General features: G+C 71.9%; 48 protein-coding genes, 2 pseudogenes and 1 riboswitch (2 of these 51 cut by a window edge). Of the genes and pseudogenes, 19 read left to right on the top strand and 31 right to left on the bottom strand.

Annotated elements, in window-relative coordinates; translation table 11 throughout:
- From NUT86_RS13195 to NUT86_RS13185, 3 genes are all read right to left on the bottom strand, one after another.
- A protein-coding gene (locus NUT86_RS13195) for an FAD/NAD(P)-binding protein (protein WP_274735323.1) crosses the window boundary here: on the bottom strand, positions 1-498 show its 5' end (the start). The gene continues 1,551 nt to the left of window position 1, outside the view; the window shows 498 of its 2,049 coding nt (coding positions 1-498); its start codon is at positions 496-498; its stop codon lies off the left edge, out of view.
- A 218-nt stretch (positions 499-716) separates the two neighbouring features.
- Positions 717-2,468, bottom strand: a complete 1,752-nt coding sequence (locus NUT86_RS13190; RefSeq protein WP_159488400.1) for an alkaline phosphatase D family protein — start codon at positions 2,466-2,468, stop codon at positions 717-719.
- Positions 2,469-2,602: 134 nt separating this feature from the next.
- Entirely contained in the window at positions 2,603-3,247 is a 645-nt protein-coding gene (locus tag NUT86_RS13185; protein WP_274735320.1) for an HNH endonuclease family protein, read from the bottom strand.
- Between the two features lie 207 nt (positions 3,248-3,454).
- Here NUT86_RS13185 and NUT86_RS13180 point away from each other — a divergent pair, with 207 nt between their 5' ends.
- Positions 3,455-4,213, top strand: a complete 759-nt coding sequence (locus tag NUT86_RS13180; protein WP_274735318.1) for an ABC transporter permease — start codon at positions 3,455-3,457, stop codon at positions 4,211-4,213.
- A 179-nt stretch (positions 4,214-4,392) separates the two neighbouring features.
- A complete protein-coding gene (locus NUT86_RS13175; protein WP_159488403.1) occupies positions 4,393-4,974 on the top strand; it encodes a TMEM165/GDT1 family protein in 582 nt (193 codons plus the stop codon).
- 133 nt (positions 4,975-5,107) lie between these two features.
- Here the strand turns inward: NUT86_RS13175 and NUT86_RS13170 are convergent, their stop codons facing one another.
- Together NUT86_RS13170 and NUT86_RS13165 are read right to left on the bottom strand one after the other, a co-directional pair.
- On the bottom strand, positions 5,108-5,770 hold the full coding sequence (locus NUT86_RS13170; RefSeq protein ID WP_274735316.1) for an HAD-IA family hydrolase: 663 nt from the start codon (positions 5,768-5,770) through the stop codon (positions 5,108-5,110).
- 174 nt (positions 5,771-5,944) lie between these two features.
- Entirely contained in the window at positions 5,945-6,991 is a 1,047-nt protein-coding gene (locus NUT86_RS13165) for a peptidoglycan-binding domain-containing protein (RefSeq protein WP_274735314.1), read from the bottom strand.
- 304 nt (positions 6,992-7,295) lie between these two features.
- Here NUT86_RS13165 and NUT86_RS13160 point away from each other — a divergent pair, with 304 nt between their 5' ends.
- Complete coding sequence (locus tag NUT86_RS13160; protein WP_159488406.1) at positions 7,296-9,374, top strand: MFS transporter; 2,079 nt, start codon at positions 7,296-7,298, stop codon at positions 9,372-9,374.
- A 23-nt stretch (positions 9,375-9,397) separates the two neighbouring features.
- Here NUT86_RS13160 and NUT86_RS13155 read toward each other — a convergent pair whose 3' ends face one another.
- The 5 genes from NUT86_RS13155 to NUT86_RS13135 form a co-directional block, all read right to left on the bottom strand.
- A complete protein-coding gene (locus NUT86_RS13155) occupies positions 9,398-9,934 on the bottom strand; it encodes a GNAT family N-acetyltransferase (RefSeq protein WP_274735311.1) in 537 nt (178 codons plus the stop codon).
- Positions 9,935-10,001: 67 nt separating this feature from the next.
- A complete protein-coding gene (locus NUT86_RS13150; RefSeq protein ID WP_018087982.1) occupies positions 10,002-10,334 on the bottom strand; it encodes an antibiotic biosynthesis monooxygenase family protein in 333 nt (110 codons plus the stop codon).
- Positions 10,335-10,473: 139 nt separating this feature from the next.
- Entirely contained in the window at positions 10,474-12,009 is a 1,536-nt protein-coding gene (gene proP / locus NUT86_RS13145) for a glycine betaine/L-proline transporter ProP (RefSeq protein WP_274735308.1), read from the bottom strand.
- 421 nt (positions 12,010-12,430) lie between these two features.
- Positions 12,431-13,462, bottom strand: coding sequence for a CU044_5270 family protein (locus tag NUT86_RS13140; RefSeq protein WP_159488409.1), 1,032 nt, complete (start codon positions 13,460-13,462; stop codon positions 12,431-12,433).
- Positions 13,455-14,096 carry an RNA polymerase sigma factor gene (locus NUT86_RS13135; protein ID WP_274735307.1) on the bottom strand — a complete coding sequence of 214 codons (642 nt, stop codon included), beginning with the start codon at positions 14,094-14,096 and terminating at the stop codon, positions 13,455-13,457. Before NUT86_RS13135 ends, NUT86_RS13140 begins: the two co-directional genes overlap by 8 nt.
- 127 nt (positions 14,097-14,223) lie before the next feature.
- Here NUT86_RS13135 and ctaD point away from each other — a divergent pair.
- Together ctaD and NUT86_RS13125 are read left to right on the top strand one after the other, a co-directional pair.
- Positions 14,224-15,858: pseudogene (gene ctaD, locus NUT86_RS13130) on the top strand (aa3-type cytochrome oxidase subunit I); the annotation flags it as partial.
- 80 nt (positions 15,859-15,938) lie between these two features.
- On the top strand, positions 15,939-16,274 hold the full coding sequence (locus NUT86_RS13125) for a hypothetical protein (protein ID WP_159488412.1): 336 nt from the start codon (positions 15,939-15,941) through the stop codon (positions 16,272-16,274).
- Between the two features lie 51 nt (positions 16,275-16,325).
- On the opposite strand, the gene NUT86_RS13120 is transcribed toward NUT86_RS13125, so the two are convergent.
- From NUT86_RS13120 to NUT86_RS13105, 4 genes are all read right to left on the bottom strand, one after another.
- Positions 16,326-17,024 carry a hypothetical protein gene (locus tag NUT86_RS13120; RefSeq protein WP_274735305.1) on the bottom strand — a complete coding sequence of 233 codons (699 nt, stop codon included), beginning with the start codon at positions 17,022-17,024 and terminating at the stop codon, positions 16,326-16,328.
- 144 nt (positions 17,025-17,168) lie between these two features.
- A complete protein-coding gene (locus NUT86_RS13115; protein ID WP_274735303.1) occupies positions 17,169-17,588 on the bottom strand; it encodes a DUF6114 domain-containing protein in 420 nt (139 codons plus the stop codon).
- On the bottom strand, positions 17,579-18,199 hold the full coding sequence (locus tag NUT86_RS13110) for a DUF6230 family protein (protein WP_093647389.1): 621 nt from the start codon (positions 18,197-18,199) through the stop codon (positions 17,579-17,581). The genes NUT86_RS13115 and NUT86_RS13110 overlap by 10 nt, the downstream gene beginning before the upstream one ends.
- Positions 18,200-18,658: 459 nt before the next feature.
- On the bottom strand, positions 18,659-19,891 hold the full coding sequence (locus tag NUT86_RS13105; protein ID WP_274735301.1) for a cytochrome P450: 1,233 nt from the start codon (positions 19,889-19,891) through the stop codon (positions 18,659-18,661).
- 240 nt (positions 19,892-20,131) lie between these two features.
- Here NUT86_RS13105 and NUT86_RS13100 point away from each other — a divergent pair, with 240 nt between their 5' ends.
- Positions 20,132-21,301: a steroid 3-ketoacyl-CoA thiolase gene (locus tag NUT86_RS13100; protein WP_018093338.1), complete on the top strand. Its 1,170-nt coding sequence runs from the start codon at positions 20,132-20,134 to the stop codon at positions 21,299-21,301.
- A gap of 356 nt (positions 21,302-21,657) precedes the next feature.
- Entirely contained in the window at positions 21,658-22,887 is a 1,230-nt protein-coding gene (locus NUT86_RS13095; protein ID WP_381282711.1) for an alpha/beta hydrolase family protein, read from the top strand.
- Between the two features lie 82 nt (positions 22,888-22,969).
- On the opposite strand, the gene NUT86_RS13090 is transcribed toward NUT86_RS13095, so the two are convergent.
- The 6 genes from NUT86_RS13090 to NUT86_RS13065 all read right to left on the bottom strand — a co-directional run bounded on the left by NUT86_RS13090 (position 22,970) and on the right by NUT86_RS13065 (position 30,399).
- Positions 22,970-23,881, bottom strand: a complete 912-nt coding sequence (locus NUT86_RS13090) for an ECF transporter S component (RefSeq protein WP_229838548.1) — start codon at positions 23,879-23,881, stop codon at positions 22,970-22,972.
- Positions 23,878-25,506, bottom strand: coding sequence for an ABC transporter ATP-binding protein (locus NUT86_RS13085; RefSeq protein WP_274735298.1), 1,629 nt, complete (start codon positions 25,504-25,506; stop codon positions 23,878-23,880). The genes NUT86_RS13090 and NUT86_RS13085 overlap by 4 nt, the downstream gene beginning before the upstream one ends.
- The gene (locus NUT86_RS13080; protein ID WP_266449039.1) at positions 25,503-26,669 is read right to left on the bottom strand and encodes a CbiQ family ECF transporter T component; all 1,167 of its coding nucleotides are present in this window, start codon (positions 26,667-26,669) and stop codon (positions 25,503-25,505) included. Before NUT86_RS13080 ends, NUT86_RS13085 begins: the two co-directional genes overlap by 4 nt.
- Positions 26,666-27,349 (bottom strand): SCO2322 family protein, encoded by a 684-nt coding sequence (locus NUT86_RS13075; RefSeq protein WP_274735296.1) that lies wholly within the window; start codon positions 27,347-27,349, stop codon positions 26,666-26,668. Before NUT86_RS13075 ends, NUT86_RS13080 begins: the two co-directional genes overlap by 4 nt.
- Positions 27,349-28,656, bottom strand: coding sequence for a prenyltransferase/squalene oxidase repeat-containing protein (locus tag NUT86_RS13070; RefSeq protein WP_274735294.1), 1,308 nt, complete (start codon positions 28,654-28,656; stop codon positions 27,349-27,351). Before NUT86_RS13070 ends, NUT86_RS13075 begins: the two co-directional genes overlap by 1 nt.
- Positions 28,657-28,879: 223 nt before the next feature.
- A riboswitch (cobalamin riboswitch) is annotated at positions 28,880-29,001 on the bottom strand.
- Between the two features lie 309 nt (positions 29,002-29,310).
- Positions 29,311-30,399: an MBL fold metallo-hydrolase gene (locus tag NUT86_RS13065; RefSeq protein WP_274735292.1), complete on the bottom strand. Its 1,089-nt coding sequence runs from the start codon at positions 30,397-30,399 to the stop codon at positions 29,311-29,313.
- Positions 30,400-30,761: 362 nt separating this feature from the next.
- On the opposite strand from NUT86_RS13065, the gene NUT86_RS13060 reads away from it, so the two are divergent.
- Positions 30,762-32,213: an aldehyde dehydrogenase gene (locus NUT86_RS13060; protein ID WP_274735290.1), complete on the top strand. Its 1,452-nt coding sequence runs from the start codon at positions 30,762-30,764 to the stop codon at positions 32,211-32,213.
- Positions 32,213-32,446: a ferredoxin gene (locus NUT86_RS13055; protein ID WP_159488420.1), complete on the top strand. Its 234-nt coding sequence runs from the start codon at positions 32,213-32,215 to the stop codon at positions 32,444-32,446. Before NUT86_RS13060 ends, NUT86_RS13055 begins: the two co-directional genes overlap by 1 nt.
- Positions 32,447-32,689: 243 nt before the next feature.
- Here NUT86_RS13055 and NUT86_RS13050 read toward each other — a convergent pair whose 3' ends face one another.
- The gene (locus tag NUT86_RS13050) at positions 32,690-33,331 is read right to left on the bottom strand and encodes a TetR family transcriptional regulator (RefSeq protein WP_159488421.1); all 642 of its coding nucleotides are present in this window, start codon (positions 33,329-33,331) and stop codon (positions 32,690-32,692) included.
- 239 nt (positions 33,332-33,570) lie between these two features.
- Here NUT86_RS13050 and NUT86_RS13045 point away from each other — a divergent pair, with 239 nt between their 5' ends.
- The 4 genes and pseudogenes from NUT86_RS13045 to NUT86_RS13030 all read left to right on the top strand — a co-directional run bounded on the left by NUT86_RS13045 (position 33,571) and on the right by NUT86_RS13030 (position 38,107).
- Positions 33,571-34,983: a glycosyltransferase family 4 protein gene (locus NUT86_RS13045; protein ID WP_026170311.1), complete on the top strand. Its 1,413-nt coding sequence runs from the start codon at positions 33,571-33,573 to the stop codon at positions 34,981-34,983.
- A 70-nt stretch (positions 34,984-35,053) separates the two neighbouring features.
- Positions 35,054-35,785 (top strand): annotated as a pseudogene (locus NUT86_RS13040) (class I SAM-dependent methyltransferase); the annotation flags it as partial.
- 215 nt (positions 35,786-36,000) lie between these two features.
- Positions 36,001-37,071 (top strand): prenyltransferase/squalene oxidase repeat-containing protein, encoded by a 1,071-nt coding sequence (locus NUT86_RS13035; RefSeq protein ID WP_093647369.1) that lies wholly within the window; start codon positions 36,001-36,003, stop codon positions 37,069-37,071.
- A gap of 235 nt (positions 37,072-37,306) precedes the next feature.
- Entirely contained in the window at positions 37,307-38,107 is an 801-nt protein-coding gene (locus tag NUT86_RS13030) for a maleylpyruvate isomerase family mycothiol-dependent enzyme (protein ID WP_274735285.1), read from the top strand.
- Positions 38,108-38,121: 14 nt separating this feature from the next.
- Here the strand turns inward: NUT86_RS13030 and NUT86_RS13025 are convergent, their stop codons facing one another.
- The 4 genes from NUT86_RS13025 to NUT86_RS13010 form a co-directional block, all read right to left on the bottom strand.
- A complete protein-coding gene (locus NUT86_RS13025; protein WP_274735283.1) occupies positions 38,122-39,132 on the bottom strand; it encodes an LLM class F420-dependent oxidoreductase in 1,011 nt (336 codons plus the stop codon).
- A gap of 219 nt (positions 39,133-39,351) precedes the next feature.
- Complete coding sequence (locus tag NUT86_RS13020; RefSeq protein ID WP_159488424.1) at positions 39,352-40,209, bottom strand: DUF5336 domain-containing protein; 858 nt, start codon at positions 40,207-40,209, stop codon at positions 39,352-39,354.
- 199 nt (positions 40,210-40,408) lie between these two features.
- On the bottom strand, positions 40,409-41,317 hold the full coding sequence (locus NUT86_RS13015; protein WP_159488425.1) for an N-acetylmuramoyl-L-alanine amidase: 909 nt from the start codon (positions 41,315-41,317) through the stop codon (positions 40,409-40,411).
- A 19-nt stretch (positions 41,318-41,336) separates the two neighbouring features.
- Positions 41,337-41,996, bottom strand: a complete 660-nt coding sequence (locus tag NUT86_RS13010) for a class I SAM-dependent methyltransferase (protein ID WP_109889369.1) — start codon at positions 41,994-41,996, stop codon at positions 41,337-41,339.
- 525 nt (positions 41,997-42,521) lie between these two features.
- Between NUT86_RS13010 and NUT86_RS13005 the strand changes: the two genes are divergently transcribed.
- From NUT86_RS13005 to NUT86_RS12995, 3 genes are all read left to right on the top strand, one after another.
- A complete protein-coding gene (locus tag NUT86_RS13005; protein WP_274735279.1) occupies positions 42,522-44,801 on the top strand; it encodes an acyl-CoA dehydrogenase in 2,280 nt (759 codons plus the stop codon).
- A gap of 33 nt (positions 44,802-44,834) precedes the next feature.
- Positions 44,835-46,028 (top strand): lipid-transfer protein, encoded by a 1,194-nt coding sequence (locus NUT86_RS13000; protein WP_159488427.1) that lies wholly within the window; start codon positions 44,835-44,837, stop codon positions 46,026-46,028.
- Between the two features lie 521 nt (positions 46,029-46,549).
- Positions 46,550-47,998, top strand: a complete 1,449-nt coding sequence (locus tag NUT86_RS12995; protein WP_093647604.1) for an MFS transporter — start codon at positions 46,550-46,552, stop codon at positions 47,996-47,998.
- 194 nt (positions 47,999-48,192) lie between these two features.
- On the opposite strand, the gene NUT86_RS12990 is transcribed toward NUT86_RS12995, so the two are convergent.
- From NUT86_RS12990 to NUT86_RS12975, 4 genes are read right to left on the bottom strand one after another with little or no spacing between them, the layout of a single operon-like run.
- A complete protein-coding gene (locus NUT86_RS12990; protein WP_018093316.1) occupies positions 48,193-48,798 on the bottom strand; it encodes a response regulator transcription factor in 606 nt (201 codons plus the stop codon).
- Positions 48,795-50,243 (bottom strand): histidine kinase, encoded by a 1,449-nt coding sequence (locus NUT86_RS12985; RefSeq protein ID WP_274735275.1) that lies wholly within the window; start codon positions 50,241-50,243, stop codon positions 48,795-48,797. The genes NUT86_RS12990 and NUT86_RS12985 overlap by 4 nt, the downstream gene beginning before the upstream one ends.
- 6 nt (positions 50,244-50,249) lie before the next feature.
- Positions 50,250-50,978, bottom strand: coding sequence for an ABC transporter permease (locus tag NUT86_RS12980; protein WP_093647608.1), 729 nt, complete (start codon positions 50,976-50,978; stop codon positions 50,250-50,252).
- Positions 50,978-51,961 carry an ABC transporter ATP-binding protein gene (locus NUT86_RS12975; protein WP_274735273.1) on the bottom strand — a complete coding sequence of 328 codons (984 nt, stop codon included), beginning with the start codon at positions 51,959-51,961 and terminating at the stop codon, positions 50,978-50,980. The genes NUT86_RS12980 and NUT86_RS12975 overlap by 1 nt, the downstream gene beginning before the upstream one ends.
- A gap of 452 nt (positions 51,962-52,413) precedes the next feature.
- Between NUT86_RS12975 and NUT86_RS12970 the strand changes: the two genes are divergently transcribed.
- The 3 genes from NUT86_RS12970 (at position 52,414) to NUT86_RS12960 (ending at position 55,448) form a co-directional block, all read left to right on the top strand.
- Positions 52,414-53,289: a MaoC/PaaZ C-terminal domain-containing protein gene (locus NUT86_RS12970; protein WP_109889361.1), complete on the top strand. Its 876-nt coding sequence runs from the start codon at positions 52,414-52,416 to the stop codon at positions 53,287-53,289.
- Between the two features lie 72 nt (positions 53,290-53,361).
- A complete protein-coding gene (locus NUT86_RS12965) occupies positions 53,362-54,438 on the top strand; it encodes a Zn-dependent alcohol dehydrogenase (RefSeq protein WP_093647613.1) in 1,077 nt (358 codons plus the stop codon).
- A gap of 68 nt (positions 54,439-54,506) precedes the next feature.
- Positions 54,507-55,448, top strand: a complete 942-nt coding sequence (locus tag NUT86_RS12960) for a 3-oxoacyl-ACP reductase (protein ID WP_274735269.1) — start codon at positions 54,507-54,509, stop codon at positions 55,446-55,448.
- A gap of 144 nt (positions 55,449-55,592) precedes the next feature.
- Here NUT86_RS12960 and NUT86_RS12955 read toward each other — a convergent pair whose 3' ends face one another.
- On the bottom strand, positions 55,593-55,760 hold the full coding sequence (locus NUT86_RS12955) for a hypothetical protein (protein ID WP_018093309.1): 168 nt from the start codon (positions 55,758-55,760) through the stop codon (positions 55,593-55,595).
- Positions 55,761-55,858: 98 nt separating this feature from the next.
- Positions 55,859-56,463 carry the 3' portion of a hypothetical protein gene (locus NUT86_RS40640; protein ID WP_446750761.1) on the bottom strand. 946 nt of this gene lie beyond the right edge of the window, so only the last 605 of its 1,551 coding nucleotides appear in the window; its start codon lies beyond the right edge, outside the window; its stop codon occupies positions 55,859-55,861.

The following is a 56,463-nucleotide window of genomic DNA, read 5'->3' as shown; positions in this document are numbered from 1 at the left end:
GTGCAGCGTCCGGCCGTTGTCGAGGGTGAGGGACTGCGAGCCGTCGGGGGCCTCGGCCAGCCGCACCGCGCAGGCCGGGTGCGTCACGACCGTCACCTCCTCAGGGGCGGTGCGCACCGTGTGGCGGAAGACCCACTCCAGATAGCGGCCGTACAGCGCGCGCCCCGGATAGTCGTCCGGGCCGACCTCGCACCCCTCCCAGGCGTACAGGCTCGGCCCGGTGCGTATCGGGCCGGCGCACTCGACGCTGTCGTCGGTGAACAGGGTGACCTGCGAGGCCACGGTGTTCATCAGCAGCTCGGGCGGCTGGGCGGTGCGCCACACCTGGCCGGCGCCGGGCGGTGCGGGGTCGATGACGTGGACGGTCAGCCGGGAGCCCGGGGCCAGTTCGGCGGCCGAGGCGCAGATCCGCTCCAGCACGCTCGTCCCGCGCGGCCCGGCGCCGACGAGCGCGAGGGCGGGCCGGGGGCGGTGGTCGGCGAGGTGGTCGGCGGCCAAGAGGAGCTCTCCCTGCGGCGGCGGACGGCCGGCCCGTAGGGGCACGGCCGCCCGGGAAGTCGGGCGACGAGCAAAACGTGCGCCCCATCATCACCGCCCGAACCGGTGGCGGAGCACCGGGGTGGGCAAAAACATGTGGCGGTTTTGCAGGTAGGACGCCCTGCCTCCGGTGCGCGCCAGTGCCCGGCCGGAGGTTCACGGACGCCGGGCCGCCCGCATCATCCGGACTTCGGCCGTTCGGTGCCCGCCTCCGGACCGCCCGCACCACCGGATTCCCCGCCAACTCGCGCATCGGTCAACGCAGCACGCCAGACCGTGACGAGCCGGACGCCGCCCTGCTTCTCCCGGCGGGTCTGGTCCAGGGCGAGCCGCGCCGCACGGCCCGCCAGCGTCAGCGTCATCAGCTGATTGCCGAACCAGGGACCGCCCGTGCGCCGCCACTTCACCGCCGGCCGGGGCAGCCGTCCGTGCCGGGCCAGCAGCTTGCCCAGCCAGCGGCCGGACCGGCTCCAGCCGAAGCGGAAACCGGCCTGCAGCGAGCCGGGAATGCTGTTGTGGACGGGGGAGCAGGTCAGCTGGAGCACCCGGCTCGCGGGGTGCGGACCGGCGCCGCGCCAGTGCGGCTCCGCCACATAGGCATGGTGGACGTCCCCGGACAGCACACAGACCGTCGCCGGGGCGTGGGCGCCGGAGCCCGCCTCGGCGATCAGCTCGGTGAGCGCGGTGAACGAGCCGGGGAAGGCCGACCAGTGCTCCAAGTCGGCGCGCTGGCGCAGACGCTCGCTCCTGCGGGCCCAGCGGGGGCCGCGTTCACCGGCGCACAGCGCGGCGTTCCAGCCCTCTCCGGCATGGATGAGATGCGGCAGCAGCCAGGGCAGCGAACTGCCGAGCAGCAGATGGTCGTAGCTGCCGCGCCCGTCCAGCACCGCCTGCCGCAGCCATTCGCCCTCGGTCTTGTCGAGCATCGCGCGGTTGCTCTCGTCCAGGACGCGGGTGGCCCGGGTGTCGATCATGACCAGCCGCACCCGGCCGAAGTCGCGGCGGTAGCTCCAGCGGGCGTGCGCCGCATCGGCGTCCGCACCGGCCGCGAACTCCCGCACCAGCTCCGTGGCGTCCGGCACCGACTGGACCTGCGCGTACAGCTCGTCGGCGGCCAGTTCAGCGGGCGAGAGATTGCCCAGATGCTGATGGACCCAGTACGACATCAGGCCGCCGAGTATCCGCTCGCGCCACCACGGGGTCGCGCGCATCCGGGCCAGCCAGGACGCCGAGGTGTTCCAGTCGTCGATCACATCGTGATCGTCGAAGATCATGCAGCTGGGGACCGTGGACAGCAGCCAGCGGACCTCCGGGTCGAGCCAGGACTCGTAGTAGAGGTAGGTGTATTCCTCGTAGTCGGCGACCTGCTTCCACGGCGGCTCGGTGAGGTCGCGGCGCCCGGCCAGCACCTGCGCGGTCGCCTCGGAGGTCTGGTCGGCGTAGACCTGGTCGCCCAGAAGGAGCAGCACATCGGGGCGCTGCCGTCCGGAACCGGCGGCCAGGGTGGCGGCGAGGGTGTCCAGGGCGTCCGGGCCGACCGGGTCGTGCGCCGCGTTCGAGGGCGTCGCGGACCAGCGGCAGGAGCCGAAGGCGAAGTGCAGGGGCTCGTGCGCGGAGGCGGGGAGCGTACGGATCGTGCTCGCGGGGAAGCGGCTGTCGGGCAGCGGCCAGACCTTCTCCCCGCTACCGCTGGGAGGTGCCCCCGGCTCGTCGTCCAGCAGGACCTGGTAGGGCGTCTCGGTGCCGGGTGTCAGACCGGTCACCGGGACCAGCGCGTAGTGGTGCCCGGCGACCTGCCAGGTGTGCTGCGCGCCGGCCGCCCCGTCGTCGCAGCGGACGTGCACCACGCACGGCCGGTCGGTCTCCACCCACACCGTCGCGCTGTCCGCGTCGACATACCGCAGCAGCGGCCCCAAACGCAGTCCGGCCATCGGGTGCCTCCCCTCGTCGTGGTCAGAGGATAGGAGCACAGCGGGCGCGGCGGGTGACCGGGACGGCGGCGCGCCCGCCGGCCGGTGATTTTCCGGCCGACGGGCGCGTGGATCGGCACCCCGGGGAGCGGGGCTCAGCAGCCGTCCAGGATCTTCTTCAGCGCGGTCTTCTCGGCGGAGTCCGCGGTCATGCCGTACTCATGCTTCACCCACACCCACATCCGGGCGTACTCGCAGTGGTACGAGGTCTTCGGCGGCAGCCACTTCGCCGGGTCCTTGTCACCCTTCTCCTGGTTGAGGTTGTCGGTGACGGCGATCAGCTGGGAATGGGTGAGGTCGTTGGCCAGCTCCTTGCGGCGCTCGGTGGTCCACTGGGCCGCGCCGGACTTCCAGGCCTCGGACAGCGGGACGACATGGTCGATGTCGAGGTCGGCCGCGTCGGTCCAGGTCGCGTCGTCGTAGGCCGAGACCCACTTGCCGCTCTTCGCCGCACAGCTGTCGTCCTGCTGCACGTCCGTGCCGTCGCGCTTGAGCACCACTTCGCGGGTGTTGCAGTTCTTGTCCTGGTCGATCCAGTGCGGGAACTTGTCGCGGCTGTAGCCGTCCTGGGGGCCCTCGGCCTGTTCCTTGATGTCGGCGAGGTACGTCCGGGCGGTGCCGGCGTCCGGCGGGCTGGGCGGTGCCGCCTGGGCGGACTGGCAGCTGAGCGCCAGCGTGCAGACCAGGGCCGCGGCCGAACCCGCGGCGAGGGAAACTCGACGCGCGTAGACCTTTTTCATCGAAACTCCCGAAATGTGGGGGGAAGTTGACGTGCGGTGCGTCGCCCATGGTGTCGGCGTGGGGTTTCCATGGGGTGGGCACCAGGTAACAGGGTGACGACATGCCCACGTCAGTTCAAGGGCTGACAGGGCGCCATAAATGCACAACGGCGCTCCGGTTGTGGCGCTCCGGCGTATGCGCCCCCGTGGCACCCCTACAGTGAGCGCGTGCTGCTGCCGGTCAACACCACTCTCGGGATCGTCCTCGTCGTCCTGCTGATCGCCGCCGTGGCCGTCGCCGCACTGGCCCGCCTCGGCCACGCCCGGGCCATCGCCGTCGCCGGACTGCGCGCCGCCGCCCAACTGGCCGCCGTCTCCTACCTCATCGGCTGGGTGGTGCACGCCCTTTCCTGGCTGCTGGGTTTTCTCGTGCTGATGTTCGCGGTGGCGGTACGGACCGCCGGGCGCCGGATCACCCGGAACCGCAGCTGGTGGTGGGCCGCCGCACCGATCGCCGTCGGCGTCGTCCCGGTCGTCGGGCTGCTGCTGCTCACCGGTCTGGTGCCGCCGCGCGGGCTGGTGCTCATCCCCGTCACCGGCATCCTGATCGGCGGCGCGCTGACCGCCACCGTCCTGGGCGGGCGACGGGCGCTGGACGAGCTGGAGACCCGGCACGGTGAGTTCGAGGCGGGCCTCGCGCTGGGGCTGCCCGACCGTGACGCACGGATGGAGGTCGCCCGGCCGGCCGCGTCGGACGCCCTGCTGCCGGGGCTCGATCAGACCCGGACCGTGGGGTTGGTCACACTCCCCGGCGCGTTCGTCGGCATGCTGCTGGGCGGGGCCTCGCCCGTACAGGCCGGTGCGGTGCAGCTGTTCGTCCTGGTGGCCCTGCTGGCGGTGCAGGCGACGGCCTGTGCGGTGGTGCTGGAGCTGGTCGCGCGCGGAAGGCTGCACCGCGTACCCTTGACGGCAGCAGAAGGGGAGTAGCTCTCTGCCGGACCGTCGACATACTGCCCGCCCGTAGTGGCGAGCCGGCGCCCGGAGCGTGGTACGCAGCAGTGCCGCGCCAGCGAGACCTTCGGCCGCAGTGTTTGACGCTGCCGTGCCGAAGCGACCCCTTTCCCGGGCCCTTTGGTGCGGCCCGACCGATCGAGGTATCCCACCCCGTGTTCAGTCTCACCGTCGCCGCCGTCGTCTTCGGCGTCGTCTTCCTTGCCGAACTGCCCGACAAGACCGCCCTCGCCGGTCTGATGCTCGGCACCCGCTACCGCGCCTCGTATGTCTTCGCCGGTGTCGCCGCCGCCTTCCTGGTGCATGTCGCCCTCGCGATCGCCGCGGGCAGCGTGCTGACCCTGCTCCCGCACCGCCTGGTACAGGGCGTGGTCGGTGTCCTCTTCCTTGCGGGCGCCGCCGTGCTGCTGTTCAGGAAGGACGAGGACGAGGAAGAGGTGAAGAAGCCCGCCGACCAGAGCTTCTGGAAGGTCTCCGGGGCGGGCTTCATGATGATCCTGGTCGCCGAGTTCGGCGATCTGACCCAGATCATGACCGCCAACCTCGCGGCCCGTTACGACGACCCGCTCTCCGTCGGCGTCGGCGCCGTGCTGGCGCTGTGGGCCGTGGCGGGCTTGGGCATCCTGGGCGGCCGCACGCTGATGAAGTATGTGCCGCTCAAGCTCATCACCAAGGTCGCGGCGGGCGTGATGCTGCTGCTCGCGGGCTTCAGCCTGTACGAGGCGATCGCGGGCTGAGGACGGGCCGAAGGGGCGGGTCGCCGTCGGGGCCCGCCCCTTCGGAGGAGCCCCGGAGTCGCGCTCAGGTCGTGACGTGCACCGCGATCAGGCGGTGACGTGCACCGCGATCAGGCGGTGACGTGCACCGCGATCAGGCGGTGACGTGTACCGCGATCAGGCCGTCCGCCAGCGCCTCGACGCGGACCCGGGTGAGGTCGGGCACCTGCACGGTGGGGGCGAACGCGGCGGCACGGTCACCGACGCCGACCACTCGCATCCCGGCCGCCCGGCCCGCCTCGATGCCCGCCTCGGAGTCCTCGAACACCAGGCAGTCCTCGGGGGCGAAGCCCAGCTCGGCGGCGCCCTTGAGGAAGCCCTCCGGGTCGGGCTTGCTGGCGCTCACACTCTCCGCCGTGATCCGCACGGCCGGCACGGTCAGTCCGGCCGCGCCCATCCGGGCGTCGGAGAGCGGGATGTCGGCGGAGGTCACCAGGGCGTGCGGGAGGGTGGCGAGGGAGGCCATGAACGCGGGTGCGCCGGGGACCGGCACCACGCCGTCCATATCGGCGGTCTCTTGCGCCAGCATCCGGCGGTTGTCCGCCAGGTTGAGCTCCATCGGGCGGTCCGGGAGCAGTGCGGCCATGGTGGCCCAGCCCTGCCGGCCGTGGACGACCTGGAGCACCTCGTCCGCGTCCAGCCCCTGCTCGGCCGCCCAGCCGCGCCAGCAGCGCTCGACGACGGCTTCGGAGTTCACGATCGTGCTGTCCATGTCCAGCAGCAGGGCGCGGGCGGTGAGCGTGGTGGTGGCCGTCATCGGCAAGCTCCTGGGCGCTACGGGCATACGGACGGTGCGGATCGCACCCGTGCGGAAGAACAGAGCGGTCCCGCCCGCCGGTCAGGGAGTGCGGGCGGAACCACTTTGTTTCTTCACGATACAAAATGGAGCGGCCGGCGACAACCAGGCAGGTCAGCGCCCTGCTCACCAGGGCTACGGCTCGTGCGTCCGGGACTCCAGGGACGCCCGGGTCACCGCGCCGTAGACGCCGTCCGGATCGCCCGCCACCCCGTAGGCCCGCTGGTAGCGCGACACGGCGTCCCGTACGTCCGCGTCGTAGCGGCCGTCGTCCGGGCCGGGATACACCGCCACCTGCCGCAGCCGCCCCTGTAGCTCCCGCACTTCGGGGCCACCGGCCCCCTCGCGCAGCACGAGCGGCCCGGTGGGCGGGGCGCTGGGGCCGTGGGTGGCGGGGGAGTCCGAGACGCTGCCGGAGGCCCGGGTGGGGGCGGGGGGACGCGGGGCCGGGGTCCGGTAGGGCCGCACGGTGGCCTCGGGGGCGGTCGCGTCGGGCGACGCGGAGCGGGCCGGGGTGGGGGAGTCGGGGCCGCTCGGTGCGGGGGCGGATGTGCCGCCGGTGGGGAGGGTGGCGCCGGGGGAGGTGCTGCCGCGGCCGGGCGCCGTGGCCCGGGTCCGGGTGTCGTCGGAGAGGGCGTCGGTGCCGATCATCACGGCCGTGGCGGCCACCGCGGCCCCGGCGGTCAGCAGCACGGCGGGCAGCAGGCGCTTGCGGCGAAGGGAGGCGGGGGAGCGGCCGGCGGGTTGCTCCGTCGGCCGCTCCTCCTCCGATGCGTGGAACGTCCGGGAGGCCGGGCTCGGACGGCGCCGCATCCGGGGCGCCAGGGGTTCGGCCGGGCCGGTGGCCGGCGGAGTGGGGGCGAGGGGCGGGCTGGTGGCGTCCGACGGGCCGTCGGCGAGGGGCGGCCCGGCGGCGGTCGACGGGCCGTCGGTGCGATGCACCGCCGCGTCCACCCCGGGTAAGTCCAGCAGGTCGCCCCGGCCGGTGCCGGTGCCGCTCGCCCCGCCGTGATCGCCCCCGTCGTCGTCGGCCTCCCCGTCGCCGTCGCCGTCGGGCAGTGACACGTACGGCCGAATGCGCAGCGGATCGAAGTCGTCCGCCCCGACCGCCGCACACAGGCAGCTCGGCCGGCCGCCGCCGCGTACGGGGGCGCGGCAGTGCGGACAGGTCTGTGCCGTCACGGGTGTTCCCCTCCCTGGAGGCATCGAACCGGCAGCGATTATCCAGACGCCGCACCGGTCCGCGCAGGCGCTCGAAGACATCCGCCCGGCATGCCCCAGGTGTCCCCCGGACGACCCCCGGTACCGGCCGTCACTCGGCGGGCCATATCCGGCGGAACCGCCCAGGATGGAAGAAGTCCGAAGCAGGGACGCAACGGGAAGGGCGGCCGGCGGTGGCCCGGGACGGGACGGACGGCCGGCACCGCACGGGACGCTCCGGGGCCCCGGCACCGCACGGGACGCTCCGGAACGGAGGGAGACGCTCATGGCGCAGGACACCGGCGCTCCTGCCGTCCCCGGCGAGGACCGGTCCCGGCGGACGGTCCTCGCCGCGATCGGCGCGCTGTTGCTCGGCCTGCTCATCGCGGCGCTCGACCAGACCATCGTCGCCACCGCGCTGCCCACGATCGTCAGCGACCTCGGCGGCATCAACCATCTCTCCTGGGTCGTCACCGCCTACCTGCTGGCCTCGACGGCCGCGACACCCCTCTGGGGCAAGCTCGGTGACCTGTACGGCCGCAAGAAGCTCTTCCAGACCGCCATCGTGATCTTCCTGATCGGCTCGGTGCTGTGCGGTATCGCGCAGAACATGGGCGAGCTGATCGCCTTCCGGGCCCTCCAGGGGCTGGGCGGCGGCGGGCTGATCGTGCTGTCCATGGCGATCGTCGGCGATATCGTGCCGCCCCGCGAACGGGGGAAGTACCAGGGCCTGTTCGGTGCCGTCTTCGGCAGTTCGAGCGTCCTCGGCCCGCTGCTCGGCGGGCTGTTCGTGGACCACCTCAGCTGGCGCTGGGTGTTCTACATCAACGTCCCCGTCGGCATCGTCGCGCTCGCCGTCATCGCCGCCGTGCTGCACATCCCGCGCCGCCGCACCCCGCACCGGATCGACTACCTGGGCACCGCGACGATCGCCGCGGTCGCCGCCTGCTTCGTGCTGATGACCTCGTTCGGCGGCGTCACCTACCCCTGGGCCTCCTGGCAGGTCGTGGGGTGCGGTGTGCTCGGCGTCGTCCTGCTGGGCGCCTTCCTCGTCATCGAGCGCCGGGCCGCCGAACCCGTGCTGCCGCTGCGCCTGTTCCGGCTGCGCACCTTCTCGCTCACCGCCGTCATCGGCTTCGTCATCGGCTTCGCGATGTTCGGATCGATGACCTATCTGCCGACGTTCCTGCAGGTCGTACAGGGCGTCAGCCCGACCATGTCCGGGGTGCACATGCTGCCGATGGTCTTCGGCATGCTGCTGGCCTCCACCGGCTCCGGGCAGATCGTCAGCCGCACCGGCCACTACAAGGTCTTCCCGATCGCCGGCACCGGTGTCGTGGCGCTCGGCCTGCTGCTGTTGCACCGGCTCGACCAGGGCAGCGGGGTCGCCGAGATGAGTGCCTGCTTCTTCGTCTTCGGCTTCGGACTCGGCCTGGTCATGCAGGTGCTGGTGCTCATCGTGCAGAACGCCGTGCCCTACAAGGACCTGGGCGTGGCCACCTCCGGTGCCACGTTCTTCCGCTCCATCGGCGGCTCGTTCGGCGTCTCCCTCTTCGGCACGGTCTTCGCCGGCAACCTCGGTACGCGGATCGCGGACGCCCTCGCCGGTCAGCAACTGCCGCCGGGCATCGACCCTTCCAGGGTCGCCGAGGACCCGCGGACCGTCGCGCAGCTGCCGCCCGGCCGGCGCACCGCCGTCCTCGACGCCTACGCCATCTCCATCACCGATGTCTTCCTCTACGCCGTCCCCGTCGTCCTGGTCGCCTTCGCGCTGGCCTGGTTCCTCAAGGAGGAGCCGTTGCGCAGCAGTGTCACGGCGCCCGACACCAGCGAGGTGCTCTCCTCCAACCCCGTCGAACGGTCCTCGCGCGACGAGGTCGCCCGCGCCCTGTCCATCCTCGGCAGCCGAGAAGGCCGCAAGCACATCTACGAGAAGATCGCCGCACGGGCCGGACTGGACCTCAAACCGGCCGCGGCCTGGCTGATCCTGCGCATCCACCGCTACGGCTCGGTGGAACCGGGACTGCTCGCCGAACGCAGTACCGTGCCGCTGGGAGTGATCTCCGAGAGCGTCCGCCAGATCGAGGAACGCGGACTCGCCACCCGCGAAGGGCTGTTGCTGCTGCTCACCGGCCCTGGACGGGAGACCGCGGAGCGGCTCTCGGCGGCCCGTCAGCAGTCGCTCGCGGAGATGCTGGGCGACTGGTGGACCAGGGACCGGCCCACCGATCTCACCGAACTCGTCCACGAGCTGACGGCGGAGCTGTGCGGCTCGGACGCGGAGGAGCCGCACAACGGCGACGCCCGGCCACCGCTGCCCCGCACCCACCCGCCCACGCCCCAGCCACCGGACCTGGCCAAGTGAGCACACAGGGTGGGTAGGTGGAACTAGGCCGTCAACGAGTCCCCGTCCAGCCGCTTCTCGAAGAAGATCTCCGCATAAGGGTCGTCGTCGTGGTACGGATCGATCTCCAGGAAGCCGTGCCGCCGGTAGAGCGCGACGGCCTCCACCAGATCCAGCCGGGTGTCGAGCCGGAGCCGCTCGGCGCCCAGCCGCACCGCGGCCGTCTCGGCGGCCCGCAGCAGCGCCCCCGCGCCGCCCAGCCCGCGCCGGGCGGGCCGTACGAACATCTGCTTGAGCTCCGCCGTGCGCGCGTCCAGCAGCCGCACCCCGGCACAGCCCGCCACCTCCTCGCCATGACGCGCCACCAGCAGCACGCCGCCCGGAGGTGCCAGATCGGCGGTGGGGTACTCCGCCAGCCCCTCCTCGATCTCCTCCGGCGTCGAACGGCGGTCCTCGTGCAGCGCGAAGTAGCGGTCGGCCACCTCGGTGTAGTACTCGCGCAACAGGGCTTCGGCGTCCGGCGAACCGGCCGGCTCGGCGGCGACGGTCCAGGGGAGACGGAGGGTGGCGGCGTCACTCATGGCGCCATTGTCACGGCCGGTCCGGTGCGCCGCGCAACGCATTTCCGGGTGACGCCGCCGGTGACGGTCAGCCCTGCTTCGGCCCGGCCTGCTGCACCACCTCGAAGGACCACAGCGTGGAACCGGACGCGGCGGGCTTGGGCCGCTCCCCGCCCTCGGCGCCGCCGCCCTGCTGGTGCGCGGCCTTCATCGGCCCCTCCATCCACGCCTGGAACGACTCCTCGTCCCGCCACCGGGTGTAGACGAGGTACTGGTCGGTGCCCTCCACGGGGCGCAGCAGCTCGAACCATTCGAAGCCGTCCGAGGAGTCCACGGTGCCGGCGCGCGCCGCGAAGCGCTTCTCCAGGACCTCGCGCTGCTCGGCGGGCACGGTCAGTACATTGATCTTCACGATGCTCATGCCGACCATCGTGCCGCACGGTGCCGCAGGAGCGCAGGTCAGGGCCGGGGAATCCGGGGATTCCGGGGAATGCCGAGGGCCCGGCCGGAAGTATCCGAGCCGGGCCCTGTGGCGCCTGGGGGCGGGCAGTCCGTGGGTGTCAGACCGTCGCGTCGGCCTTGGCCGCGTGACGGATCTCCTCCGCCTCCGCCTCGGTCTCGACGGCCGGCGGGGAGCCGGGCAGCGGCTTACGGGCGCTCTCCGACATCAGCAGGACGGCGATACCGCCGATCACGGCCGCCGCCATCATGTAGTAGGCGGGCATCATCTTGTTGCCGGTCGCGCCGATCAGGGCGGTGACCACCAGCGGCGTCGTACCGCCGAAGAGCGACACGGAGACGTTGAAGCCGATCGACAGGGAGCCGTAGCGGACCTTGGTCGGGAACAGCGCGGGCAGCGTGGCCGGCATCGACGAGGTGAAGGTGACCAGCAGCAGTCCGAGCGCGGCCATGCCCACCGCGATGGCGGCCAGCGACCCCTGCCGGATCAGCAGCAGGGCGGGGACGGACAGCACCAGGAAGCCGAGGCAGCCCGCGGCGATGACCGGACGGCGGCCGAAGCGGTCGGTGAGCCGGCCCGCGAACGGCTGGGCCGCCATCATCAGGACCATCACCGCCAGCACGACCAGCAGCCCGTGCGTCTCGTCGTACTTCAGCTCCGAGGTCAGATAGCTCGGCATGTACGACAGCAGCATGTAGTCCGTGACGTTGAAGACCAGGACCAGCCCGACGCACAGCAGCAGCGACCGCCACTGACCGAAGATCATCTCGCGGATGCCGATCCGCTTCTCGACCTCGCGGCGCGCCTTCTCCTTCGTCCGCGCCTCCTTCTCCAGCTGCGCGAAGGCCGGGGTCTCTTCGAGCCGCATCCGCAGGTAGAGGCCGATGATGCCCATCGGTCCGGCGATCAGGAACGGGATGCGCCAGCCCCAGGAGTGCAGGTCCTCGGTGGACAGCAGCGCGGTCATCAGCGTGACCAGGCCGGCGCCGCCGACGTAGCCGGCCAGGGTGCCGAACTCCAGCCAGCTGCCGAGGAATCCGCGCTTCTTGTCCGGGGCGTACTCGGCGATGAAGGTGGAGGCGCCGCCGTATTCACCACCGGTGGAGAAGCCCTGTATCAGGCGGGCGACGAGCAGCAGGATCGGTGCGCCGACGCCGATGGAGGCATAGGACGGGATCAGGCCGATGGCGAAGGTGCCCGCCGCCATCATGATCATGGTGATGGCGAGAATCTTCTGCCGGCCGATCCGGTCACCGAGCGGCCCGAAGACCATGCCGCCGATGGGACGCACCAGGAACGCCGCCGCGAACGCTCCGAACGTCGACAGCAACTGCGCGGTCGGATTCCCGGACGGGAAGAAGACATGTCCGAGGGTGACCGCGATGTAGCTGTACACGCCGAAGTCGAACCACTCCATCGCATTGCCGAGCGCGGCGGCCGAGACCGCACGCTTGACCATCACGGGATCGACGACGGTCACCTCGCCGGATGAGTGCTGCGCGGGATCCGCCCCGCGGTCCTTCCGGAGACCGGATGCGGCATCGGCTCGACTGCCGGCGGGGTGACGGGGGCCGGGTGCGACGGGGGACTGCGTCGGCACGTGTTCGCTCGCCTGCGCTCTCTTGGACGACAACATGACACTGCCCGCCGTGGGGAGGCGGGCGCGGCCCGTCATGACGCGACGGGCAAAGGTCGACCATAGGGGCAGACCGGATCATCACGGACAGTGCGCGGACGACCGCGCAGTCGGCCGTATACCCGCTCCTTGCAGGGGAAACTCCCATTCGGGGATCAGTTTGCGACCCCTCGGCCTGTGATCCATATCGCGAAGTTCCGCTGCAACCATCGGCCGGTTGTGGCGTGCATCACGCGCCGGGGTGGGGTGTGTCACGCACCAGGCCGCGGGGTGTGCCGGGCAGGAAAACGGCGCGGCGGGCGCACTGCACCGCCGCGCCGAGGTGGATCGTCGCGTTCCCTCAAGGATCAGTCATGACCGCCCGCCCCGCCACTCGGGGGCGTGGCCCGGTACGCCGCTCCGTCCCCGGGCCGCCGGCGCCTCACGGCATCCATGCCTCGTACGACATGACCTCCCCCGACCTGATCCGGAACTCCGGTTCGTCCTTGGTGAAGGTGATCTCCAGGCCCAGGAGTTCGCCGGTACGCGGATCGAGGATCACCATCTGGCGGGTGGAATTCGTTGCGCCGTCCGGGCCGTCGTACACATACGCCTGCCCGCGCCGGCCCAGCCGGTCGGTGACCACCCCCGCCTGCCGCAGACCGTCCGCATCGGCCAGCATCCGGACGATGGCGGCCGTCTCCCGCGGTCCCGGCGTCCACTCCTGGCGGAACGAGGAGAGCGCCGACAGCAGTTGCGGCGTGGTGCTGGTGCCGCCCGCCCCGCCGTACAGCCACGACAGCTGTTCACGCAGCGCCCCGGCGTCCTTCGGGGGCTTGGTACGGCCGGCCAGCCCGCTGTGCTGGGCCTCCGAGCCCGCCGGATAGGTCTTGCGGTGCAGGACCTTGCCGTCGCTCACGGTCTGCCACTCGCCGTCGTTGTCGTGGATCACCGGACGGCCCGGGTGCCGGGGGTCGGTGGCCACAACCAGTTCCGAGCCGCTGCCGTCGTCGTTCCAGCTGGTGATGCGCTCCTCGGGCACGGTTACGGGGGGCGCGGCGTCCGGGCCCGTCTCCATGCTCATGTACCAGCTCTGCAGATGGCTGCCCCGCCGCGGCCCGTCCTCGGCAGCCGCCGTCCGCGCCCTGGCCTCCGCCCTGCGGGCGAGGAGGTCCAGTGACACGGACGGTGCGTCGGCGTGCAGAGGGAGGGCGGCGGGCGCCGCGACGGCGGGGCTGCTGCCGGCGCCGGAGAAGGTGAGCACCAGGGCGGCGACGGCGGCCGCCGACACGGCGGTCAGGCCCATCAGCAGACGGCGCCGGCGCACGGGGCGCGGGCGGCCGCGCGGTACGGCACCGGTGGTGAGCGCCGCCAGACGGGCCTCAGCCCGCGCGGTCAGCGGGCGGTCGCGCCAGGGTCCCTCGTCGGCGGAGACGGGGTCGGCCTGCCGCAGCAGCTCCAGTTCCTCAGTCATGGCGGCGGCCTCCCGCTCGGGTCGGTACGGGGTGGGGGGAGAGGGGGCGGGGAGTGGCCGGGCGCGGGGCCGGTGCCGGCGCGGGGGGCGCGTCGGTCCGTGGTGGAGGCGCCTCGGGCCGGGCGGTCTCGCGCCGGCGCATCCGCTCGATCTGGGTACGGAGCCGGCCGCGCGCCCGGTGCAGCCGCATGGCCGCCGCGCTCTGGCCACACCCCAGGGTCACCGCCAGCTCCTCGATGGTCAGTTCCTCCCAGGCCGTCAGCCGCAGCACCTCCTGGTCGGCGGGGGAGAGGCGGGCCAGCGCCTCATGCACCCAGGAACCGGGCCGCTCGGCGTCCGGGCTGTCCACGGTCTGCCGGCGGTGCGCCGCCTCGTGATTGCCGAGCCGGTGCAGCAGCCGCCGGTAACGGCCCAGCCCCCGCACCGTATTGGCCAGACAGTTCCGGGCCACCCCGTACAGCCAGGGCAGCGGCGCGTCGGGAAGCTCGGCGCGGCGTCTCCAGGCTATGGAGAAGACCTCCGCCACCACTTCCTCGACCTCAAGTGCCTGCCCGTCCAGCCGCCGCGCCACAAAGCGGCTGACCGCCCAGTAGTGCGCGCGATAGGCCTCGGCGAAGGCGTCGTCCGTGCTCATGAACCCTTGGTGTCCGGCATGGCCCCGATCTTCACACCCTCCGGGGTGAAACTTCCCACCCCGCCCTGTCCCCGCGGGCAGTGAGGATCGCGACGGCTCCGGACACCTACCGGGCATGAAGTTTCCCGTGAAGTGGCTGACGACCACCGACCACAAGACCATCGGCACGCTCTACCTGGTCACCGCGTTCGCCTTCTTCTGCCTCGGCGGTCTGATGGCCCTGGTGATGCGCGCCGAACTGGCCCGTCCCGGCCACCAGATCATGTCGAACGAGCAGTTCAACCAGGCGTTCACGATGCACGGCACGATCATGCTGCTGATGTTCGCGACGCCGCTGTTCGCCGGATTCGCGAACTGGCTCATGCCGCTGCAGATCGGCGCGCCCGATGTCGCCTTTCCCCGGCTGAACATGTTCGCCTACTGGCTCTACCTCTTCGGTTCACTGATCGCGGTCGGTGGTTTTCTGACGCCTCAAGGAGCCGCGGATTTCGGCTGGTTCGCCTATGCCCCGCTCTCCGATTCGGTGCATTCCCCCGGAATCGGCGGCGATATGTGGATCATGGGTCTGGCCCTCTCGGGCTTCGGCACGATCCTCGGTTCGGTCAACTTCATCACGACGATCATCTGTATGCGGGCGCCCGGCATGACGATGTTCCGGATGCCGATCTTCACCTGGAACGTGCTGCTGACCGGTGTGCTGGTCCTGCTGGCCTTCCCGGTGCTGGCGGCGGCGCTGTTCGCGCTGGAGGCGGACCGTAAATTCGGTGCGCATGTCTTCGATGCGGCCAATGGTGGCGCATTGCTCTGGCAGCACCTCTTCTGGTTCTTCGGCCACCCCGAGGTGTACATCATCGCCCTGCCGTTCTTCGGCATCATTTCCGAGGTCATTCCGGTGTTCTCCCGGAAGCCGATGTTCGGTTACATCGGTCTGATTGCGGCGACGATTTCGATTGCCGGTCTTTCGGTCACGGTGTGGGCGCACCACATGTATGTGACGGGCGGTGTGCTGTTGCCGTTCTTCTCGTTCATGACGTTCCTGATCGCGGTGCCGACCGGTGTGAAGTTCTTCAACTGGATCGGCACGATGTGGAAGGGCTCGCTGTCCTTCGAGACGCCGATGCTGTGGGCGATCGGCTTCCTGATCACCTTCACGTTCGGTGGTCTGACCGGTGTGATCCTGGCCTCGCCGCCGATGGACTTCCACATCTCCGACTCGTACTTCGTCGTGGCGCACTTCCACTACGTGGTCTTCGGCACCGTCGTCTTCGCGATGTTCTCCGGGTTCCATTTCTGGTGGCCGAAGTTCACCGGCAAGATGCTGGACGAGCGGCTCGGCAAGATCACCTTCTGGACGCTGTTCGTGGGCTTCCACGGCACCTTCCTCGTCCAGCACTGGCTCGGCGCGGAAGGCATGATGCGCCGTATCCCCGACTATCTCGCCGCCGATGGATTCACCACTCTGAACACCCTCTCCAGCATCTTCTCCTTCCTCCTCGGGCTCTCCCTTCTGCCGTTCCTCTACAACGTCTGGAAGACCGCGAAGTACGGCCGGAAGGTCGAGACCGACGACCCCTGGGGATACGGCCGTTCGCTGGAATGGGCGACGTCCTGCCCGCCGCCGCGGCACAACTTCCGTACGCTGCCGCGTATTCGCTCCGAATCCCCGGCGTTCGACCTGCACCACCCGGAGATCGCACGCGAGATCGAAGCCATGGCGGCCGCCGAGGACGCCGCCCCCACCGAAATCGGGGCACGCACATGAGCGAGGGAAGGCGGAGGGGCGGACAAATGCAGAAGGCCGAGGGAACGGGGCGGGACGGAGGAATGCGGAGGGCAGCGGAAATGCCGCTGGACCAGGCCGTCAACGAGATCGAGGGATTTCTCCTCTGGGAGGCGGAGAAGGACCGGGCCCGCACCCGCGCGCAGGACTTCTGCGCCGGTCTGCCCTGGCTCACCGACACCCAGCGGCGGGAAGTGGAGCTGCGCTACTGCCAGGACCAGCGCGATGCGTCGCGGACCTACCTGGAGCGCATCGCGACCCGCAGCGCCGCTTTGCGGACCGAGTACGAAGGCGTCTACCGGGCCCTGCGGCGCCGGCTGATCACCGCGTTCCTGAGCGGCACAGTGGCCGTGGCGGTGCTGGTGACCGTGGTGGCCGCCGGTCTGAACGCACGCTGAGAGGGTGACGCCCGCTCGGACAACGGACGCCACCCGTGGCTCAGCCGGTGCTCAGCCGGTGACGGTGATCTGGGATGCGGGATCGGTGGTGTCGCTGACCGTGTAGGCGGCGTTGAACGTCGAGCTGGTCGCGCTGGTCGGACAGCCGAAGCCGCCCACCACCTTCACCGGCACCGACGCATTGGTGAAGGTGAGGGTGGACGGCGCGCCGTTGCTCCAGCTGCCGTTCACCGTTGCCGCCGAGGTGGGCGCCGCGGTCACCGTGCAGGACGCCAGCCCGCTGGTCTTGAGCACGAACCCGCCGGCCGGGATGGTCAGTCCGGCGGTCACCGGCGTCCCGTACTGCATGGCCACGCCCCAGGTGCCGGTCGTGGTGACGGTCGCGCTGACACCCGGCATGCTCGTCGTGCAGGAGCCGTAGGTCGCCGGGGTGGTGGAACTGCTCACCGGGCCTTCCGGGTTCTGGTTGCCGGGCGCGGCAGGCACCTGCCCACTGGAGACCGAGGTCGAGCAGGTGACGGTCACCGAACCTGCCTTGAAGGTGGCCTTGCCGCTCAGCTTGGCGGTGAAGCTGTGACCCGCGGGACTCACGGTCGTGGACGGCGCGGCGGCGGACGGCGTCCCGGCCGGCTGTGCCGTCGCGGGACTCGTCACGGCGAGGGCCAGACCGAGGGCCGCGACGATTCCGGTTCCGGCGGTGCGTAAGACGCGCTGACGGGGCGTACGGCGGGTGGGGTGCGTCATCGTCATCGTGGTTCTCCTTCTGAGGGGTGGGGTGCCGGAGGAGCGGTGCGGCGGGTGGCGCGGGCAGCGGTCCGCCCCGTACGCGGACGAAGGCGTGGGGGTACGCGTACGGGCGGGCGCGGCGGACGGCGGACGGCGGGCGGGAGGTGGCTAGGGCTCGCAGGGCGCGGGCGCGCCGCCGCCCGGCGCGGCAGCGGACCCGGGCGCCTCGGGGGCTTCGGGTCCCGTCGGAGTGACCGGCTGCCAGGCAAAGATCATCGAGCCGCCGAGAATCCCGATGACGGTGCCGATCAGAAAGCCACCGAGGTTGGACATCACCAGCGCGGCCGCCGCACACAGCACGGTGAGCACACCCGCGATACCCCGGTAGTGCGGCGCGAACCACGCCGAGAGCCCCATCACGATCATTACCAGCCCCATCAGGACCGACGGGATGCCGGCGATCCCCTGTTGCAGCATGATCTTCAGCGGTGCCAGAGGGATGGCGCAGATCTCGGCGCCGGCGATGACGGCCGCCAGACCGCCCCAGAAGGGCCGTCCCGTCCGCCAGCGCCGCCAGGTCAGAAGCATTCCTTCTTGCCCTTGGAGATCTTCATGCTCAGACCGGACAGCTTGAAGGTCCCCGCATTGGTGGCCCAGGCGGTCTGCCGGAGCTTGCTGATGCTGACGTCATCGGCCTGCTGGGCGAAGAGGTCCTGCATGCCCTGGGCGCTGTCCGGTCCCTTGTCGAGGGTGGAGGCGTCCCGGCCGATCTCGATCTGGTGGAAGGACGCGTTGCCGGAGAGCTGGGTGGCGTCCACGAAGAGGTTGGTCGCCTCGACGGGCGTGCTGCCCGTACCGGCGCTGAGGTTGAGCGAGATATCGCCGACGACGGGCAGATGGGTGACGACCGACTGGCACAGATGGTTCAGCTGGGCGGTCTTGATGGCGGTGACGGCGACCGGCAGGAGGTCTCCCCTGGCGTTCGTGTCGACACTGCCGTACTGGGCGAATCCGTCGCCCTTGAGGCTGTCCGCGGAGACCTTGAACTGCTGTCCCGAGACGGCGAACGACGCCGCCAGCGCCCCGTTGGCCAGGGCGATGCCCAGGGCGGCGGTGCCGGCGAGCGCCGGGACGGACAGCACGGCGAACTTCCGCCAGCTGATCCGTCCCGTGACAGGTCTGCCGTGTGCGTCTTTCATGGTGGTATGTCCCCTTCGAAGAGCGGTGGAGCGCACCGTCGAAACGTGTGGGGGGAATGCGTGAGTGCAGGGTTGCGTGTGGTGCTGAAACGCGCGGAGGAGCCGGGGGTGAGCGCATGGGGGAGAAGATGCGGCTCGGGGGCGCAGACGGTGCTGAGCGGTGCGCGCAACGGGCTAACTGCCGAGTGTTACTGGCGAGTTGAATGTAAGTCTGCCAATGACAGCTGGCAAGGTTGAGGGAGGAACCGGTTTCGGACATACCCCTGGTCCGGCTTTTCCTCGGCGCGGTTTCGCGCGCCCCGGATGGCGGGCCGACGGCCCCTACGGGCAGGTGCGGCACGCCGCGGGGTCATAGGGGTCCACGCATCAGCGGGACGCCCACCCTCCGTGATCGGAGTGAGCGTCCCGCCCGTTTACCGTCCGCTTCCGCCGCCGCTCTCCTACGCCGCGGCGCCGCCGTCAACCGTAGTGAACCTGCAGCTCCTTGACGCCGTTGAGCCAGGCCGAGCGGAGCCGGCGCGGGGCGCCCGCCAGGGAGATGCCGGGCATGGCGTCCGCGATGGCGCCGAAGATCAGGTTGATCTCCAGGACCGCCAGGGACTTGCCGAGGCAGAAGTGCGGGCCGCCGCCCCCGAAGCCCAGATGGGGGTTGGGGTCCCGGGTGATGTCGAAGACCTCGGGGTGGTCGAAGACCTCCGGGTCGTTGTTGGCGGAGGAGTAGAAGATCCCCACCCGCTGGCCCTTCTTGATCTCCGCGCCGCCCAGCTCGGTGTCCTGGGTGGCGGTGCGCTGGAAGGAGACCACCGGGGTCGCCCACCGGACGATCTCCTCGGCCGCCGTCCCGGGGCGCTCGCGCTTGAAGAGCTCCCACTGGTCGGGATGGGTGAGGAAGGCATGCATCCCGTGGGTGATCGCGTTACGCGTGGTCTCGTTGCCGGCCACCGCCAGCAGCAGAACGAAGAAGCCGAACTCGTCGGAGCCGAGATTCCCTTCGTTCTCCGCCGCGACCAGTTGGCTGACGATGTCCTTGGCCGGGCATTCCTTGCGCACCGCGGCGAGGTTCATCGCGTACGAGATCAGCTCCGTGGCCGCATTGAGGCCGACCTCTTCGGTGATGGCCAGTTCGGGATCGTCGTACGCGACCATCTTGTTCGACCAGTCGAAGATGCGCGCCCGGTCGTCCTGGGGGATGCCGATGAGTTCCGCGATGGCCTGGAGGGGGAGTTCGCAGGCGACATCGGTGACGAAGTCCCCCGAGCCCTTCCGGCGCGCCCCGGCGACGATCTGCTCCGCCCGGTGGCGCAGCGCGTCCTCCAGGGCCCGGATCGAGCGCGGGGTGAAGCCGCGCTGCACGATCTGGCGGACCCTGGTGTGCTCGGGCGGGTCCATGTTCAGCATGATGAGTTTCTGTACGTCGATCTGGTCGCGGGTCATGGCCGCGTTGAAGCGGATGATCGAGGTATTGAGGCTCGCGGAGAAGATCTCGGGCTTGGTGGACACCTCCTTGACGTCCTGATGACGGGTGACGACCCAGTACCCGTCGTCACCGAAGCCGGCAATACCGTGCGGCTGGGCGTTCCACCACACGGGCGCGGTCCGCCGCAGCTGTGCGAACTCGGGGAGCGGAACGCGGGACTGGTAGACGTCGGGGTCGGTGAAGTCGAACCCGTCGGGCAGCGCGGGACATGGCATCGGCGACTCCTGGTCCATCCGAGACGTCTGACGGTTCATCAGGTATGGGTGCGGTGAAGGTAATGACGCGCTCTACAAGTGGCAAGGGGTCTGGCGACTCCGGTTGTGGACAAGGGTGTTGCACGCCCCTTGCGCCCCGGAGGGCGTCTCATAAGACTGTTTGTAGAACTAGAACGCGTACTAGTTCTTCTTCCGTGGGTGCCGGAACATCCGCGGACGCGAGGAGAGGACGAGTCAGTCATGGCCGCGGAACCCGTCATCGTCGAAGCAGTACGCACCCCCATCGGCAAGCGCGGAGGTGCGCTCGCCAACCTCCACCCCGCCTACCTCCTGGGTGAGACCTACCGCGAACTCCTCGCCCGTACGGGCATCCAGCCCGACTGCGTCGAACAGATCGTCGGCGGCACCGTCACCCACGCCGGCGAACAGTCCATGAACCCGGCACGCAACGCCTGGCTGACGATGGGCCTCCCGTACGAGACCGCCGCGACCACCGTGGACTGTCAATGCGGATCCTCCCAACAGGCCAACCATATGGTCGCCAACATGATCGCAGGCGGTGTCATCGACATCGGCATCGGCTGTGGCGTCGAGGCGATGTCCCGGGTGCCGCTCGGCAGCGGCTCCAAGCACGGCCCCGGCAAGCCCTGGCCCGACGAGTGGAATGTCGATCTGCCCAACCAGTTCGAAGCGGCCGAACGCATCGCCCGCAACCGGGGGCTGACCCGGGAGAACGTCGACTCGCTCGGCCTGATCTCACAGGAGCGGGCGGCCGCCGCCTGGGCCGAGGAGCGCTACAAACGGGAGACCTTCGCCGTCCAGGTCCCCACCACCGAGGAGGAGCAGGCCGCGGGCCAGGGCATGTGGCGGCTGGTCGACCGCGACGAGGGGCTGCGGGACACCAGCATGGAGGCGCTGGGCGGCCTCAAGCCCGTGATGCCGACCGCCGTCCACACGGCGGGCAACTCCTCCCAGATATCCGACGGCGCCGCCGCGCTGATGTGGGCCTCCAAGCGCATGGCGCGCGCCCTCAGACTCAAGCCGCGGGCCCGCATCGTGGCCCAGGCGCTGGTCGGCGCCGATCCGCACTTCCACCTGGACGGCCCCATCGACGCCACCCGCGCGGTGCTCGGCAAGGCCGGGATGTCCCTCAAGGACATCGACCTGGTCGAGATCAACGAGGCCTTCGCGTCCGTCGTGCTCTCCTGGGCGCAGGTCTTCGAACAGGACCTGGAGAAGGTGAATGTGAACGGCGGCGCCATCGCCCTCGGCCACCCGGTCGGCGCCACCGGCGCCCGGCTGATCACCACCGCACTGCACGAACTCGAACGCAGGGACAAGGAATTCGCCCTGATCACCATGTGCGCGGGCGGGGCACTGGCAACGGGGACGATCATCCAGCGGCTGTAGCGGACAGCCGCCTACCGCCGAGGACCGCAGTGCGGGGGGCGGGGGTGTTGCCGGGGCGTTGCTGGGCCCCTCCCCAACCTGAGGAAAACCACAGCTGAGTTGGGTGGAAAGCCGCATTCTGCAAGGCGCGTGATCTCCGTACCGTCAACGACATGACGAACAGAACACCGCGGCAGCACCCCTCTTCCTCTTCTTTCTTTCCTTCCTCCTCTTCCGCTTCCTCCTCTTCCCCTCCGGCAGCGGCCGGCGTAAGGCCCGCCTCCGACGGTCCGGCCGCATCCGGTATGCCGGCCGAGGCGGGAACACCGCGCGGGCAACGACGCGTCCCGCGCGCCCTGGTGCCAGGCGCCGCCCTCGTGCTGGCGGCGCTCACCACGGCCCCGGCCCTCGCGGCGCCGGCGGCCTTCACGACGCAGCGGGCAGAGTCCGGAGAGTCGGTTCACGCCGTCGCCGCACCGAGAAGTGGCCAGGGGCGCGGGACACTCCTCTCGCTCACGCCCCTCGGTCGGCAGAGCCGGGCCGAGGTCATCGGCCAGGCACAGAAACAGGGCCTGGAGACCGGCACCGCCAGGCATGGCGTCGCCGCATACCGCCTGACCTACCGCACGATCACCCCCGACGGCCGACCCACCACCGCCTCCGGCCTGCTCGCCCTCCCCACGGGCGGCGACTCCCGCCATCTCCCGCCCGTCGTTCACACCCACGGCACCCTCGCCTACCGCGGCTACGCCCCCTCGATGGCGGACGGCCCCGACCGGGCGGTGTCGGTGCTGTACGCCTCGGCCGGCCGCGTCGCCCTCGCCCCCGACTACCTCGGCCTCGGCGCCAGCCCCGGACGCCACCCGTACATGGACGCCCGGTCTTCCGTCTCGGCCTCCCTCGACATGCTCCGGGCAGCGCACTCGGCCGCCCCCAAGCTTGGCGCCACCCTTGACCGCACGGTGTCCGTCACCGGCTTCTCCCAGGGCGGGCAGGTCGCCATGGCACTGGGCCGCGAGCTGCACCGCGGCGCCGATCCGCGTTTCCGCCTCGGGATGCTCGCTCCGGTCGGCGGGCCGTACGACCTCGTCGGCGCGGAACTCCCCGGGATGTTCGACGGCCGTATCGACCCCCGGTCCGCCGTCTTCTACCTCTCCTTCTTCCTCACGGCCCAGAACCGCCTGCATCCGCTTTACAACGATCCCGCCGAGGTGTTCCGAGCCCCCTACGCCGACCGGGTCGAGGACCTCTTCGACAGTGAGCACCCGGCGGAAGACATCGCCGGCAAGCTGCCCGAACGCCTCGAAGACCTGCTGACGGACACCTGGTACCGCAAGCTCCGGCACCCTTCCGGCGCCCTGCTGGAAGCGCTCCGCGTCAATGACCGCACCTGCGACTGGAAGCCGGGCCGAGGAGTGCGGATAACCCTCTACTCCGCCACCGGCGACCGGGACGTCCCCATAGCCAACACCCGTAGCTGCGCACGGCAGTTGACGGGCCACGGGGTCAGGGCCAAGGCCGTCGACCAAGGGGCCGACGCTGACCACTATGTGTCCTTCCTGCGCTCGCAGCCCTCCATAGCCCGCACACTGCCCGTCGCCCGCTGATACGGCTCCGGAGGGCGCCAGGGCCGTCCAAAGGCTCGGGCAGACGATCACCCGCCGGGCAAGGGCCAGGGCACGGGTCACGTCACCGGGAGGCGGCGGCCCCTCCGGGGGACTCGGGAGCGAAGGAGGCGGGGACATCGAAGGCCGCGCGGCGGGTGGCACGGCGCAGGGCCTTGAGCACGGTGCCCCCGAGGGTGAAGGTGAGGATCACGGTGACCAGGGCCCGGGGGAGGTCCCAACCGAGGGAGGTGGCAAGGCAGTAGGCGAGATAGCGGGCGAGGTTCTGATTGAGCGGGTCGCCGGGAACGAAGGAGACCCCTGAGGTCAGGCCGGCGATATAGGGCCAGCCCTGGAGGTTCATGACCAGGCCGTAGAGCACGGCGGAGACAGCTCCGTACGCGGCGAGCATGGCGAGTTCACCGCGGCCGCGCAGCCGGTCGGGCCCCGGCAGCAGGCCGGCGCCCATCGACACCCACCCCATCGTCAGCATCTGGAACGGCATCCAGGGGCCGACACCGCCGGTCAGCAGCGCCGACGCGAACATCGCCACGGAACCCAGCACGAACCCGAACCCGGGCCCCAGAACCCGGCCCGACAGCACCATCAGGAAGAACATCGGCTCGATGCCGGCCGTCCCCGCACCCAGGGGGCGCATCGCGGCCCCGGCCGCGGCCAGTACGCCGAGCATCGCGATGGCCTTGGCGTCCAGACCGGTGTCGGCGATGGTCGCCACGACGACGGCGAGCAGCATCGGCAGCAGCGCGGCGAACAGCCAGGGCGCGTCCTTGGAATGGGCGAGCCCGGAGGCGGAGTCGGCGAGCAGCGGCCAGCCGAAAGCCATCACGCCGATGGCCGAGATCAGGGCCAGCGCGGCGATGGAGCGGGGCCCGAGCCGCACGGCACGGGCCTGGTGACCGGCGCCGGGGCGGCCGGAGCCGGAGCCGGATCCGGAGACGGGTCCGAGGCCCTCCGGACGGGGTGGGGGCACGGTCATGCGAGGGCCTCCAGAGCGCGGGCCACCTGGGGAACGGTCAGCCAGGGCAGCGGGGCGAGGACCTTGGCGACCTGCGGTGCGAAGGAAGGCGAGGACACCACGACCTCGTCGGTGGGACCGTCGGCGACGATCTCGCCGTCGGCGAGGATGACGACACGGTGCGCCAGTTCGGCGGCGAGTTCCACGTCATGGGTGGCCAGGACGATGGCATGGCCCTCGGCGGCCAGGGTGCGCAGCACCTCGATCAGACGGGCCTTGGCGGCGTAGTCCAGCCCGCGGGTGGGCTCGTCGAGAAGGAGCAGTGGGGGACGGGCGGTCAGTACGACCGCGAGGGCAAGGGCGAGCCGTTGGCCCTCGGACAGATCACGGGGGTGAACGGATTCCGGGACATCCGGCAGCAGCCGGGCGACCAGGGCCCGGCAGCTGCCGGCGGGGGCGCCGGCGTCCTGGTCGGCCGCGGTGCACTCGGCGGCGACGGTGTCCGCGTAGAGGAGGTCACGAGGTTCCTGGGGGACCAGGCCGACGTGCCGCAGAAGGGCCCGGGGGCTGGTGCGGTGCGGGACGGCGCCACCGACCCGCACCGTGCCGGACGACGGCTCATGCATACCGACGAGGGTGGTGAGCAGAGTGGACTTCCCCGCACCGTTACGCCCCATCAGAGCGATCGTCTCGCCGCCCCGCACGGTCAGATCCACCCCGTGCAGTGCCTCGGTCCGACCCCGGCGCACACCGAGCCCGGAGACCTCCGCGGCAGCGTCCGACGCTGCCGGCGTGCCCTCCGCGCTCCTTCCCGGCGCCTGTGGCGGGACCCCCGTCAGCTGCTCGCGCAGGGGAGCGGCCTTGCGACGGGCGTCGCGCACGGAGAGGGGGAGAGGAGACCAGCGGGCGAGGCGGCCAAGCGCCACGACCGGGGGGTGGACGGGGGAGACGGCCATGATGTCGGCGGGGGTGCCCATGACCGGGGGAGCGCCGGGGGAGGGCAGCAGGATGACCTGGTCGGCGTACTGGACCACGCGCTCCAGGCGGTGTTCGGCCAGCAGGACCGTGGTACCGAGGTCATGGACCAGCCGCTGGAGGACGGCGAGCACCTCCTCGGCCGCGGCGGGGTCGAGTGCGGAGGTCGGCTCGTCGAGGACCAGGACCTTGGGGTGGGTGGTGAGGACCGACCCGATGGCCACCCGCTGCATCTGCCCGCCCGAGAGCGTGGTGATCGCGCGGTCGCGCAGCTCCGCCAGGCCCAGCAGGTCGAGGGTCTCCTCGACCCGGCGGCGCATCACCTCGGGGGTGAGGCCGAGCGACTCCATACCGTAGGCGAGTTCGTCCTCGACGGTGTCGGTGACGAAGTGCGCCAGCGGGTCCTGGCCCACGGTGCCGACGACATCGGCCAGTTCACGCGGTTTGTGGGTGCGGGTGTCCCGGCCGTCGACGGTGACCCGGCCGCGCAGAGTGCCGCCGGTGAAGTGCGGGACGAGGCCGCAGACGGCGTTCAGGACGGTGGATTTGCCGACGCCCGAGGGGCCGACCAGGAGACACAGTTCGCCCTCGGGAACGGTCAGGTCGATGCCCTGGACGGCGGGCGCCGCGGCATCGCCGTAGGTGACCGAGACCTGCTCGAACCGGATCACTGGGTGGGCTCCTTCGTACGGGGAACAGCATCAGAGGCACGGCGACCGCCACGGGACGCACCACCGGACCCGGCCCGGTCCGCGCTCGACGGGAGCGGGGCGACGAACGCGGGCAGCAGCCCCACGAGAACGGAAACGGCCGGCCAGAGAGGGAGGACGGGGGCGGTGAGCGGGACGGCGGGAGGGTGCAGGGCGGCCGGCGCATAGTCGTTCGCCCAGATCATCAGGGCGGCGACGGCAATGCCGGAGCCCGCGACCAGCCAGGCGCGGGCGCCCCACCGCTCGGGCCGGTAGCGGCTGCGCACCGACCGGCGGCCACCGAGCCACAGCCCGGCGAGCGCCGCCGCCAGCCCGGCGAGCAGCAGCGGCAGCCCGTAGCCGCCCCCGGTGTCGCCCAACAGCCCATAGGTTCCCGCACAGACGCCGAGCAGCCCGCCGAGGGTGAGCACGGACGTGGTGTGGCGTACGGCGGGCGGCACTTGGGCACTGCGGCCGTAGCCGCGTGCGTCCATGGCCGCGGCCAGTGCCACCGAGCGCTCCAGCGCGCCCTCCAGCACCGGCAGCCCGACCTGGAGGAGTGCCTTGATCCCGCGGTCGGGACGCCCGCGCAGCCGGCGGGCGGCGCGCAGCCGCTGGACGTCGGCGACCAGGTTCGGGGCGAAGGTCATCGCGACGACCACCGCGACGCCCGCCTCGTAGAGCGCACCGGGCAGGGACTTCAGGAGCCGGGCGGGGTTGGCGAGCGCATTGGCGGCGCCCACACAGATGAGGAGGGTGGCCAGTTTCAGCCCGTCGTACAGGGCGAAGACCATGCCCTCCGCGGTGACCCGGCCGCCGATCCGGACGCCCTTCGCCCAGTCCGGCAGCGGCACTTCGGGCAGGGTGACGAGGGTGTGCGTACCGGGAATCGGCGAGCCCAGGAAGAAGGCGAAGACCAGCCGGATGGCGATCACGACCAGCCCGAGCTTGACGAACGCACCGTACGAGCGGGCCCACGGCGCGTCCGTACGACGTGCCGCGACGACATAGCCGGCCACGCCCACCAGCAGCCCCAGCAGCAGCGGATCGGTGGTGCGGGAGGCCGCGGTGGCCAGGCCCAGCGCCCACAGCCACCAGGCGCCGGCGTGCAGCGCGGTGGTGCGGGTCGCCTGCGGGGCGCTCATCCGCGTCGGCGGCGTGCCTGCCACACCGCTGCCGCACCCAGGACGACGACGGCCGCGCCCCCGCCGAGCAGCCCGGCGGACGGCCCGCCGTCCCCGCTCCCGTCGCCCTCGCCGTCTGCGCCGTCACGGTCCCCCGCCCCCGCGGACGGCGCGGCGGAGGACGCCTGCCCCTTCGACCCGCTCACCGCCTCCGCGCACCCCGCCTTCGGGTAGCCGGCGATGGCACACAGCAGGGCGTTGGCGTCATAGCGCAGCGGCCCGGCGACCGCCGCCAGCGCCTCGCCCGCCGAGGCGTCCTCCGACACCTGAGCACACTCGGCCCTGGCCTTCGGCGGCCGCTCCCCGCCGGGCGCGTCCGCCGCGGTGCCGAAGTCCAGGACGATGCCGATCCGTTTACGGCCGTCCTTGGCGGGGGTGTCGCGGCAGATCGCGTCGAAGTCGGCGGCCCCGCGCGGCTTGCCGGCCGCGGCGGAGTCGGCGCCGACGGTGAAACGGAAGCCCTCGACCGCGCCGTCGGCCGGCCGCAGAGTGGCCGGCCCTTGGGTGGCATACGCCCAGGAGCCGCCCTTGCCGTCCCAGAACGACCAGTAGCGGTACTCCTGCGCCTGCGCGGGCCCGGCGGCCAGGCCGGTGACCGTACCGGCCAGCAGCACGGCGCCGGCGATCCTGGAACGCCGCATCAGAGCTGGTTCTTCTTCCGGCTGCTCAGCAGGAACCCGATGCCGGCGCCGATGGCGAGGCCGACGCCGATGACCCACCACACGCTGATGGCGCCGCCGTCCGCGGAGTCGTCGGAGTCCCCGGCGTCCTTCTTCGGCGCGGCGGCCGGCTTCGGGCCGGTGGCGTTGAGCGCTGCCACCAGGTCGGTGCCGCCGAAGGAGCGCGGGTCGGTGCCGGTGGCGTGCGCGGCCAGCACCAGCTGGGCGTATGCGGCGGGGCCGCTCTGCTCGGCCCACTCCGCCGCGTTCTTCTCCAGCCACTTCAGCGGCTTCGCCGCGGCGGCACCGTGCCCACCGGCCGCCAGCGCCACCACGGCATCCGCGGTGTTGCCGACGTCGGGCTGCTTCTCGGCGCCCGGCATCGCGGAGAGCAGATGCTGCCCGTTCTTGTCGAGCTGGGCGACGAGGAAGGCGTCGCCACCCTCCGCGGCCTGCGCCGGATCGCCCTTGCCTGCCTTCTCGCCCCCGGCATCCGTGCAGTTCAGCGGCTTGACCGGGGCCTTTGCGCGCTGATCTGCGGGCGCGACGACAAAGCCCTTTCCGAGCGCTCCGATCGCGGCGGCCGCGGTGGCGTCGGCGTTCGGGGCGGCGCCCTTGAGCTGGAAGGTGAACGCGCCGCGCTCGCCCTCCTTCGCGTCGCAGCCCAGCTGGAAGGTGAGCAGCCCGTCGTAGGGGGTCTTGTCGCCCTTCTTCGACGTCACGGACTGCGGCTTCTCGCCCGCCGCCGCGAGTGCGCCGATGACCACGGACGTGGAGTTGGCGTCGCTGGGCGAACCGGCCATCGAGCTCCAGCCGCCGTCCTCGTTCTGCACCGATTTCAGCCAGCCCACGGCCTTCTTCACGGTGTCACCGTGCCCGCCGAGCGCGGCCAGTGCCTGCACGGCGGCGGCCGTCTGGTTGGTGTCCCGCATGGTCTTGCCGTCGCAGGGCTTGCCGGGCTCGGCGCGGAAGGCGGTGAACGCGCCGTCGGCGCACTGCTGCCCGACCAGCCAGCGCACGGCGGACGCCGCGGGCCGCAGCCCCACCGTGTCCTGTGCCAGCAGTGCCAGCGACTGCCGCCAGACCCCGTCGTACTTCGGGTCCTTGGTGCCGTACAGGCCGTCCGGCAGCTTCGTGGGGGACGCGGAAGGGGAGTCGGCGTACGCGGCGGGGGCAGCGGCCGTGCCCAGCACCACCGCGGCCGCCAGCGCCGTGGCGGCGCGGCGCGCCAGGAAGGCGGCGGGGTGCGTCAGGGGGGCCTGGTGAGCCATGGAAGCCATGGGGGCCATCGGGTCGGTGCCTCTCGGGTCGGGTCGCGGCGATGTACGCAGCCACGCTCGGCCGACCACCCGCGCGCCGATCCCCTCGGATCGCGACGCGGTGGCACCGGGCTCAGCTCCGTATACCTCGACGGTGCCGCGCACCGGCCGTCCGTGTGGCGGACGTTTCCGGTGGCGGGAGCCTTGGTCGTGCCCCCTCGGGTGCTCCGGCTCGTACGGCCGTCCCTGCCGGTCCAGCCGGCGCGGTACGGACGGGCCGTCCTCACGGTTGCGGGTCAGCGCCGGATTTCCACCGGCTTCCCCCGATCGGGTACGGATGAAGTTGTCCCGCACACCTTAACCGGCACCCGCCGGGCGCTCGCTCGCACGTACGAGCCGACGGAAGTGGGCGCGAGCCGGGGGGAGCCGCGCATGAGCCGGGCGTGAGCCGGGGGGACGGGAGCCGGGGGGACGGTAGTCGGACGAGCCGGACGAGCCGGAGGGACGAGGACCGGGTACGAGCTGGGCACTGAACCTGCCGGGGTGCCGAACGTGCTGGGCACCGAACCTGCTGCCGGGGCGCCGAAGAGGCCAGGCGCCGGGCACACGTCAAGCGGCCCGCCCCCTCGCCTCGCCACACCCGCCCCTCGCCTCGCCACAGAAGGCGACGGCGAGACGACCGAGCTACCCCACCGCCCGGTAGGTCACCGGATCGGAGCCCGGCACCCCCTCCGCATGCCCCAGCTTCACCAGACGGCGCAGATGGGCCCCGGCCTCCGACACGGCGATGTTGCGGGAGCCGTACGGGATCTGCTCCCAGGGGCGGTTCCACTCCATGGTCTCGGCGAGCTGCCAGACGGTGCGCGGTTCCTGGAGCAGCGCTCTCAGCCGGGCCAGCCGCTCCTCGTGGTGGGCGATCAGCGCGCGCACCCGGCCACCGGCGTCGGTGAAGGCGTGCTGATGGGCGGGCAGCACCTCGGCGGGGGAGAGCCGGCCGACGCGTTCGAGGGAGTCGAGGTAGTCGCCCAGGGGGTCGGTGCCCTCCCGCAGGCTCTCCCCTTCGTGCGCGCCATCGTGCGCGCCAAGACCGTCGTCCGGGGCCTCGTACAGGCCGATGTGCGGGGTGATGCCGGGCAGGAGGTGGTCGCCGGAGAACAGCCGGCCGAAGCCGGGGGTCCGCGCCGAGGGGTGCTCCTCCTCCAGGTGGAGGCACACATGCCCGGGGGTGTGACCGGGCGTCCAGATGGCGCGCACCCGGCGCCCCGGCAGGTCGAGCAGCGCGCCGGGGTCGATACCGCGGTCCGGCAGCGCGGCCCGCCGGCCGGGCAGCTTCCGGCCGCCCCCAGTGGCGCGCGCCTTCCGCAGAGGCGCCAGATGGTCGTCCGGTGCGCCCGCCGCTGCGAGCTTGGTGAGCAGGTAATCGAGCCACTGGCCCGGTTCGGCCTCGCGCGTGCGGCGGACCACCGCGGTGTCGGCGGCATGCATCGCGATCCAGGCGCCGGAGGCCTCCCGGACCTTGGCGGACAGGCCGTGGTGGTCGGGGTGATGGTGGGTGATCAGGACGCCGTGGAGGTCGGTGAGGCCGAACCCGCAGGCGGTGACGCCGGCGACGAGGGTGTCCCAGGAGTCCGGGTCGTCCCAGCCGGTGTCGATGAGCACCGGCCCGCGGTCGGTCTCCAGGAGGTGGACGAGGGTGTGGCCGAGCGGGTTGTCCGGGATGGGGACGGCGATGCTCCACACCCCGCCCTTGTGGTCGGTCACCTGCGTGGTCATCCCGGTCCCCTCTCGGTGCGGCATACACCCGGTACCCGGCCTCACTATAACTAGAACTGGTTTCAATGCGGCTTGAAGTGCCCCTTCGGCTGCGGTGAGTTGGGATTCGGCCGGTGCCGTGGACTCCTCGAACTAGAACTGGTATCAGTTCCTGATGCGGTGAGTGGGTCTGACGCACCGCCGGCAAGCGCATCCGATGTCCGTAGGCAGCGACGAAGTACCTCGGCAACGCGAAGTACCTCAACAGCCACGACGTACCCCGGCAATGGCGATGCGCATTGGCGACGACGATGCACCTCGGCAAAGACAGGGAACCGGCAGGGACCGCCGGACAGGCGGCCAACCCGCAGGAGGCGGCAGCGATGAGCGACCTCGTCGAGCACGGCAAGCTCTACATAGGCGGTGAGTGGGCCGATCCGGCCGGCCGCGACACGATCGAGGTCGTCTCGCCCCACACCGAACAGGTCATCGGCCGGGTGCCGCACGCCTCCCGGGCCGATGTCGACCGTGCGGTGGCCGCGGCCCGTACGTCCTTCGAGTCAGGGGTGTGGGCGAACGCCCCGCTGGCGGACCGGATCGCGGTGGTGACCCGTATCAAGGACGCCTTCGCGGCCCGCAGCGAGGAGATCGCCAAGGTCATCAGCGCGGAGAACGGCACCCCCTTCACCTCCGGTGTCATGGTGCAGTCGCTGGCCGCGATGCTGGTGTGGGACGCGGCGCTCACGGTGGCCCGCGACTTCCCGTTCGAGGAGCGGCGGAGCGGGGTGCTGGGACCGCTGCTGGTGCGGCGGGAGCCGGCCGGAGTGGTCGCGGCCGTGGTGCCGTGGAACGTCCCGCAGTTCACCGCCGCGGCCAAGCTCGCGCCGGCGCTGCTGGTCGGCTGCTCGGTGGTGCTGAAGGTGTCACCGGAGACCCCGCTCGACGCCTACCTGCTCGCGGAGATCGTGACGGAGGCCGGACTGCCGCCGGGGGTGCTGTCGATCCTGCCGGCGGACCGCGAGGTGAGCGAGTACCTGGTCGGGCATCCGGGCGTGGACAAGGTGTCGTTCACCGGCTCGGTGGCGGCGGGCAAGCGGGTCATGGAGGTCGCGGCCCGCAACCTCAGCCGGGTCACGCTGGAGCTCGGCGGCAAGTCCGCGGCGGTGATCCTGCCGGACGCGGATCTGGACGCGGCGGTGGCCGGCATCGTGCCGTTCGCCTGGATGATCAACGGACAGGCGTGTGTGGCCCAGACGCGGATCCTCGCCCCGCGCAGCCGCTATGACGAGATCGCCGAGCGGTTCACCGCGGCGGCCTCGGCGCTCACCGTCGGCGACCCGCTGGACCCGGCCACCGAAGTCGGCCCGCTGGTCGCCCGCCGTCAGCAGCAGCGCTCGCTGGACTACATCGCGCTCGGGCAGAAGGAGGGCGCCAAGGTACTGACCGGCGGCGGCCGTCCCAAGGAACAGGCCACGGGCTGGTACGTCGAACCGACCCTCTTCGGCGAGGTCGCCAACTCCATGCGGATCGCCCGTGAGGAGATCTTCGGCCCGGTCATCTGTCTGCTGCCGTACGACGACGAGGCGGAGGCGGTGCGGATCGCCAACGACTCCGACTACGGGCTCTCCGGCTCGGTGTGGACGGCCGATGTCGACCATGGCATCGAGGTCGCCCGGCAGGTGCGCACCGGTACGTACTCGGTGAACACCTTCAGCATCGACATGCTCGGCCCGTTCGGCGGCTACAAGAACTCCGGCATCGGGCGGGAGTTCGGGCCCGAGGGCTTCGGCGAATACCTGGAGCACAAGATGATCCATCTGCCGGCGGGTGCCTGATGGGGGACCGCTGGGAGGTGGTGGTGGACCGGAGCGTCTGCATCGGGTCGGGGATGTGCGCCGCCACGGCCCCGGACGGCTTCCGGCTGGATACGGCCCGGCAGTCGCACCCGGTGGCGCCGGAGGCGGACGCCGCCGAGAGCGTCCTGGCGGCGGCCGAGGGGTGCCCCGTGGAGGCGATCACCCTCACCGTGTCCGGCAGCGGCGAGGCGGTCTTCCCGCCGGAGGAATGAGCGGCGGCCTCGCCGGAGGCGGGGTCGGGGCGGCCCGGGGTGCGGGGGCGGGAGCCCCGGGGCGGGAGCCCTGTGGCGCGAGCCCCGGAGCGGGAGTTCCGTGGCGGGAGCCCGGAGCGGGGGCCCGTACGGGGCGTGGAGTGGCGTCCCGTAGGGGGTCGGTGGACCCCTTGCGGGCCAACTACCCGTGGCGAGGCCGAGGTTAACGCTTACGGCCTACGCTTACGGCTTACCGCTTACCGCTTACCGCCTACCGCTCTCGCGGTCCGGCGAGGTCAGGTCGATCAGCCGGCAGACCGTCTCGATGTCTATCTTCACCTGGGCGATCGAGGCCCGGCCCGACAGCCAGGTGATCAGGGCCGAGTGCCAGGTGTGCTCGATGACCCGGACCGCGGAGAGCTGTTCGGGGGTGGCGGGGCCGTCCAGCCCCATCGCGTCGAGGATGATCGCGGTGGTCAGCCGGGAGACGGTGTCCACCTCGGGGCTGACGGAGCGGTCCGCGAAGGTCAGCGCGCGCACCATCGCGTCCGCGAGATGCGGCTCGCGCTGCAGTGCGCGGAAGGCCCGCATCAGGGTCTGGGCCACCCGCGCGCCCGGTTCCTGCTCCGACGGCGGGCGTTTGCGCAGCGTTTCGTGCATGTGCTGGAGCTGGTCCTGCATGGTGGCGACCAGCAGATGCACCTTGGAGGGGAAGTAGCGGTAGAGGGTGCCGAGCGCGACGCCCGAGGACTCGGCGACCTCGCGCATCTGCACGGCGTCGAAGCCGCCACGGGACGCCAGCTTGGCGCTGGTGTGCAGGATGCGGCGGCGCCGGGCCTCCTGACGCTCGGTCAGGGGAGGACTCGCGGGAAGGGTCGGTCTGGCCGCCTTGGATTCCGTAGTCATATTTCCCATTCCGTGGCATTCCGTCCGCGATGCGGCGAGTGCCGGTGGTGTGCTCGGCACAGCATGGCAGGGGGGCGGGTGGTGGCGCGAATCACCTGGTGCGGCTCTTTTCGCCTCGTTCTCGGCCGGTAGATTCGAAGCTCGGTGAACTGATCAGTAGCCAATCAGTTCTGAAACTTGTTCTAGATTACCGCCAGCGGTTACGCTCCGGCGAAAGTCCAGTGAGAAGGGGGCCGAGCGTGACCGCAGAGGCCGTCCAGGCAGCCGCGCCTCGCCCCGCAGAGGCCTCCCCGGCCTCCGCCCCGACGAACGGCGAGCGTCCCCTGCGGATCGCGATGCTCACGTATAAGGGGAACCCGTTCTGCGGCGGACAGGGCGTCTACGTACGCCACCTCTCGCGCGAACTGGCCCGCCTCGGCCACACCGTCGAGGTCATCGGCGCCCAGCCCTACCCCGTCGTCGACGACGGGGTGACGCTCACCGAACTGCCCAGCCTGGACCTCTACCGCCAGCCGGACCCGTTCCGTACGCCGAAGCGCGGCGAGTACCGCGACTGGATCGACGCCCTGGAGGTCGGCACGATGTGGACCGGCGGCTTCCCCGAGCCGCTGACCTTCTCGCTGCGGGCCCGGCGCCATCTCGCCGCCCGTCGCGGCCAGTTCGATGTCGTCCACGACAACCAGACCCTCGGCTACGGCCTCCTCGGCGGCCCCGGCGCGCTCGGTGCGCCGCTGGTCACCACCATCCACCACCCCATCACCGTCGACCGGCGGCTCGATCTGGCGGCCGCCGACGGCTGGAAGCGCCGGGCCTCCGTCCGCCGCTGGTACGGCTTCACGCGGATGCAGAAGCGGGTGGCCCGGCGGCTGCCGTCCGTGCTGACCGTCTCCGGCTCCTCCCGCCAGGAGATCGTCGACGATCTCGGGGTCCGCCCCGGACACATCCATGTCGTCCACATCGGCGCCGACACCGACCTGTTCTCGCCGGATGCCTCGGTGCCCGAGGTGCCGGGCCGGATCGTCACCACCTCCAGCGCGGACGTCCCCCTCAAGGGGCTGATCCACCTCGTCGAGGCGCTCGCCAAGGTGCGCACCGAGAACCCCGACGCGCATCTGGTGGTCGTCGGCAAGCGTGCCGACGACGGGCCGGTCGCCGCCGCCATAGAGCGGCTCGGACTGTCCGGCGCCATCGAGTTCGTCAAGGGCATCAGCGACACCGAACTCGTCGACCTGGTGCGCAGCGCCCAGATCGCCTGTGTTCCCTCCCTCTACGAGGGCTTCTCGCTGCCCGCCGCCGAGGCGATGGCCACCGGCACGCCCCTACTGGCCACCACCGGCGGCGCCATCCCCGAGGTCGCCGGCCCGGACGGCGAGACCTGTCTCGCGGTGCCTCCGGGGGACGCCGGTGCGCTGGCGGGCGGGCTGCTCCGCCTCCTGGGCGACGAGGAACTGCGCCGCCGGCTCGGCGCGGCCGGCCGGGAGCGGGTGCTGGCCCGCTTCACCTGGCGTCAGGCCGCCCTCGGCACCGCCGAGCGCTACCGCGAGGCCATCGCCCTCCAGAGAGACCGGTCCGGCGCCCGGACCCTGCCCCGGGCAGCGTCCGCGGGGGCCGCCGGCACCGCGCCCGCGCCGAGCGCCGCCGGACACGTCTAGTGGCCCGACCGGCCCGTCCTTCCTTCCGCAGCCACCACAGCCACCAACCGCCGGACGAAAGCAGAACGCCGTGCTGACCGTCGACTTTTCCCGTTTCCCGCTCGCTCCGGGCGACCGTGTGCTCGACCTGGGGTGCGGCGCCGGCCGGCATGCCTTCGAGTGCTACCGGCGCGGCGCGCAGGTCGTCGCCCTCGACCAGAACGGCGAGGAGATCCGCGAGGTCGCCAAGTGGTTCGCCGCGATGGAGGAGGCAGGGGAGGCCCCGGCGGGCGCCTCCGCCACCGCCATGGAAGGCGATGCGCTGAACCTGCCGTTCCCCGACGACAGCTTCGATGTCGTCATCATCTCCGAGGTGATGGAGCACATCCCGGACGACAAGGGGGTGCTCGCCGAGATGGTCCGGGTGCTGCGCCCCGGCGGCCGGATCGCCGTCACCGTCCCCCGGTACGGCCCCGAGAAGGTCTGCTGGGCGCTCAGCGACGCCTACCACGAGGTCGAGGGCGGCCATATCCGCATCTACCGCGGCGACGAACTGCTGGGCAAGATGCGGGAAGCAGGTCTGGAGCCCTACGGCACGCACCACGCGCACGGGCTGCACAGCCCCTACTGGTGGCTGAAGTGCGCCTTCGGGGTGGACAACGACAAGGCGCTGCCGGTGCAGGCGTACCACAAGCTGCTGGTCTGGGACATCATGAAGAAGCCGCTGGCCACCCGGCTCGCGGAGCGGGCGCTGAACCCCGTCATCGGCAAGAGCTTCGTCGTCTACGCCACCAAGCCGCATCTGCCCCGGGCGGCCGCCGCCGAGCCGGCCACCACGGAGGCGGGCGAGCCCGCCGCGGCATCCGCCACCCCGGCCGCCGAGCCGGCGGCCGGGCCCGCCGCCAAGGCCCAAAAGCCCGCGCCGGACGCCAAGTCCGGTGCCAAGCCCGGTGCCAAGGCCCCCGCCAAGACCGCGTCCAAGGCCCCTGCCCAGCGCGCGTCCAAGGCCTCCGCCAAGCCCTCCGCCGGGGCCGCCAAGTGACAAGTCCCGGGCGTACCGAACGGCTCGTCCTGCCGGGGGTGCTCACCGCCGAGCAGGCCGCCCGCACGGTGGCCGGCATCCTGGCGACCCAGCGGCCGGACGGCGCGATCCCCTGGTTCCGGGGCCACCACCTCGATCCGTGGGACCACACCGAGGCCGCCATGGCCCTGGACGCGGCCGGCGAACACGAGCGCGCCGAGGCCGCGTACGACTGGCTGGTGCGGCACCAGAACCCCGACGGGTCCTGGTACGCGGCCTACGCCGACGGCGACGCCGAGGCACCCACCGACCGCGGCCGCGAGACCAACTTCTGCGCGTACCTCGCGGTCGGCGTCTGGCACCACTTCCTGTCCACCGGCGACGAGGCCTTCCTCGACCGCATGTGGCCCGCGGTCCACGCCGCGATCGAGTACGTCCTGGAGCTCCAGCAGCCCGGTGGCGAGATCGGCTGGAAGCGCGAGGACGACGGCACGCCCGTCAACGACGCGCTGCTGACCGGCTCGTCCTCCATCTACCAGGCGCTGCGCTGCGCGCTGGCGCTCGCCGAACAGCGCGAGGAGCCGCAGCCCGACTGGGAGCTGGCGGTCGGCCGCCTCGGCCATGCGATACGCAGCCACCCCGAGCGGTTCCTGGACAAGTCCCGCTACTCCATGGACTGGTACTACCCGGTCCTCGGCGGCGCGGTCCGCGGTTCCCAGGCCCGCGAGCGCATCGACGCGGACTGGGAGCAGTTCGTCGTGCCCGGCCTGGGCGTGCGCTGTGTGCTGCCCAACCCCTGGGTCACCGGCGGCGAGAGCGCGGAACTGGCGCTCGCCCTGTGGGCGATGGGGGAGTCCGAGCGGGCCGTACAGATCCTCAAGTGGATGCAGCACCTCCGCGCCGAGGACGGCATGTACTGGACCGGCTATGTCTTCGACGACGATGCGATCTGGCCACGCGAACTGACCTCCTGGACGGCCGGTTCGCTGCTGCTCGCGGTGGCCGCCCTGGGCGGCGACGAGGCCACCACCACGGTCTTCGGGGGCGAGCACCTGCCGACGGGCCTCGATCCGGACTGCTGCCGGTAAGGGGCTTCCCCTGGCCCCGGCGCCTGTACGGGGGGCGCCGGGTCAGGGGACCCGTAGGGCCGGTCCGTACGGATCATTCCGTACGACCGCCCGTACGACCGCCCGTACGGACCGCCCGTACGGATCGTCCCGTAAGGACTGCCCGTACGGGCTTCCGGGAAGCGGCGCCAACGATGCCCGGCTCCGCGCGAAAAGGGGAGGCCGGGCCGTGGAACCGCCCGTTACTGTGCGCCGCATGACTCTCCACGGCTCACTCAGTCACGACGCCTACTGCACCCATCTCCTGGAAGAGACCACGAAGTTCCGGGAGACGGTGCGCGGCGCCGATCTGTCCGCGACCGTGCCCACCTGCCCGGACTGGACGCTGGCCGACCTCGCGCGGCACGTGGGCGGTGCGCACCGGTGGGTCGGCGCCATCGTCGCCACCCGGTCCGCCACGGACATCGACGAAGCCGACATCCCCGAGAGCGACGGGCCCGAGAAGGACGACGCGGCGGCGCTGGACGCCTGGCTCGCGGCCGGCGTCGACCAGGCCGTGGCGGCGCTGCGCGAGGCCGGCCCCGACACCGAGGTATGGACCTGGTCGCCGGTGCAGCGGACGGGCTTCTGGGCCCGCCGGATGACCCACGAGACGGTGATCCACCGCGCCGACGCCGCGCTCACCGCGGGCGCCGCCTTCGACGTCCCGCCCGAGGTCGCCGCCGACTGCCTGGAGGAGTGGCTGCAGTTGTGCGCCCTGCCGCAGGTCACGGCGCACCATGCGGAGCGCGGGCAGCTCTTCGGCCCCGGCCGCACCCTCCACCTCCACGCCACCGACACCCCTCCCGAGCTGAACGCCGAGTGGCTGCTCGACCTCACCGGCGACCGGCCCGTCCACCGCCGCGCCCATGAGAAGGCGGCGGTCGCCCTGCGCGGGCCGCTCACCGACCTCCTCGGCGTGATGTACCGCAGGCTGCCCGCCGACAGCGACCGGGTCGAGGTCCTGGGCGAGCGCGCACTGCTCGACCGGTGGCTGGAGTGGGCCTCGTTCCAGTGAGCCGCCCGCGGCCGTCAGGAGTTGAGCTCGGCCAGTACCCGTAGGGTGTCCGGGTCGGGGGCGGTGACCAGCAGGTCGGTGACCGGGCCGGTACGCCACAACTCCAGTCGCTCCGCGATCCGTTCGCGCGGGCCGACCAGCGAGATCTCATCGGCGAACGCGTCCGGTACGGCGAGCACCGCCTCCTGTCTGCGGCCTTCGAGGAAGAGCTGCTGCACCCGGCGGGCCTCCTCCTCGAAGCCCATCCGGGCCATCAGATCGGCATGGAAGTTCTTGGCCGCGTGCCCCATCCCGCCGATGTAGAAGCCGAGCATCGCCTTGACCGGAAGCAGCCCCTCGGCAACGTCGTCACAGACCACGGCGCGGGCCATGGGGGCGATGAGAAAGCCCTCCGGGGCCTGGGACAGCGACGCCCGGTAGGCATCGGTGCGCTGCGGCGACCAGTACAGCGGCAGCCAGCCGTCGGCGATCCGGGTCGTCTGGGCGATGTTCTTGGGCCCTTCCGCACCCAGCAGGAGGGGGAGGTCGGCGCGCAGCGGATGGGTGATGGGCTTGAGGGGCTTGCCGAGGCCGGTGCCGTCAGCGCCGAGGTAGGGGTGCGGGTGGAAGGCACCGTCCAGCTCCACCGGCCCTTCCCGGCGCAGCACTTGGCGGATGACGTCCACGTATTCGCGGGTGGCGGTCAGCGGGCTCTTGGGGAACGGCCGTCCGTACCACCCCTCGACGACCTGCGGTCCGGACAGCCCCAGGCCCAGCAGCAGCCGGCCGCCGGAGAGATGGTCGAGGGTCAGTGCATGCATGGCGGTGGCGGTGGGGGTGCGGGCCGCCATCTGTGCGATACCGGTGCCCAGTTTGATGCGGGAGGTGTGGGCGGCGATCCAGGTGAGCGCGGTGAAGGCGTCCGACCCCCAGGCCTCCGCCGTCCACACCGAGTCGTAGCCCAGCCGCTCGGCCGCGCGGGCGAGTTCGAGGTGCCGGGGGTCCGGGCCGCGGCCCCAGTAGCCCAGTGCTAGACCGAGTCGCATACCGATCGCCCCTCTCCGGCGGAACGGTGACGAGATCTCTGACCAGATCTCTGACCAGATCTCTGACCAGATCTCTGATGAGGTCTCTGATGAGGTCCCTGAAATCTGACGCTACGTCAGTTCCAGTGTCCGCGAACTGTACGGCCGGGCCGCCGGCAGCGCAACGGCCCCCCGCCCGCAGGGGCGAGGGGCCGCGAAAGGACCGCTGTGCGTCCGGTGTCAGCCGCGCTGGATACCGGTGGTGTCCTGCAGGACGCCGCGCCGGCCGTCCTGGGTCTGCGCGATCAGGGCCTGGCCGCGCTGCTCCACCGCCAGGTACCAGGTGCCGGGCGCCAGTTCGGCGATCGGCGCCGGGGCGCCGTCCTCGCCGTACAGCGGGCGCGCGACGGGCACCGCGAACCAGAACGGCGCGAAGTCCGCCGGGGCGCCGGCCGCCGCGGTGGCTCCGGCCGGACCGCCGGCCGTGCCGTCCACCGGCACCTGCTGGCCCTGGGGCTGGCCGGGCTGCGGCTGCTGCTGGCCGCCCGGGTAGCCGTAGCCCTGGCTCGCCTGCTGCTGCGCACCGGGGTAGCCGTAACCCGGGTTGGGGCCGGCCCCGTACGGGGCGGCGGCCTGCGGCTTCGGGGCGCCGATCAGGGCGACCTTGAGGGGCGGGAGGAGCGGCGTGGCGATGGCGCCACCGGCCAGGATCAGGGTGGCGATCAGGCCGATGATCAGGCCCGCGCCGGCGCTCGGGGCGTCGATGAGGGTCCAGAACGCCGTCCATGCCGCGAACACGGTGAGGGCGACACCGAACTGGCCGAGGTCGAGACCGGCGACCTTGCGCGCCTGCTGCTGCGGCAGTGCACGGCTGACGATGATGATCGCCGCGCCGATCACCCCGGCCAGGTACACGCTCATCAGGACGGACACCGAGTCCCAGGCGTTGATACTGCTGTAGTCCTGGGCCTCGCAGTACTTGGCGAGCTGCCCGGAGCACTCCGGGCCGCCGGTGGCAGAGAGGAACGAGGCGATGAACAGCAACACCGCTGCTCCGATCACCACGCCGTCGCCTCGAGTGAGGGAGCGGATGTTCACGTAAGGGTCCTTTGTCGGTTTCGTGGGTCCGGTCGTCGCTGTCGCGGTGCGCGCAGTGCGAGGCACGGCGGTGGCCACCCATCGTAAAGGGGAACCTATCGCCGAATCCGGCGGCCCGTCCTGTTCGTTTCCGCGCGCTATCGGTACGTCGTCACGGATCCGGTATCAGGTGGCTTCCGGATCCCGTCCGGTGGCCGGGTCAGCGTGTCAAGAAGTCCGTAATGCCCTCGGTGATCCCGCGGGCCGCTTTTTGCCGCCAGTCGGCGTCGGTCAATTGCGCGGCGTCCTTCGGGTCGCGCATATTGCCGCACTCCAGGAACACCTTCGGCACCGTGGAGAGGTTGAGGCCGCCGAGATCGGAGCGCTTGTCGAGTCCGGTGCCGCCGCCGATGTAATTGGACGCCGCACTTCCGGTGACCGCGCGGAACCGGCCGGCCAGCCGCTCGCCCAACTGGCGCGAGGGCCCGACGATCGCGGCGGTGTCGGCCGGGCCGTCCGTGACACGCGCGGGCAGGATGACATGGAAGCCGCGGTTGCCGGCCCCCGAACCGTCGGCGTGGAGGGACAGCGCGGCATCGGCGTGCGCCTTGTTCCCGATCTCGGCCCGTTCGTCCACACACGGCCCGTAGGGGCGGTCGCCGTCCTGGGTGAGGACGACCTTGGCGCCCTGCTCCTGGAGGAGCGTGCGGGCCCGGCGGACGACGTCCAGGGTGAAGGACGCCTCGGCGTAACCGTCGTTGGTGGCGGTGCCGGTGGTGTCGCACTCCTTGCGGGCGTTGCCGATGTCCACCTGCCGGGCGATCTCCCGGCCGTGCTCGCCGTTGTGCGGATTGTGGCCGGGGTCGAGCACCACGACCTTGCCCTTCAGGCCGGCGCGCGGGCCGTGCTCCTTGGAGCCCTTGCCGCCCGGGGTGTGGCTGCCGCCGGGGCCGGTGGCGCTTTCCGCCGGGTCGCTCGGTGCGGGCTGCCCGGCTCTTGGCCCGCCGTCGCGGCCCGACGCGTGCCAGACCAGCCAGCCGCCCAGGCCGGCGACCACCACGGAGGCCAGCACGACGAGGAGGGTGCCGCGCAGGCGGCGGTGCGGGGGGAGAGAACTGCCGTTCGACACGTCGGCGATCGTAGCCCGCTCAGATGCCCGTCCCGGTGCGCCGCAGTACGTGCAGCGACCGGTGGGACGAGATCTCGGTGAAGGCGCCGGACTCCAGGGCCCTGCGATAGATGCGGTACGGGGCCTGGCCGCCGTCCGCCGGGTCCGCGAAGACATCGTGGATGACCAGCAGCCCGTCGGGCGCGAGGTGCGGCGCCCAGCCCTCGTAGTCGGCGGTGGCGTGCTCGTCGGTGTGCCCGCCGTCGATGAAGACCAGTCCCACCGGGGCCTGCCAGACGGCCGCGGCCTGCGGCGACCGGCCGACCAGGGCGATCACATGCTCCTCCAGACCCGCGGCGTGGAGGGTGCGGCGGAAGGTGGGCAGGGTGTCCATCCGGCCGACCTCTGGGTCGACGACGGTCGGGTCGTGGTACTCCCAGCCGGGCTGCTGCTCCTCGCTGCCCCGGTGGTGGTCGACGGTGACGGCGGGGACCCCGGCGGTGCGCGCGGCGTCGGCGAGCAGGATCGTGGACCGGCCGCAGTAGGTGCCGACCTCCACCAGCGGCAGCCCGAGCGTCGCCGCCTCGGCCGCCGCCGCGTACAGGGCGAGGCCCTCGTCCACGGGCATGAAGCCCTTCGCCGCCTCGAAAGCGGCGAGTATCTCCGGCTGCGGAGCGGTCGGAGCCGTGGGAGCGGGCATGGGCTTCCTCCTGTGGTGCGGTCAGGGGCTCATCGTGCCGTACGGCGCGGCGCGGGTGGAGTGCGGGTGTCCCGGCCGGGGCATTCGGATATCGGAACGGCGGTTCGCATTTCCCGCGTGTCGGGCGGCCCGGATGTTCCTGCCGGTTCCTGCCGGGTTCCGGTCCGTTCCCCGACTGTTCCCGTCGTTTTATCGTCTGCGGTTTCCGTGATGCCCGAAAGCGGTGAATTCGGGGGCGGGGGAGTCGGCAGGGAAGGAGGGGAAGGAAATGGCGTTCGCGACGGAATTCACCGGACCGTTTCCTGTTCGCATCCGAACCGTTCCCCGGGGAATCCCCGCCGGTTCCTGCCCGTTACGGGACCGGCGGTGGCGGCCGCTGTGCGACGGCGGGTCCGGGGGTCACGGGTGCCGCGGACGTGCCCGAACCGACCCCTGAACCGACCCCGAATCGACCCCTGAACTACCCCCGAACCGACCCCCGAACTGACCTTCCGTCAGAATGAAACGTGTTCTAGTCTGCTCCGCATGGGCATCGGAATCACGCAAGACCAACGTGACCTGGCCGAGGCGGCGGGCGGCTGGGCCGCGCGGGCGGTGCCGCCCGAAGCGGTGCGCAAGCTGCTCGACACCGCGCCCGCGCGCACCGGGCGGCCCGCGTACTGGGACCAGCTCGCCGCCCAGGGCCTGCTCGGGCTCCATCTCCCCGAGGCCGACGGAGGCGGGGGCGGTGAACTGCTCGACCTCGCCGTCGTGCTGGAGGAACTGGGCCGCGCCGCCTTCCCCGGGCCCTGCCTGCCCACCACCCTCGCCGCCGCACTCCTGCACCGCGGCGGCGCCCCGGCCCTCGTACGTGCCCTCGCCACCGGCGCACGCATCGGCGCCGTCGCACTCGGCACGGGCTCGCTCACCGCCGTCGAAAGCCCCGACGGCTATGTCCTGGACGGCACCGCGCCCCCGGTCCTGTCCGGCGCCGACGCGGATCTGATCGTGCTGGCCGCGGAGGTTGCCGGGGAAGCGGGGCTCACCGGGGAAGCGGAGGGTGCCGGGGGAGCGAAGGGCGCCGCGGACGGGGCGGTGCGTGACGGCGGAGGCGGGCGACGGGCGGGGGAGACGGTCTGGCTCGCGGTCGACGCCGGGGTGCTGACCGTACGCGTCCAGGAGAGCGCCGACCCCACCAGGCCGACCGCCGAAGTGCGGGCGCACGGAGTCCCGGTGCCCGCCGAGCGGCGGCTCGCCGTCGACAGCGACCTGGTCCGCGACCTGGCCGGGGTGCTGTGGGCCGCCGAGAGCTGCGGCACGGCCTCCTGGGCGCTGCACACCGCCGCCGAACACGCCGCGGTCCGCGAACAGTTCGGCCGCCCCATCGGCCAGTTCCAGGCGGTCAAACACCTCTGCGCCGACATGCTCGTGCGCTACGAGCAGGCCGCCGCCCTGGTCTGGGACGCGGCCCGCGCGCTGCACGAGCCGCCCGCGGTCCGCGGACTGGTCGCGGCGCTGGCCACCGCGACCGCCCTGGACGCCGCCGTCAGCTGTGCCAAGGACTGCATCCAGATCCTCGGCGGCATCGGCTTCACCTGGGAACACGACGCCCACCTCCATCTGCGGCGGGCGACGGTCGCCCGCCAGCTGCTCGGCAGCGGCGACACCCACCGGCTGCGGGCCGCCCGGTATGCCGCCGACGGCGCCCGGCGCCCGCTGCACCTCGAACTCCCCGCCGACGCAGCGGAGTTCCGGGCCGAGGCCCGCACGGTCATCGACGGCGTCCGCGGCCTCGACCCCGCGGCCGTACGCCGCACACTGGCCCCCACCGGCTACGCCGCACCGCACCTCCCCGCGCCCTACGGACTGGGCGCCGGCCCCGTACAACAGCTCGCGATCCAGCAGGAGCTGGCGGCCGCCGACGTCCGGATCAGCGATCTGGGCATCGCCACCTGGGTCGTCCCCTCACTGATCGCCCACGGCACCCCGGAGCAGCAGGAGCGCTGTCTGCTGCCGTCGCTGCGCGGTGATCTGCTCTGGTGCCAGCTGTTCTCCGAACCCGAGGCCGGCTCGGACCTGGCCTCCCTGCGGACCCGCGCCGAGCGGACGGCGGACGGCGGCTGGCGGATCAACGGCCAGAAGGTGTGGACCTCGGCCGCCCAGTGGGCGAGCCACGGCATCCTGCTGGCCCGCACCGACCCGGACGCGCCCAAACACAAGGGGCTGACCTTCTTCCTCGTCGACATGAAGACCCCGGGCATCGACATCCGTCCGCTGAAGGAGATCACCGGCGAGTCGCTCTTCAACGAGGTCTACTTCGACGATGTGCTGCTGCCGGCCGACGCGGTGGTCGGCGAGGTCGACAACGGCTGGAAGGTGGCCCGCACCACCCTGGACAACGAACGCGTCCACATGGCTGACCAGTTGACCTTCGACACCGGTCTGACGGCGCTGCTGGACCGCGCCGCCGAGCTGGACGGATCGGTGCGGGCGCGGGTGGGCGCGCTGGCCGCCGAGGCGCACGCGCTGGGCTGCATCGGGCTGCGCACCACGCTCCAGCAGGTGTCGGGGCTGGAGCCGGGAGCCGGTGCCAGCATCCGCAAGCTGGTGCAGACCCCGCACCAGCAGAAGGTCGCCGAGCTGGCGCTGGAGCTGCTCGGCCCGGACGGCGCGGTGCGCGAAGGCGCCGGCGAACGGGCCTTGCACGGCTTCCTGATGTCGCGCTGTCTGACCATCGCCGGCGGCACCACCCAGGTGCAGCTCAATGTCGTCGCGGAGCGGCTGCTCGGTCTGCCCCGCGACCCGGAGCCGCGCCCCCTGATCTGATCCCCGGACTCAGCCACCTCCAGGAGGACACGTATGGCTGGCAAGGCGTACATCGTCGGTGTCGGGATGACCCGGTTCGAGAAGCCCGAGACCCGTGACTGGCAGTACTGGGACATGGCGAAGGAGGCGGGCGGCACGGCGCTCGCGGACGCCGGGATCGGCTACGAGGTGGTCGAGCAGCTGCCGGTCGGCTACTGCTACCAGGCCTCGACGGCCGGCCAGCGCGCCGCCTACGAACTGGGCCTGACCGGCATCCCCGTCTACAACGTCAACAACAACTGCGCGACCGCCTCGACCGCGCTGATGATGGCCCGCCAATTCGTCGAGTCCGGCCTCAACGACTGTGTCCTGGCGCTGGGCTTCGAGAAGATGAAGCGGGGCGCGCTGGGCGGTGGCGCGGACGCCGGGGACTTCAGCACCTCGCCGGTGGCGCGCCACTACGGAGTGATGGCCGCCGCCCACGGCTTCGAGATGACCCCGCCCACCGCCCAGATCTTCGGCAACGCGGCCCGCGAGCACATGGAGCGCTACGGCACCACCGCCGAACAGCTCGCCGCCGTCGGCGCCAAGAACCACCGCCACTCGGCCCACAACCCGAACGCCCAGTTCCAGGACGTCTACACGGTCGAGGAGATCCTCGCCGCCAAGACCATCCACCGGCCGCTGACCAAGCTGCAGTGCTCGCCGACCTCCGACGGCGCGGCCGCGGCGGTGGTCGTCTCCGAGCGCTTCGTGCGGGAACACGGCCTGGCCGACCGGGCGGTGGAGATCGTCGCTCAGGCTATGACGACGGACACCGAGGAGAGCTTCGCGTCCGGGTCATGCATCGATGTCGTCGGCAAACCGATGTCCCGGGCGGCGGCCCGGCAGGTCTATGCGGCCGGCGGCCTCGGTATCGAGGACGTGGATGTCATCGAGCTGCACGACTGTTTCTCGGTCAACGAGCTGCTGACCTATGAGGCGTTGGGCATGTGCGCGGACGGGGAGTCGGGGAAGCTGGTCGCCGACGGCGCCACGACCTACGGCGGCCGCTGGGTGGTCAACCCCTCCGGCGGCCTGATCTCCAAGGGCCATCCGCTGGGCGCGACGGGGCTGGCGCAGGCCGCTGAGCTGGTCTGGCAGCTGCGCGGCACCGCGGGCGAACGTCAGGTCCCCGGCGCCCGGGTGGGCCTGGCACACAACATCGGCCTGGGCGGCGCCGCGGTGGTGACGCTGCTGCGCAGGTGAGCTTGGGGGGTGGGGGACGGGGACCGGTGGGGGCCTGATGGGCGCGGTAAACGGGGGCCGACGGTGAGACCTGATGGTCCCAGTAACTGGGCTCGGCCGGTCTCAATCAGACTCAACCGGGCTCAGCCGGTCTTGGCCAGACTGAGTCGAGCTCAGCCGGTCTCAGCCGGCCTCGGCCAGACTGAGCCGAGCTCAACCGGTCTCAGCCGGGCTCAGCCAGACCGAGCCGAGCTCAACCGGTCTCAGGCGGGCTCGGCCAGACTGAGCCGAGCTCAGCCGGTCTCAGCGGAGCTCAACCGGGCTGGGCCCGACGCCGCCGGTCCAGCCGATCGACGTTAACTTGCCCCCGGCAATGGGTAGTTGGCCCACTGGGGGTCATGCCGACCCCTAGGGGAACGCCTCGCCCACCCCCTAAGTCCCCACCCCGCCGCCCCGCCCCCCTGCGACATTCGGCCTAGGTCTCCCGTCAGGTGGCTCATGCAGCGATATACCGATGCAGGACTCAAGCGACGAATGCGAGCATGGTCGGCATGCCGCCGATAGCCACCCCCGCCACCCTGACCGAGAGCGCGCGCCGGAGGGCGGCCCCGCCGGCCTGGCTGGTGATGCTGTTGGTCTGCTCCGGGCAGTTCCTGGTCATCCTGGACGTCTCCGTCGTGAATGTGGCGCTGCCCGCCATGCGGACCGGTCTGGGCCTGAGCGAGCTGGGTCTGCAGTGGATCGTCAACGCCTACGTCATCACCTTCGCGGGCTTCATGCTGCTCGGTGGCCGGGCCGCCGACCTCTTCGGCCGTAAGCGGATCTTCGTCCTGGGGCTGGCGCTGTTCACGGTCGCGAGCCTGGGGGGCGGGCTGGCGCAGGAGCCCTGGCAGCTGATCGCGGCCCGTACGGTCCAGGGCATCGGCGCGGCCGTGCTCTCACCCGCCACCCTCACCATCCTGACCACGTCGTTCCCGGCAGGACCGGCCCGTACCCGCGCCATCGCCACCTGGACGGCGGTCGGCGCCGGCGGTGGCGCGGTGGGCGGTCTGGTGGGCGGGACGCTCACCGAATTCCTGTCGTGGCGCTGGGTGTTGCTGATCAATGTGCCGGTCGGGGCGCTGGTGCTGGGCGGCGCGGTGCTGTGGCTCACCGAGAGCCGGCAGGGGGCCGGACGGCGGCTCGATGTGCCCGGCGCGCTGCTGGTGACGGCCGGGCTCGGGCTGGTGGCCTACGGGATCGTGCAGACCGAGACGGACGGCTGGGCGTCGCTGTCCGCGCTGCTGCCGCTGGCCGCCGGGCTGGTCGTGGTCGCGGCCTTCCTCGCCGTCGAGGCGCGCGCCAAGGCGCCGCTGATGCCGCTGGGGCTCTTCCGGCTGCGCTCGGTCTCCTCGGCGAACGGGGCGATGGTGCTGGCCGGCGCCGCGATGTTCTCCATGTGGTACTTCCTGTCCCTCTATGTGCAGAACGTGCTGGGCTACCGGCCGCTGGAGGCAGGGCTCTCCTTCATCCCGCACTCGCTCTCCATCGTCCTGGGCTCAAAGATCGCGCCCCGGCTGATGAACCGACTGGGCGCCAAGCCGCTGGCCATCGCCGGTGCGGTGATGTCCGCGTGCGGCATGGTCTGGCAGGGCACGATGGACGTCGACGGCACCTACCTCGGCACGATCCTCGGACCCGGCATCCTGATGGCGCTGGGCGCGGGCCTGACCGCGACGCCGATCGCCTCCATCGCGACCTCGGGGGCCGACCCCGCCGACCAGGGCCTGGTCTCCGGCCTGATGAACACCTCCCGTCAAATGGGCGGCGCGCTGGGCCTGTCGGTCCTGTCCACCGTTGCCGCGGCCCGGATCGAGGCGGGCGACGGCCTGAAGGCCCTGGCGGACGGCTACGGACTGGCCTTCCAGGTCGGCTCGGTGGTCCTGCTCGGCAGCATCCTGCTGATGCTCGTCGCACTGCCGCAGCGACGGGCGGACGCCTCGCACGGCTGAGACGCGCCGGCAGGCCACGCCGCGGGCCGGGCCGCGGCCGGGCCGGGCGGGTGCGTGGGCGCCGGGCCGACACCCGCCGTGCCAGTGGGCACCTGGCTACCCCCCCGTCGCGCCCACGGGCGCCCGGCCGTCGCCCCGTCATGCGCTCTGCCCGCTCAGGCGCCGCGAGACGGACGGGACGTTGTGGACATGCCCTACAGCCAGCCGTTCTGCCGCGCCGCACGCACCGCTTCCATGCGGTTGCGGGTGCCGGTCTTGCCGATGGCCGCGGAGAGGTAGTTGCGGACGGTGGCCTGGGAGAGGTGGAGCCGGCCGGCGATATCGGCGACCGTGGCGCCGTCCACGGCGGCGGTCAGGACCTCGCGCTCCCGCTGGGTCAGCGGATTGGGGCCGGCGCTCAGTGCCGCCGCGGCGAGGCCGGGGTCGATGACCCGCTCGCCGGCCAGCACCCGGCGGATCGCCGCCGCAAGCTCCTCCACGGGGCCGTCCTTCACCAGGAAACCGGACGCTCCGGCCTCCATGGCGCGGCGCAGATAGCCGGGGCGGCCGAAGGTCGTCACTATCAGCACTTTGCACGACGGCAGTTGTTCGCGCAGATCGGCCGCGGCGTCCAGACCGCTGCGGCCGGGGAGTTCGATGTCCAGGAGGGCGATATCGGGACGGGCGTCGAGGGCGGCGGCGACGATCCTGTCGCCCGCCGCGACCTGCGCCACGACCTGCATATCCGCTTCCAGGTCGAGCAGCAGCGCCAGCGCGCCCCGCATCATTCCCTGGTCCTCCGCCAGCAGGACCTTGATCACCTGGTGCTCTCCTCCGCATCCGCCCTGTCGTCCGTGCCGACCGGGAGTTCGGCCGTGACCCGGAAGCCGTGCCGGCCGTCCGGGCCGCTGTGCAGTGTCCCGCCCGCCGCGGCCAGGCGCTCGGCCAGTCCCGTCAGCCCGGTGCCGCCGACCGGCCCCGACCGGCCGGGCAGAGCCGGACCGCCCGCGTCGCCGGTGTCGCCGGTGTCGTCCGTAGGGGACGGGCCGCCGGCGCCGTCCGCGGCGGATATGCCGTCCGCCTCCCGGCCGCCGTCCCCGTAGCCGCCGCCGCGGCCGGGGACACGGTCGCGGAGCCGGGCCGGGCCGGGGCCCGTGGCAGTGCCGGAATGCAGGGGGCCGCGGCCGTCGTCCGTGATCGTCAGCCGTACCCGTTCCTCGTCGGCGTGCACCGCGATCTCGCAGCGGGTGGCGCAGCTGTGCCGGACGGTGTTGGTGACGCCCTCGCGGACCACCCAGCCCAGCAGGGCGCCGGCCTGCGGGGGCAGCGGCGGCCCGGCCTGCCGTACGACGGGCTCGATACCGGCCGCCTCCAGGGCTGAACGGGCCCGGTCCAGCTCGGTGGTCAGACCGCCCTCGCGATAGCCGCTGACCGCCTCGCGGATCTCGGTCAGTGCCTGCCGGCCGACCGCCTCGATATCGGCGGCCTGGGCGAGCGCCGCGTCCAGATCGCGGGGTGCGAGTCTGCGGACCGCCTCGGCCTTGACGACCACTACGGACAGGGTGTGCCCCAGCAGGTCGTGCAGATCGCGGGAGAAGCGCAGCCGCTCCTTCTCGACGGCGCTGCGGGCCAGTTCCTGGCGGGTGGCGTTCAGCTTCTGGATGGCGTCGAACAGGCTCAGGACCGTGGCCGTCACCATGCCGGACAGGAAGGTGCCGTAACCGATGCCGAACGAGCCCCACGGGTCGTCGTCGTGCCAGCCGGCCAGAAATCCGGCCGCCCCGCTGAGCGCGATCAGCCAGATGGCGAGCTTTTTGCCGCGCAGCGCACGGACCGTGCCGGAGGCCAGCGACAGCAGCGGGAAGAACAGCAACCACTTGCCGCCGAACCCGATCGCGATGGCGAAGGTGATGGCGGTCAGTATCCCCAGGGCGTACAGGGGGCGGCGGGAGTCACGCAACCGCGGGTTGAACGAGGCCCAGACCACGCTGATGTAGAAGGAGTTGAAGGCGAGCAGACCGAGACCGGCCAGCCAGGGGTTGCCCGTCTTGCCCTGGATGATGTTGGAGATGGCGCCCATACCCATCAGCAGCCAGGGCAGGAAGGCGTACTTGCCCGGCCCGCTGTCGGGCTTCCTGCTGTCCGGCTTCCCGGCCGGCCGCCCGGGCCGGCAGGAGTCCTCGGTGCCGTCCGCGCCGCCGGGGCCCTTCTCGCCCGCGGTCCGTCGTTCCGTGTGCTGCACTGTCGCTTCCCAGGTCTGCGCCATCGCCGGTCACACCATGCGTGCGGCCCGACGGTACGCGTACACCGCGTATCCGCCGAAGAGTGCCAGCCAGACGGTCAGCACCGCCACTGCGGCCAGGCCCGGTGCGCTGTCGTGGGTGATGCTCCGGCCGAGTTCGGCGAAGCGGTTGCCCGGCGTCCACAAGGACAGTGAGCGCAGCCAGTCGGGGAACAGCTCGGGCGGGAACCACAGACCGCCGATGATCGACAGCAGCAGCACACAGCCCGTGTTGACCACGCCGGTGGACTGCGCGGACAGGCGGTAGCCGTTGCCGAGACCGAGCAGGGTGAACGGGGCGGTGCCGATCCACAGCAGCCCGGCCAGGGCGCCCCACTGCCAGGCCGGCATCCGGACGTCGTTGACCAGCGCGCCCACCAGCAGTACGGAGGCCAGGGCCGGCAGCACCGTCACCGAGCCGGTCAGCCCGCGGCCCACCACCACCCGCAGAGGGCTCAGCGGGGTGATGCGCAGCTGGCGCAGCCAGCCCAGCTGCTTGTCCTCGGCGACACCGGTGCCCGTGCCGATCGCCGCGTTCAGCGCGCCATATGCGGCCATGCCGACCATCGAAGCGATCTTCCACTCCGGGTCGGCGCCACCCGGCCCGACGCCGATGTTGGTCATCAGCAGATACATCAGCACCGGCATCCCGATACCGAAGATGACATAGCCCCGGTCGCGGAGGGTGCGGCGGACTTCGAGGCGGATGTAGTCGAGCATCACACGCTCTCCTTCGCGGTCCGGGCGCCGGCGGTGAATGCCGGGGCGGCGGGGGTGGCTTCGGCGGAGGTGAGCGCGAGGAACGCGTCCTCCAGGCTGGCGGGGGTGACCTGCAGCCCGCGGACGAGGCCGAGTTCGGCCAGGGCAAGGACCGTCGCGTCGGAGTCCGTCGTCCGCAGCAGTGCGCGGTCGCCGCGTATCTCCACGGCGCTCACACCGGGAAGCCCGGACAGCGGATCGGTGGCCGCGCCCGCGAGGTCGAAGGAGACCCGCGAGCCGCCTGCCCGCCGCTTGATCGCCTCGCCGCTGCCGTCGGCGACCACCCGGCCGCGGTCGATCACCACGATCCGGTCGGCGTGCTCGTCCGCCTCCTCCAGATAGTGGGTGGAGAACAGGATGGTGTGGCCCCGGCGGGCATAGGCCCGCATCGAGCGCCAGAAGGTGCGGCGCGCCTCGACGTCCAGCGCCGAGGTCGGCTCGTCCAGCACCAGCAGCTCGGGGTTGCCGGCCAGCGCCACCGCGAAGCGGACCCGCTGGGCCTGCCCGCCGGACAGCTTGTCCACCCGCCGCCCGCCGAACCCGTCGAGGCCCGCCAGTTCGAGTGCCTCGGCGACGTCCATGGGGTGGGGGTAGGTGGCGGCGACGAAGGTGATCAGTTCGCGGACGGTGACCCGCGGGATGGCCTTGCCGTCCTGCAGCATGGCGCCCACCTGGCCCGCCCGCACCGCCGACTCCGGTGCGTCGCCGAACAGCCGGACCGTTCCCGAGCTGGGCGGCAGCAGCCCCAGCAGGATGTTGAGGGTGGTGGATTTGCCCGCGCCGTTGCGTCCGAGCAGCGCCACCGTCTCGCCCGCCGCGATCTCCAGGTCCAGTCCGTCCACGGCCCGCACCGCGCCATAACTCCGTGTCACCCCGGAGAATCCCACCGCCGCGGCGTCACCAGCCCTTTCCGCTGTGCTGCCGGGCCTTGTCGTCCCTGCCATGCCCACTCCGCCTCTCGTCTGCATGCCTTCGACGTTACGGAGCGTGGCCGGGCCGCGGCAGATGCGAATGTCGACGATCCCCTCTGACAAATGTCATGGGTCCGCGCAACGAAAGTGGTGGGTCCGTGCAAAGAAGGTGGTGCGTCCGCCGCGGCGCAGGCCGACGCGCGTGGTGCGCGACGCACAGGGGCAGGGGCAGGGGCAGAGGCAGGGCCGCGGCCGGGGAGGGCCTCCGCCGTCCGTGCGACCCGTATCTGACAATGCGTCAGAGGGCTTCCGGGTGCCGGAAGGATCGGCTATACATGAGAGCCATCGGCTAGAACGCGTTCTAGAAGTGTGCCCTGTGCGCTGTCGGAGCGCGGCCGCGCCGACCAGATACGACCCCGGCACGGTCGACGGTGCGGACGGCCGGGCCGGGGTCTTCCCCTCGTGGTGAAGGAGCAAGCAGCCCCATGCCCATCGACGCCGCCAAGGCCACCTCCGCCGAGCCGCGGACCACCGAACTCGCCTGGGACCACAAGGACGTCCAGCTCTACCACCTCGGCATCGGCGCCGGTGCGGCCACTCCGGAGAAGACCCACCCCGCCACCGACCCGGACGAACTGCGCTACACCCTGGAGAGCGCCCTGCACGTCCTGCCCAGCTTCGCCACCGTCGCGGGCGGCGGGATGGCGCTGGCCGGCGGGCTCTCCGCACCCGGCATCGACGTCGACCTCGCCGCGGTCCTGCACGGCGGCCAGACCGTCACCGTGCACCGCCCCCTCCCGGTACGCGGCCGCGCCACCCAGACCTCGTCCGTGCCCGCCGTCCACGACAAGGGCAAGGCCGCCGTCATCGTGCTGCGCTCCGAGGTCGCCGACGACGACGGCCCCTTGTGGACCTGCGACACCCAGATCTTCGTTCGCGGCGAGGGCGGCTTCGGCGGCGACCGCGGCCCCTCCGCCCGCCTCGAACTCCCCGACCGCGCCCCCGATCTGACCACCGAACGCCATATCCGCGCGGACCAGGCGCTGCTCTACCGCCTCTCCGGCGACTGGAATCCGCTGCACGCGGACCCCGAGTTCGCCAAGCTCGCCGGGTTCGACCGGCCGATCCTGCACGGGCTGTGCACCTATGGGGTCACGCTCAAGGCCGTCGTCGACACGGTGCTCGGCGGCGATGTCGCACGGGTGCGGTCGTACACGACCCGTTTCGCCGGTGTGGTCTTCCCCGGGGAGACGCTGCGGATCCGGCAGTGGCAGGAGCCCGGCCGGGTCCAGGTGTCGGTCACCGCGGCCGACCGCGACGAGGCGCCGGTACTCGCGGACACCGTGGTGGAGCACAGCTAGGGCCGATCCCATAAACAGCCTTGCCGGTCCGGGCGGGGGCTGGAGTGTCGTCCGTACGAGAGGAGCCGTGACATGCGCGCAGCCGTACAGCACGAGACAGGGCAGGACAAGCTCGAAGTCCTCGACGACGTCGAGGCGGTGGGGTTTGGCCCCGGCAAGGTCAGAATGCGGATCCGGGCGACCGGGCTGTGCCACTCCGACCTCTCGGCGATGAACGGGGTGCTGCCCCAGCCCGCGCCCTTCGTCCCCGGTCACGAGGGCGCCGGTGAGATCCTCGACGTCGGCGACGGCGTCACCGGACTCGACCGGGGGGACCGCGTCCTGATGTGCTGGCTGCCCGCCTGCGGCAGCTGTCCGTCCTGCCGCCGCGGCCAGACCCATCTGTGCCTGGCCGGATTCATGAACGCCGGCACGCCCAACTTCCGGCGCCCCAACGGGGATGTCTTCGGCTTCGCCGGCACCGGCACCTTCGCCGAGGAGGTCGTGGTCGACGCCCACTGCGCGGTCCCGATTCCCGACGACGTCCCGTACGAGATCGCCGCGCTGATCGGCTGCGGTGTCACCACCGGGCTCGGCGCGGCGATCAACACCGCCAAGGTGACGGCTGCTTCCTCGGTCGCGGTCATCGGCTGCGGCGGCGTCGGCATCTCCGTCATCCAGGGCGCGAGGGCCTGCGGCGCGGCCCAGATCATCGCCGTCGACCCGGTGCCCGCACGCCGGGAGGCCGCGCTGCGCTTCGGCGCGACCGAGGCCGTCGCCCCGGAAGAGTTCGCCGACGCCAAGGCCCGGATCACCGCGGGGGAGGGCTTCGACTATGTCTTCGAGGTGGTCGGCAAGTCCGCCACCGCCCGGACCGCCTACGAGATGACCCGGCGCGGCGGCACCCTGTGTGTGGTCGGCGCGGGCGCCATGGACGACACCTTCCAGGTCAATATGTTCGAGCTCTTCTTCGACGAGAAGCGGATCCTGCCGTCCCTGTACGGCGGCGGCGATGCGCTGCGCTCCTACGAGCGGGCCATTGCCCTGTGGCGGGCCGGACGGATCGACCTCGAAGGCCTGATCACCCATCGCGTCCAGCTCGCGGAGATCAATGACGCGCTCGACCAGATGCGCTCCGGCACCTCGCTGCGCACCTGCATAGAGATCTGACGCCCACCGTTCACCCCTCGCACCGCACCGCACCGCACCGCGTGCCGCGACCACTGGAGAGGACAGGAATGGCACAGCCACTGGAGGGCCTGACCGCGATCGTCACCGGTGCCGGGCGCGGTCTGGGCCGCGCCGAGGCCCTCGAACTCGCCCGCCTCGGCGCCCAGGTCGTGGTCAACGACTACGGGCAGCCGGGCCGCGACGGTTCGGGGGAGGCCTCCGCGGCGCCCGCCGAGGACGTCGTCGCCGAGATCCGCGCCGCGGGCGGCACCGCCGTCGCCCACCTCGGTGATGTCGCCGACCACGCACAGGCCCGCGCCCTGGTGCACCTGGCGGTCGAGACCTACGGAAAGCTCGACATCCTGGTCAACAACGCGGGCATTCTGCGCGACCGGATGGTGTTCTCGATGACCGAGGACGAGTGGGACTCGGTCATCCGCGTGCATCTCAAAGGGCACTTCAACACCACCCACTTCGCCGCGGCGCACTGGCGCGAGCGTTCCAAGGCGGCCGGCGGCCCGGTCCACGGGCGGATCGTCAACACCTCCTCCGAGGCGTTCCTCGCGGGCTCGGCGGGCCAGCCCAACTACGCCGCGGCCAAGGGCGGCATCGTCGGCCTGACGACCTCCACGGCACTGGCACTGGGCAAATACGGGGTGACCGCCAACGCGATCTGCCCACGCGCCCGCACCCGTATGACCGAGGACGTCTTCGCAGGCTTCCAGGAGCCCACGGACGGCCGGCTCGACGCGCTCGCCCCCGAACATGTCGCACCGCTCGTCGGCTACCTCGCCTCGCCGGCCGCGGCCCGGGTCAACGGACAGCTGCTGGTCGTCCACGGCGGCATGGTCGCCATCGCCGAACGCCCGCGGATCGCCGCCAAGTTCGACACCGCGAAGGAGGTCTTCAGCTTCGACGAGCTCGATGATCTGCTGACGTCGTATTACGCGCAGCGCCCGGCGGAGGAGACCTTCGCGGCGGCCGAAGTGCTGGGCCTCAAACACGGCTGAACCGGCGCGGGCCCCGCATGCCGGAGGTCCCCGCACAACGGCTGAGGTCCCCACACATACGGCTGTGGCCGCCGCCCGCTGTCCAGCGGTGCGGCGGCCACGGCCTCTCACGCGGTCCGGCGGTCGGGGCGCGCCGGACCGGCGTCACGCGTCCTGCGTCTGCTTGTCCCGGCGGTGCCGGCCATGAGGGGTGGAGCCGGACTCCTCCGAGGCGGCCGGGCCACGGTGCCTGCCGGAGCTTGCGGCCGCGGCGGCCTGGGCGGACGCCTCCTGAGGGCGCGCCTGGGTCGTGTCGGTTCGGGCTTCGGACATGAAAAGAGTCACTCCGTCAGTTCGCTTACAGCTGTACGCGTCGGGACCTCGCCCGACGACCGCCACGGCTGCTCCCGAGCGGCACTGCCGGTGGCCGGTCAACCGGCTGCGCAGCCCCCGCCCGAAATTCTAACGGGGCCGGAAATCACGCTCCACCGGGTCTGGCGGGCCGCCAGAGGTGCCTCTTGCAAGGGAACTGGCCTGCACATTTGGGGATGTCCGGGGATGTGCTGCGGTTCCGCGTCCGTGGCTGAAGGTTGTGCAGATGCTGTGGAGCGGTTGTCGGCATCCCCTGCATCCGGGACAATCCCCCCGCCGCTCTCGGCGGCCTCCCCGGAGGGTGGCCCCTCCACTGCCTCCAGGGGCTCCAGGGGCTCCAGGGGCTCAAGGGGCTCCACCGGCGGTTGTGCCGGCCGTTGCTCCGGCCCAGCCGACCGATGCGGCCCCATCGGCCCCATCGGGCCCATCGGCTTCCCGGCCCCGGCCCATGTCGGCTCCACCTGCCCCGCAGTCCGCAGCGGCTCCACCTGCCTCACCGGCCCCATCGGGCCCACAACCCGCACCGGCTCCACCGCCCCCACCGGCTGCACGGGCAGCACCGCCCCCACCGGCTCCACCACCTCCCCCGGCACCCCTGGCACCCCCGGCACCCCCATCCGCGCCACCCCGCACGGCTCCGCCTCCGTCGCGTACGGCAGCAGCA

Origin of the sequence: Streptomyces sp. G7(2002), assembly GCF_028870195.1 — a bacterium.
Lineage (GTDB): Bacteria > Actinomycetota > Actinomycetes > Streptomycetales > Streptomycetaceae > Streptomyces > Streptomyces nigrescens.
This window is presented reverse-complemented; position numbering and strand designations above follow the sequence as displayed.

What these genes read in the sequence shown, in the direction of transcription:
- NUT86_RS13115 (WP_274735303.1), bottom strand. Translation starts at nt 17,588, where the DNA reads ATGCTTCTGACCTGGCGGCGCTGGCGGACGGGACGGCCCTTCTGGGGC.
- NUT86_RS12955 (WP_018093309.1), bottom strand. Translation starts at nt 55,760, where the DNA reads ATGTCCGAAGCCCGAACCGACACGACCCAGGCGCGCCCTCAGGAGGCG.
- NUT86_RS12975 (WP_274735273.1), bottom strand. Translation starts at nt 51,961, where the DNA reads ATGGCAGGGACGACAAGGCCCGGCAGCACAGCGGAAAGGGCTGGTGAC.
- NUT86_RS13105 (WP_274735301.1), bottom strand. Translation starts at nt 19,891, where the DNA reads ATGCCATGTCCCGCGCTGCCCGACGGGTTCGACTTCACCGACCCCGAC.
- NUT86_RS13060 (WP_274735290.1), top strand. Translation starts at nt 30,762, where the DNA reads ATGAGCGACCTCGTCGAGCACGGCAAGCTCTACATAGGCGGTGAGTGG.
- NUT86_RS13190 (WP_159488400.1), bottom strand. Translation starts at nt 2,468, where the DNA reads ATGGCCGGACTGCGTTTGGGGCCGCTGCTGCGGTATGTCGACGCGGAC.
- NUT86_RS12965 (WP_093647613.1), top strand. Translation starts at nt 53,362, where the DNA reads ATGCGCGCAGCCGTACAGCACGAGACAGGGCAGGACAAGCTCGAAGTC.
- NUT86_RS13050 (WP_159488421.1), bottom strand. Translation starts at nt 33,331, where the DNA reads ATGACTACGGAATCCAAGGCGGCCAGACCGACCCTTCCCGCGAGTCCT.
- NUT86_RS12960 (WP_274735269.1), top strand. Translation starts at nt 54,507, where the DNA reads ATGGCACAGCCACTGGAGGGCCTGACCGCGATCGTCACCGGTGCCGGG.
- NUT86_RS13030 (WP_274735285.1), top strand. Translation starts at nt 37,307, where the DNA reads ATGACTCTCCACGGCTCACTCAGTCACGACGCCTACTGCACCCATCTC.
- NUT86_RS13120 (WP_274735305.1), bottom strand. Translation starts at nt 17,024, where the DNA reads ATGACGATGACGCACCCCACCCGCCGTACGCCCCGTCAGCGCGTCTTA.
- NUT86_RS13155 (WP_274735311.1), bottom strand. Translation starts at nt 9,934, where the DNA reads ATGAGTGACGCCGCCACCCTCCGTCTCCCCTGGACCGTCGCCGCCGAG.
- NUT86_RS13055 (WP_159488420.1), top strand. Translation starts at nt 32,213, where the DNA reads ATGGGGGACCGCTGGGAGGTGGTGGTGGACCGGAGCGTCTGCATCGGG.
- NUT86_RS13150 (WP_018087982.1), bottom strand. Translation starts at nt 10,334, where the DNA reads ATGAGCATCGTGAAGATCAATGTACTGACCGTGCCCGCCGAGCAGCGC.
- NUT86_RS12980 (WP_093647608.1), bottom strand. Translation starts at nt 50,978, where the DNA reads ATGCTCGACTACATCCGCCTCGAAGTCCGCCGCACCCTCCGCGACCGG.
- NUT86_RS13170 (WP_274735316.1), bottom strand. Translation starts at nt 5,770, where the DNA reads ATGACGGCCACCACCACGCTCACCGCCCGCGCCCTGCTGCTGGACATG.
- NUT86_RS13000 (WP_159488427.1), top strand. Translation starts at nt 44,835, where the DNA reads ATGGCTGGCAAGGCGTACATCGTCGGTGTCGGGATGACCCGGTTCGAG.
- NUT86_RS13110 (WP_093647389.1), bottom strand. Translation starts at nt 18,199, where the DNA reads ATGAAAGACGCACACGGCAGACCTGTCACGGGACGGATCAGCTGGCGG.
- NUT86_RS13005 (WP_274735279.1), top strand. Translation starts at nt 42,522, where the DNA reads ATGGGCATCGGAATCACGCAAGACCAACGTGACCTGGCCGAGGCGGCG.
- NUT86_RS13185 (WP_274735320.1), bottom strand. Translation starts at nt 3,247, where the DNA reads ATGAAAAAGGTCTACGCGCGTCGAGTTTCCCTCGCCGCGGGTTCGGCC.
- NUT86_RS13125 (WP_159488412.1), top strand. Translation starts at nt 15,939, where the DNA reads ATGCCGCTGGACCAGGCCGTCAACGAGATCGAGGGATTTCTCCTCTGG.
- proP (WP_274735308.1), bottom strand. Translation starts at nt 12,009, where the DNA reads ATGTTGTCGTCCAAGAGAGCGCAGGCGAGCGAACACGTGCCGACGCAG.
- NUT86_RS13135 (WP_274735307.1), bottom strand. Translation starts at nt 14,096, where the DNA reads ATGAGCACGGACGACGCCTTCGCCGAGGCCTATCGCGCGCACTACTGG.
- NUT86_RS13080 (WP_266449039.1), bottom strand. Translation starts at nt 26,669, where the DNA reads ATGAGCGCCCCGCAGGCGACCCGCACCACCGCGCTGCACGCCGGCGCC.
- NUT86_RS13100 (WP_018093338.1), top strand. Translation starts at nt 20,132, where the DNA reads ATGGCCGCGGAACCCGTCATCGTCGAAGCAGTACGCACCCCCATCGGC.
- NUT86_RS13070 (WP_274735294.1), bottom strand. Translation starts at nt 28,656, where the DNA reads ATGGCCCCCATGGCTTCCATGGCTCACCAGGCCCCCCTGACGCACCCC.
- NUT86_RS13010 (WP_109889369.1), bottom strand. Translation starts at nt 41,996, where the DNA reads ATGCCCGCTCCCACGGCTCCGACCGCTCCGCAGCCGGAGATACTCGCC.
- NUT86_RS13025 (WP_274735283.1), bottom strand. Translation starts at nt 39,132, where the DNA reads ATGCGACTCGGTCTAGCACTGGGCTACTGGGGCCGCGGCCCGGACCCC.
- NUT86_RS13065 (WP_274735292.1), bottom strand. Translation starts at nt 30,399, where the DNA reads ATGACCACGCAGGTGACCGACCACAAGGGCGGGGTGTGGAGCATCGCC.
- NUT86_RS13090 (WP_229838548.1), bottom strand. Translation starts at nt 23,881, where the DNA reads ATGACCGTGCCCCCACCCCGTCCGGAGGGCCTCGGACCCGTCTCCGGA.
- NUT86_RS12985 (WP_274735275.1), bottom strand. Translation starts at nt 50,243, where the DNA reads ATGGCGCAGACCTGGGAAGCGACAGTGCAGCACACGGAACGACGGACC.
- NUT86_RS13160 (WP_159488406.1), top strand. Translation starts at nt 7,296, where the DNA reads ATGGCGCAGGACACCGGCGCTCCTGCCGTCCCCGGCGAGGACCGGTCC.
- NUT86_RS13075 (WP_274735296.1), bottom strand. Translation starts at nt 27,349, where the DNA reads ATGCGGCGTTCCAGGATCGCCGGCGCCGTGCTGCTGGCCGGTACGGTC.
- NUT86_RS13140 (WP_159488409.1), bottom strand. Translation starts at nt 13,462, where the DNA reads ATGACTGAGGAACTGGAGCTGCTGCGGCAGGCCGACCCCGTCTCCGCC.
- NUT86_RS12970 (WP_109889361.1), top strand. Translation starts at nt 52,414, where the DNA reads ATGCCCATCGACGCCGCCAAGGCCACCTCCGCCGAGCCGCGGACCACC.
- NUT86_RS12995 (WP_093647604.1), top strand. Translation starts at nt 46,550, where the DNA reads ATGGTCGGCATGCCGCCGATAGCCACCCCCGCCACCCTGACCGAGAGC.